This window comes from Branchiibius sp. NY16-3462-2 (assembly GCF_001594145.1).
Taxonomy (GTDB): domain Bacteria; phylum Actinomycetota; class Actinomycetes; order Actinomycetales; family Dermatophilaceae; genus Branchiibius.
The window spans coordinates 1-55,935 of the sequence record NZ_LVCF01000037.1 but is presented as its reverse complement, the minus strand read 5'-3'; the positions used below and the strand labels follow the sequence as shown (position 1 = coordinate 55,935).

Here is a 55,935-nt window from a genome sequence, read left to right as displayed (position 1 = left end):
AGACCGGGTCAACCGCAGCAGCCGGCCCCGATCACCATCACGCAGCACCAACCCCGGAGCAGGACGATTCGCCATACCCCATGATCCCAAACCCAATCGTTAAATGATTAACGACGCGCCGCACTAGAACGCCTTTGCCATGTTGGTGAACCGCGCGAAATGCCCTTGAAAGGCAACGGTGATCGTGTCGGTCGGACCGTTACGGTGCTTGGCCACGATCAGGTCGGCCTCGCCGGCGCGCTCACTCTCCCGGTTCACCGCATCGTCCCGGTGCAGCAGGATCACAACGTCGGCATCCTGCTCGATCGACCCACTTTCACGAAGGTCGCTCATCATCGGCCGCTTGTCGGTGCGCTGCTCGGGACCACGGTTCAACTGCGAGATCGCGATCACCGGCACCTCGAGCTCCTTGGCCAACAACTTCAGCGCCCGGGAGAACTCCGACACCTCCTGCTGCCGGGACTCCACGCGCTTGCCCGACGACATCAGCTGCAGATAGTCGATGACCACCAGCTTCAGGTTGTGCCGCTCCCGCAACCGCCGGCACTTGGAGCGAATCTCCATCAGCGACATGTTCGGCGAATCGTCAATGAACAGAGGCGCATCCGACAACCGCCCCGAGGTGTGCGCCAACTTCGCCCAGTCGTCATCGCGCAACTGGCCCTTGCGCAACTGCTGCAACTGGATCTGCGCCTCCGCCGACAACAGACGCATCGTGATCTCCGTGCGACTCATCTCCAGCGAGAAGATCACCGTCGACATGTGATGCTCGATCGCCGCCGAGCGGGCAATGTCCAAACCCAGCGTCGACTTGCCGACCGCCGGACGCGCCGCGATCACGATCATCTGGCCCGCCGACAAGCCGTTCGTCAGATGGTCCAGATCGGTGAAACCCGTTGGCACACCGGTCATGTCGTCCGAGGAACCCGACGCTGCCTCGATGATGTCCAGCGTCGGCTCGACCACCGAACCGATCGGCACGTAGTCCTCGGAGTCCTTGCCGCCACTGACCGCGAACACCTCGGCCTGCGCCGCGTTGATGATGTCGACGACATCACCGTTGCCGGTCGCCTGCCCCATCTGCACGATCCGGGTGCCCGCCTCGACCAACCGGCGCAGCACCGCCCGCTCGGCCACGATGTGCGCGTAGTAACCCGCGTTCGAGGCCACCGGCACCGAGTTGATCAACTCGTGCAGGTACGCCTGGCCACCCACCCGCTGCAGGTCACCGCGCTTGGTCAACTCATCGGCGACCGTGATCGCGTCCGCCGGCTCACCGCGACCGTACAGATCAATGATCGCCGCATAGATCGTTTCGTGCGCCGGGCGGTAGAAGTCCCGGGAGTCCAGCTCCTCGGCCGCCTCGCCGATCGCGTCCTTGGACAGCAACATCGACCCCAGCACCGACTGCTCGGCGTGCACGTCCTGGGGAGGCAACAGCCCCGGCCCACCCGGCCGATCGCCGTACGCCGAGTCCAACCCTGGGTACCCGGCCTCCGCCTGCGTGCTGGTCACCGACCGCCCCTTCGCCTGATGTCACCGTCCGACCCAATGCAGCCAAACACGCAGCACCGACAACCTCGTCGAATCGGTCGTGAGCAGGGGGTCTGGATCGACGTTAGTGGGGCTCACCGCGCAGGCGAAGTCGCGGGAGAGATCTCACCGGAACGCCTGTGGACAACGTGTGGAACAGGTGCGTAAAACGCCGTACCTGACAGTGCACAGGCTGGGGATACGACTGTGGACAAGTCGGGGGAACTGTGCCAGATAGCTCTCTGACCTGCAGTGATGCGGCTCCCAGTGTGTGCACAGAAAAATCTTGATGCCCCGTCCATCCTTCGGACTATCCACAGATCGTGACGCGAACGAGGTTCAACAAAGCGTCCCGAATATGCAGGGCGGCCCGGTCCACGCACCAACCGTCAGCGCCAGTTCGACGGCATACCGAACTCATGGCTCCGGGGTTGACGGTGGTTGGCACGGAACTGTTCCGGACGCACGTGATTGGCACGGGATTGTCGAGTTTCGCACGGATCCCGACAATCCCGTGCCAGTCGTCATCCAAGCTGACAAAAGCATGCCAGGAGCCGATCAGACGCTGCGGCGGCACCGGGTCGACCGGTGAAAATGCAGCGTCAGCTGTTGCGGCTGGTCGCCCACTCACCGGCGACGTAGGAAGTGCCCTCCTCGTAGGTGTCCACCACCGATGCCGCCTTCCAGGTCGAGCAGTTGACCATCTGGAAGTGCAGGTGCGGGCCCGTCGAGTGACCGGTGCTGCCCGACCGCGCGATCGGACTGCCCTGGGCGACCTTCTGCCCCGCACGCACCGAGGAAGAACTCAAGTGGAAGTACTCCTGGCACAGGCCGGAGGCGTCCTGGATCAGCACATAGTTGCCGCCACCGGAGATCCACCCGGACCCCCTGACCACCCCGTCGCGGGAGGCCAGCACCTGGGTGCCGGACGGCAGCGCGAAGTCCACGGCGTACTTGTCATAGACCCCGTTGTGCGAGAACGCCCCGTGCGCGCCCTGGCTGACCCGGTAGGAGACTCCCGCCTTCCAGGGCAGCCGGTACGGCGAGTCAGCGTCTCCCGGGGTATCCCCCGTTCCGCCGCCGGCCGAGCCCGGGCCCCCGGACGAGCCCGTGCCCCCAGACGAGCCAGTACCCCCTGAACCGCCGGGGGCCTTGCAGCCCAGCGCTTTCCAGGTAGCAGAGTCGACGGTTCCGGTGACGGGCAGCTTCTTGGCGCTCTGGTACTTCTTCACCGCGGCCAGCGTCTTGGCTCCGAACACCCCGTCGACACTCAGCCCGCCCAGCGCCTTCTGCAACGTCTTGACCGAGGGCCCGCTCGCGCCGTACCTCAAGGTGCTCGAGGCGCTGCACGACACGGGGCCGGACGGCGCCGATCCCGAAGACCCCGAAGAACCCGAAGAACCGGAAGACCCTGCGGACCCAGGCGGTGAACCGGCCCCCGTCGGCAGGCCACCCAGGGCGGTCCACGTCTTAGCGCCCACCACCCCGTCGGCGGCCAGTTTGTGCGAGCGCTGGAACGCCTTCACGGCGGCCAGGGTCTTGGCCCCGAACCGCCCGTCGACGGTCAGCTTCCCCAGCCGCTGCTGCAGCACCTTGACCAACGAGCCGCCGGACCCGTAGCGCAACACCTGCGCCGCGCTCGGTGTCGCCAGCGCAGCAACAAGCCGAGGGGCCGCGGGAGCCGCGGCCGGGACAGCGGTGGCGGCTTCGGCGGGGGCAGCCGCTAGGGCGCTGCCTCCGACGACGGCCGGCAGCGTCACTGCGGCTCCAGCAGCGGTCCGGGTCCGACGACTCACGACCAGCGGGCGGACAGCATCGGCCAGCCCAGGTCGCTGCCGCTGATGAGCAGGAGCAACCGCCATCGATCAGTTCCCGGTCACGTGGCCGTAGCTGGACGGGGTCGTGTAGATCGGCTGGATCCGGACAACCTCGCCCGGGTGCGGAGCGGCCAGCATCGTGTTGTTCCCCAGGTAGATGCCGACGTGGTACGCGGGGGTGCCGAAGAACACCAGGTCACCCGGGACCGGGTTGCTCGTGTTGCCCAAGTAGGCCTGCTGCGCGCGAGCGGTCCGCGGCAGCGTCACACCCAACTGGGCATAGACGTACTTGGTCAGCCCGGAGCAGTCGAACCCCTGGGCGGGCGTGTTGCCGCCGAGCACGTACGGGATACCCAGGTACTGCTTGGCGATGGCGATGGCCTTCTGCTGCAGCGAGCCCTGTACCGGGGCGGTGGTGCCGCCGCCGGAGCCCGTCCCGCCGCCACCAGTGCCGGTGCCCCCGCCAGTGCCCGTTCCTCCGGTGGCATCGGTGCCGCACGGGAAGCCGCCGAGTGCAGTCCACGTCGCCGGACCGGCGATCCCGTCGACCACCAGGCCCTTGGCGGCCTGATAGGACTTCACAGCGGCCAGCGTCAACGCACCGAACTCGCCGTCGTCCACCAGGCCGCGGCCCAGCCGCTGCTGGAGTACCTGGACGGCGTCACCGGAGGAGCCGTAGCGCAGCACCTTGACCGTGCACGAGGTCCCGCCGGAGCCGGTGCCCCCACCCGTGGAGCCACCGGTGCCGCCAGAGGCGCCAGGGAAGCCGCCCAGGGCGGTCCAGGTCAGCGGGCCGACAACACCGTCAGCAACCAGACCCTTCGAGGACTGGAAGGCCTTCACCGCGGCCAGCGTCTTCGGTCCGAACCAACCGTCCAGTTCGAGGCCGCCCAACCGCTGTTGCAGGGTCTTCACCAGCGCGCCGGTGTCGTTGTAGCTCACGGTCACCACGGGGCTGGCCGGCGTGGTGGTCACGTGCACGACGCTCGGGGTGCGTACGGCGCTCGCGGGCGTCACGGCCGCCTCGGCGGGGGTGGCGGCCAGGACAGCACCCGCAGAAGCAGGTACGGCCAGCGCGGTGCCCGACAGCACCAGTCCCTTGCGGGAGGTCACGATCGGCGCAACCTTCGCCGACAGACCGGGGCGCTGCCGCTGGTGGCGCGGCCTGGCGGCCTCACTCCAACGCGCGTCGGGAATCGTGGGGGCAGTCGTGGTCATGAGACCCTCTCGTCGTCATCCGGCCGTCTGTGTCGGCGCTCGCTGTCAAAACCGCACCACCGATGGCCTCGGTGGCAGGGGTGGATCTGCGTGCAGGAGACGGCGCGGGACCCCATCCGGTCGCCTACGACTAAGGACTATGCCGGGCGTGTGACGAATGTGAAAGATGGGAAAGACGAGACTGTCGGGGCTGGCGAGACCGGTGGTGTCAAGCATCGACACGCCGGTGCCGCCTCACGAAACGGGTGAAATCCGCGGTATATCGGCGTAGACAGCGATTTGCGGCGGCGAATACTACAAACGTGTCATTTAGTTCTCTTCGTACGACACGCCGAACGAAAAAAGTTCCGCCGGCTGTCTCATTTGGTGAGACAGCCGGCGGAACCGGGAAAAGCGAGGGCTCAGCGCACCTGGCCGTAGCCCGAGGGACGCTGGTAGATCGGCTGCACCTTGACCACCTTGCCCGGACGGGGCGAGGCGATCATGCGACCGGGGCTGACGTAGATGCCCACGTGGGTGGCGGGGTAACCGAAGAAGACCAGGTCGCCAGGGACCGGGCGGGAGGTACGCGGCACAGCCGCCTGCTGGCCACGAGCGGTCCGCGGCAGCGAGATGCCCGCCTGGCGGTACACGTACGAGGTCAGGCCGGAGCAGTCGAAGACCCGCGGACCGGCGCCACCGTGCACGTAGGGCGCTCCCAGGTAGCGATAGGCGATCGAGACGATGTTGCTGCGGCTGCTGCTACGAGACGGCGCAGCGGCCTTGGGGTAGCCACCCAGCGCACGCCAGGTGCTGGCGCCCACGACTCCGGTGGCGCCCACGCGGGCCTTGGCCTGGAAGGCTCGCACGGCAGCGCGGGTCTTCGGCCCGAAGGCCCCATCGACCACCAGCCGGTAGCCCTTGGCGTTCAGTTTGCTCTGCAGGGTGCGAACGGCGGATCCGTAGGAGCCGTACCGCAGGGTCGGACCGGTGCTCGTCGCCACGGCGGCAACAGCGGCCGGTGCCACGGCGGTCTTGGCGCTCACCGGGGCGGCGACCGCCTGGTCAGTGACGGCCAGCGCGGGTACGAGCACCGCTGCCGAGGCCGCCAGGGCGGCGCCACGACCGCGCAGAGGAGACGCTGAGCGCTTGAGGTGGCGGGGGCGGTAAGAAGCCATGATCGGAGAGGGACCCTTCGGTGTATGGACATGGAGAGCGCCGAACCAGCAGTGATTCCCGCAGCGCTCCCGGCCAAAGACTCCCCGTTGCTTCGACCGGCGCCAGAAACTATGACAGCAGCCCGGAGCGGATCCCAACCTTTCGCCAAGCCTGCGCACAGCTGCACCTAGCCCGATGTGCGGATCAGGCGGTCACCGGGCCCGAAACGGTCCGTAATCTTTTCGTGATATTTCCGCGGAACGACGCGGATCTACGCCTTAGTCGCATTTTTGGCTGTAACACTGACAGTGCCGAGAAAATCGTCCGGCATTCGGATGCGCGATGTCTCACATTTCGAACAGATAGCATCGACGCGTGGATCAAGCGCCGGCAACGACGGTGTCGGCGCGTCAAATCGCGGCCCTCGCCGTCCCTGCCTTTCTTGCTCTGATCGTCGAACCACTCTTCCTGCTGGCAGACACCGCGATCGTCGCCCACCTCGGCACCGTCCCGCTCGCCGGTCTCGGCGTCGCCAGTGCCGCACTGCTGACCGGTGTCAACATCTTCGTGTTCCTCGCCTACGGAACGACCGCACTCGTGGCTCGCCGGATGGGTGCCGGACAGCACAGCGAAGCCCTGGCGGGAGGCGTCGACGGTATCTGGCTGTCGATCGCCCTCGGCGCAGTCACTGCCGTCGTCGTCGGGGCGACGGCCGGACCGATCTGCCGGCTGTTCGGAGCATCCGACGCCACGGTCGATCAGGCGGTCATCTATCTGCGCATCTCGGCGATCGGGATCCCCGGCATGCTGGTCATCCTGGCCGCGACCGGGGTCCTGCGTGGCCTGCTGGACACCCGCACGCCACTGATCGCGGCCACGCTCGGCTTCGGCGTCAACATCGCACTGAACTACCTGTTGGTCTTCCCAGCGGGACTGGGTATCGCAGGATCCGCCTGGGGCACGGTCATCGCCCAGACGGGGATGGGCCTGGGCCTTGCCCTCGTCGTCGCGCATCGAGCCCGCTCCATGGGTGCGCGACTACGCCCGCACCCGGCCGGGGTACTCACCTCGGCCACGAGCGGCGTACCGCTGCTGATCCGCACCCTGGCCCTGCGCGGGGCCCTGCTGCTGGACACCTGGCTGTCGGCGGGAGTGAGCACCGTAGTCCTGGCCGCCAACCAGGTCTCGATGACGGTGTTCTCGTCCATGGCCTTCGCGCTGGACGCCCTGGCGATCGCCGCACAGACGATGACCGGGCGGGCCCTGGGCGCCGGGGACCGCCACGCGGCGCGGACGTTGACGCGCATCCTCACCTGGTGGGGCGTCGGCCTCGGGGCGGTCCTGGCCGTACTGCTGGCCGCCACCCACACGGTCCTTCCCCGCCTGTTCACCAACGACCCGCATCTGCAGCAGACCCTCGGTGCGGCGCTGCTCGTCCTGGCGGTGCTGCTGCCTGTGTGCGGCATCGTCTTCGTCCTGGACGGGGTGCTCATCGGAGCCGGCGACGGTCGTGCGCTCGCCTGGGTGCAGGTACTGGTGCTGCTTGGCTATGCCCCCGTGGTGATCTGGTTGCGCACGCGCGCCGCCGACCTGGCCGCTCTCGGCGATGCCACCGCCATGGTCATCGTCTGGTTGGCGTTCGGCTGGTTCCTGGTGCTGCGCTGCGTGGGGCTGGGCCTACGTGCCCGCTCCGACCGGTGGCTGGTCACCGGCACCTGACTGTCCGCCGCCGCGCCCTACCAGCGACCCCTCGCCGGCCGCGGTTGTGGGAGGAATCGAGGTTCTAGGAGCCGTTCGGCGCCGCATTCGCCTCCCACAATCTGAAAAGCTCCTGCAACCTCGGCGCCGGAAACGTCGAAGGCCCCGTCCCGCTGGGGGGACGAGGCCTTCGGACGTACGCCGAGTGGTTACTTGGCGGGGACCACGTTCAGGGTCACTGTGGCCAGGACCTCCGGGTGCAACCGGACGGTCACGGTGTGCTCACCGGTCGTGCGGATCGGGGAGGGAACCTCCACGGTGCGACGGTCGATGCTGCCACCACCGGAGGCCTCGACAGCCTCGGCGATCTCAGCGGTCGTCACGCCACCGAAGAGGCGGCCGTTGTCACCGGCACGAACGGGCAGGGTGACCTTGGCGTTCTCCAAGGTGCCCTTCGCGCTCTGCGCCTGCTCCAGCGACTTCACCGCACGCGTCTGGCGGGCACGGTTGATCGAGTCGACCTGCTTCTGGCCGCCCTTGGTCCACGGCAGCGCCAGGCCCTTGGGCAGCAGGTAGTTACGGCCGTAGCCGTCCTTGACCTCGACCACGTCACCGGCGGCGCCCAGACCGGACACCTCGTGAGTCAGGATGATCTTCATCGTTCAGCTCTCCTTACGCGGGCTCAGCGAGCCGAGCTCGAGTAGGGCAGCAGCGCCATTTCGCGGGCGTTCTTGACCGCGGTCGCGATCAGCCGCTGCTCCTGGACGGACACGCCGGTCACGCGGCGAGCACGGATCTTGCCGCGGTCGCTGATGAACTTGCGCAGCAGCGCGACGTCCTTGTAATCGATCGCTTCGACCTTGGCGGCCTTCAGCGGGTTGGCCTTCTTCTTGGGCTTACGCACAACGGGCTTTGCCATCGTGGTGCTCTCCTTCTTCTTATGAGAGCCCGAGCGGTGCTCGGGATGGGTAATTCGTGTTCAGTGGGTGATCAGAACGGCGGCTCGTCGTAGGACGGGCCGGTGCTCCAACCACCCTGGTTGCCACCCGACGGTGCCGACTGGGCCGGCGCCTGCGGACTGGAGCCACCGGTGGCCCACGGGTCGTTGTTGTCACCGCCGCCGGAGTTGCCTCCGCCGGTGTTCCAACCACCGCCACCGCCGCCGCTACCGCGCTGGGTCTTGTTGACCTTGGCAGTTGCGTACCGCAGGGACGGTCCGACCTCGTCGACCTCGAGCTCCATCACCGTGCGCTTCTCGCCTTCCTTCGTTTCGAAGGAGCGCGACTTCAGCCGGCCGGAGACGATCACGCGGGAACCGCGCACCAGGGATTCGGCGACGTTCTCAGCTGCCTCACGCCACACCGAGCAGCGCATGAACAGCGTTTCGCCGTCCTTCCACTCGTTGCTCTGCCGGTCGAACGTGCGCGGCGTGGACGCCACGGTGAAGTTCGCGACGGCAGCCCCGGACGGAGTGAACCGCAGCTCCGGGTCCTGGGTCAGGTTGCCGATGATGGTGATGACGGTGTCGCCTGCAGCCATGGAGGTCGTCCCCTCGGGAATGGTGGGTGTGGGTCAGTGGGTGGTGAAGGGATGACGCCCGATCAGGCGTCGGCGCGCAGCAGCTTGGTCCGCAGAACCGACTCGGACAGGCCGAGCTGGCGGTCAAGCTCCTGGGCAGTGGCGGACTCCGCGGTCATGTTGACCACCGCGTAGATGCCTTCGGACTGCTTCTTGATGTCGTACGCCAAGCGCCGACGGCCCCACAGATCGATGTTGTCCACGGTGCCACCGTCCTTGGTGACCACGGTGAGGAACTTCTCCAGCGTGGGGGTTGCGGCCCGGTCGTCCAGCGACGGGTCGAGGATGATCATCAGTTCGTACTGACGCATGCGTGAACCCACCTCCTTTGGTCTCGGCGGTCACGGTCTTTCCGTGACAGGAGGGTTGCAGCGTGCCTGCCTGTCCGTCGATGACCCCACTGTCTCGCAGAGCACCGACAACCCGCAGAATTTATCCACAGGCCGACAGATAAGCCACCCGAGTCTATCGGCAGCGTGGGCCGGGTCCCTAATCGCCGACCGCGAGCGCGACCACTGCGGCCGGGCGCACCGGGACCGGACGATGCACCGGATCCCCGCCGATCGCCGTACGTGCCGCGGCACTGGAGTCCCACGCCGCCCAGGCGATGCCCACGTAGGCCAGCGACCGCGCCAGGCTGAACACGGCGTACGCCGCAGCCGGCAGACCCTTGGCCGCGTTGCTCGGCGCGGCGATGTACATCCAGACCATGATGAAGTAGACGATCTCCACCCCCGCCCAGATCAGGTGGTCGCGCCAGCGCACGGCGGACAGGGCCAACAACGGCAGGATCCACAGGCAGGTCTGCACGGACATGGCCTTGCCGGAAGGCAGGACGATGACCAGCAGCATCAGGGCCAGCGGGGCGAAGGCTGCGTCCGGGCGCACTCGCAGCGCGACCACGCCGATCAGCAGCGCGATGACCCAACCGGCCACCGCGATCACCGTCAACGGGTGCGCCGGGATCGCGATACCGGCGGTCTGCAGCAACAACCAGACCGAGCCGTAACCGGGTCCGGCGTTGTTCCACGCGGCGTACGGCGCGAACGGTTCACCACCGACGGCCACTGCCAGACCGATACAGATCGCGATGACGCCCAGCGCTCCGGCGAGCAATCGCGCCAGGTCGTGCCGGCGCCCGTCGCGCAGACACAGCATGACCAACACGGCGATGAAGACCAAGGGATAGGTGCGCGCCATCACGGCCGCACCGAGCAACGTGCCGGCCAGCAGCGGGTGGTGGCGCGACCACGCCCACAGACCGAGTGCGGCCAGGGCCACCCCGAACACGTCGAAGGACACCATCGACGCGGTGATCAACACCGGGCTGAGGGCGACGTGCGCGGCGAGCCAGGGCGTGTCCCGCAACGTCGCTGCCGTCGCGGTGACGGTCAGCGCGATACAGAGCACGACGATGACCGCGCCGACGGCGAAGAGCATCTGTTGCTCTTCGAGGCTGCCGCCGCCCGGCACCACCTTCTGCGCGAACCAGGTGAGAACGGCGGTCAGGACCGGCTGGGACTGGCCCGGTCCGCCCGCGGCCCACGGGCCCCCGGAGCCGCCGACGCCGATCGGGATATCGGAGTAGCAGGCCCGCCACAGTGAGCCCGGCGACCCCCACCCCACCTTCACGCAGTGGCTCTTCTGCAGGACCGACAGCGCGACCATGACGCTGGCGGCAGCCGACAACAGAGCGGCCACGAACGGCCATCCACGGCGGCCGATTGTCGCGAACCGGCCGACGGGTCCGCCGAATACCTGGGAGCCGACCCGTGCCGGTTCCTCGACCAGGCTGGGGGTGCGCACCCGGGCGCGTTCGTGCCGGTCCCGGGCCGCCTTGGCGCGCGCGGCTTTCTCCCGTACGGCGCGTTCCTGGTCCGCCTCGTCGCTCACCTGGTCACCCGGACCGGTGTGGTCCTGCGCCCCATCCTCGATCACGCTCATCGCCGATCAGACTAAACCGGGCCGGCCCTCGCCTACGGCGCCGAGGACGATGCGGGAGCCTTCGGCTCTTGGCTCTGACTGGCCGTCGGGCGCTCGCTACTGGGCGCCGGCTGCTGCGTCTCGGTGGAGGTCGGCTCCTGCGTGCGCGTCGGCGACGGCGACCGGGTGGTGGTCGGTGTCGGTGCCTGCGTCGTGGTGCTGGTGGGCGCCTGCGTCGTGGTGCTCGTGGTGCTGGTGGGAGTCGGGGGCGCGGACGACGTGACCGTGCTCGACGGGGTGGACGTCGTCGTCGTCGGTTGGGTCTGCCGACTGGTGTAGGTCGGCTGCCGCGTGATCGTCGGTCCGGTGTCGCCCGATGGGTTCGGCAACTGCGCCACCGGCTGACCCGCGAGGGCGCTCTTCATGAAATAGCCCCACACCTGTGCCGCGAGCGCACCACCGGTGGCCGGTTTGCCGTTGTAGATGATCTGCCCGTCGGTCCCGCCTTCGTTGTTGGGTTTGAACATGGAAACCGAGGTCGTGAGCTGGCCCGGGGTGAAGCCGGTGAACCAGATCGCACCGCTCTCGCTCGCCGTACCCGAGGTGCCGGTCTTACCCGCCGCCGGGCGGTCCAGGATGTCGTTGGCCGTCGCACCGGTGGCACCGCGGTCGCTGAGCACGTGCGACATCGCCTGGGTCAACGTCGCTGCCTGGTCCTTGGTCAACACGTCCTGACCGGACTGGCTGTGCGTGTAGTCCGCGTCGCCGTCCGGGCTGGTGATCTTGCTGATGAAGTACTGGTCGACCCTGGTTCCGTTGTTGTTGATGGTGTTGTAGGCGGTCGCCATATCGGCCACCTTGACCGCGGGCGTACCCAGGATGTTGTTGATGAAGGTGGCGGGTTCCTTGGTGCCGAGCATGCCCGGATCCGTCGCCGGAATACCCAGGTCCTGGGCCGCCTGCAACGTCGGCTTGTAGTCATCGCCAAGGTCCTTGTTCAGTTGCACGAAGACCGTGTTGACCGAGTGGGCCAGGGCAGTCACGAGGTTGATGCGCCCGAATGACTCGTTACCGAAGTTGTGCACGACCGAACCGTTGCCGGTGCCGCCGACGTACAACTCAGCCGGCCCGTTGTAGTAGGTCGTCGAGGGGTTCATTCCCTGCTTCAGCGCCGCCGCCAGACCGAAGACCTTGAAGCTCGAACCACCCTGCATCGTTTGGTACTGCGTCGTGGAGGCTTCCTTCTGCGGATCGGTCCCCGCATACATCGCCACGACCGCACCGTCGGGTTTTTGGGCCATCAGCCCGGTGTGGATGTTGCCGAGGTTGCGGATGTCCTCGGGGACGACCTTGTTCACGGCGGCGATCGCCGCGTCCTGGTCCTTCTTGTTGATCGTGGTGACGATCCGCAGGCCGCCGCGGTCGATGTCGTTGTCGGTCATGTCCAGCTTGTTGATCATCTCCTTGCGCAACGCCTGGATGATGTAACCGTTGGGGCCGGACACGCTCGACTTCTGTTTGATCACCGGGAAGCTGGGCAGCGTCAAATTCGCCCGTTCCGCCTCGGTCAGCCAGCCCTTGTCGACCATGCCGTCCGCGACGTACGCCGCCCGGGACTGCGCGCGCGCCAGGTTGCCATCGGCGTACGCCGGGTCGAACAAGCTGGGCGCGTTGATTACGCTGGCCAGGAAGATGCCCTGATTGAGGGTCAACTTGTCGGAGTCGACGCCGAAGTAGGCCTGCGCTCCTGCCTGGATGCCGTAGGCGCCCCGGCCGAAGTACACGTTGTTCAGGTAGTCCTCCAGGATCTGGTCCTTGGAGTACCTCTGGTCGATCTTGATCGCGATCATCGCCTCGCGCAGTTTGCGCGACAACGACTGGTCCTGGGTCAGGAAGTAGTTCTTGACGTACTGCTGGGTGATCGTCGAGCCACCGCCCTTGATCCCGCCGCCTCGCACGTTGGACCACAACGCGCGCAGGATGCCGGTCGGAGAGACGCCCTTGTTCTCGTAGAAGTTGCGGTCCTCCGCGGCCAGGAACGCGTGCTGGGTCTGGACCGGCACCTTGTCCAGCGTCACCGGCACCCGGTTGATCGAGCCGAGCCGCCCTATCTCAGTCTTGCCGTCGTCGTAGTAGGCGATGGAGATCTGCTTGGTGGCATCCGCATTCGCCTTGGGGATATCGGTGGTGAAGTAGATGACCACCAGGGCCGCGATGACCGCCAGCAGCAGACCGAACAGACCCAGGATCGTGCCCACGACGACCTTGAAGAAGAGACTGTGCTTCTTCTTCTGCTTCTGCTTCGGACGCCCCGCGGGCCGCTTGGCCGGCCGCCCGTGGGTCGTGGTCGCCGAGTCGGCGGGTACGTCGGACTGATCACTCACGATCAAGAAGAGTAACCGCGGAATATGGCACTTCCTGCGAGCTGACAGATCGGCGTACTGCTCGACGAGGTCGGCAGGGGCAGCCTGGCCGCACATTTCGGCGGTACCGCGGCCACCTGGGGTGTTAGCGGATTCACAGGGTTCGATGTATCATTTCGATACATCGAGCGCTAACGTTGTCTCGTTATATCGCACACCATCATCTCCGCCAGGAAAGAATCCGCTATGAGCCCGACCCGCGCGAACCGCCGCGGCGCGATGCTCGAACTCGCCGTCCTGGGCCTGCTGCACGACTCACCGCTGCACGGCTACGAGATCCGCAAGCGGCTGTCGGGAATCCTCGGCGCGTTCCACATGGTGTCCTTCGGTTCCCTCTACCCCTGCCTGAAGACGCTGCAGCAGCGTGGCTGGGTCACTGCGCGGGCTGACGATGCGGCCGGACATGCCATCAACTCCCGCTCCCGGATCACCTACGCGCTCACGCCGGAGGGTAAGGACCAGCTCGAGGCGATGCTTTCCGACGCCGGTCCGGGCTCCTGGGAGGACGGCTCCTTCGACGTGCACTTCGCGTTCTTCGGCCAGACCGGCCAGGACGTGCGGTTGCGCATCCTCGAGGGCCGCCGGTCGCGCTTGGAGGAGCGCCTCGACGACGCCCGTGAAGCGTCCCGGCAGCGTCGCGAGCGCGCCGACGCCTACACCACTGAACTGCACCGCCACGGTTTGGAATCCACCGAACGAGAAGTCCGGTGGTTGTCCGAACTCATTGAGACCGAGCGGGCCGGCCGTCCCGCAACCCAGCAGTCCACCGCTGAAAACAAGTAAGAAACCCGCACAAGGAGCTATGTCCATGGGATCCATCCGCGTCGCCGTCGTCGGCGTCGGCAACTGCGCCAGCTCGCTGGTCCAAGGTGTCGAGTACTACAAGAACGCCCCGGCGGACACCACGGTCCCCGGCCTGATGCACGTGAAGTTCGGTGAGTACCACGTCGGTGACGTGGAATTCGTTGCCGCCTTCGACGTCGACGCCAAGAAGGTCGGCTTCGACCTGTCCGAGGCGATCAACGCGTCCGAGAACAACACCATCAAGATCGCCGACGTGCCGCCGACCGGTGTCACCGTGCAGCGCGGTCACACCCTCGATGGCATCGGCAAGTACTACGCCCTGACCATCGATGAGTCCGACGCCGAGCCCGTGGACGTCGTCCAGGCGCTCAAGGACGCCAAGGCCGACGTGCTCGTCTCCTACCTGCCGGTGGGCTCCGAAGAGGCCGACAAGTTCTACGCGCAGTGCGCGATCGACGCGGGCGTGGCCTTCGTCAACGCGCTGCCGGTCTTCATCGCTTCCGACCCCGAGTGGGCTGCGAAGTTCGAGGCCGCGGGCGTGCCGATCATCGGTGACGACATCAAGTCCCAGGTCGGCGCCACCATCACCCACCGCGTGATGGCCAAGCTGTTCGAGGACCGCGGCGTCACGCTGGACCGCACCTACCAGCTGAACGTCGGCGGCAACATGGACTTCAAGAACATGCTCGAGCGTGAGCGTCTGGAGTCCAAGAAGGTCTCCAAGACCCAGGCCGTCACCAGCAACCTGAACGGTCCGCTGTCGGGCAAGGTCAACGACAAGAACGTGCACATCGGCCCGTCGGACTACGTCGCGTGGCTCGATGACCGCAAGTGGGCCTACGTGCGCCTCGAGGGTCGCGCGTTCGGTGACGTGCCGCTGAACCTGGAGTACAAGCTCGAGGTCTGGGACTCCCCCAACTCGGCCGGCATCATCATCGACGCGATCCGTGCGGCGAAGATCGCCAAGGACCGTGGCATCGGCGGCGCCCTGCTGTCCGCCTCGTCCTACCTGATGAAGTCCCCGCCGGAGCAGCGCGAGGACACCGAGGGCCGCGCGCGGCTCGAGGGCTTCATTGCTGGCACCGAGGCTCGCTGAGTCTGCCTACTGATTGACGTACGGCGGCCCATCCCTTCGCGGGGTGGGCCGCCTTCGCGTGCGTCCGGGTCGGAATCAGTGGGTCGGGGTCACCGTGACGGTGTATCGGTAGTCGACCAGGACATCGCAGCCGTTATCCGCTGTGCTGGTCGACGGACTCGCCGTGGGCGTGGCGGTCACCGGCGCGGCAATCTGGGTGCCGCCCGCCGACACGTTCGCGGTGACCGTTGATGCACGCTTCCACATCGCCATGTCGAGCGGCACGTCGACGCGATCGGTGCTGGTCGCGGTTGCGGAGGAGCAGACAGTCTTGTCGCAGACCTGTGCGGTGGCCGACGTCGGGATCCCGGAGCCGACTACGACCGCCTGATGGCCCTCGGCAAGGCCGGCGGTGCACGCTTGATTTCCCCCGGACGAACACCCCGTCAGCAACCCGACGCCGGTCAGCGTGGCTACCGCAATAGCTGCGCTCCACAGACTCCCCATGGGCTGACAGTAGCCATCCCGAGCTACCACCGACGGGAGATCAGTCCAGTTCGAGGTCTCCGGGGCGGGCGCCGAACTTCTCCCGTAGGAAACGCTCGCTGGCCCGCATCTCATCGCCACTGGCCATCGCTGCCGACACCAGCTGCTGGTCGACACCCTTGATGAGCAGATCGAGTTGCTCGTTCAGGAGCACCTCACCGGTCTTTCCGTCGACGATCACGGTCGTGCGCGCAGTCGACGGCGGCAGCGCGAGGTAGGTCTTGATCGCGTTCGGCGCGAAGTCGTCGCGGATCTGCTCCAGGTTGAACCCGTGCAGACCGGAGTCGAGGTTGCGCTCCTTGACGTACTTCACGGCTTCGGCCAACCGGTCGTGCAACGCGCCGATGCGCTCGCGGCTGGACTCGGGCAGCCGGGTATCGGCAGCGAACTGCAGTAGACCCTGGTCGCCACCGGCCACGCGGGTCTGCGTCTGCGGCGGGTCGTAGGGCCGACGACGGCGGGGCGTGTCAGCCGTGGGTACTTCGTACGGCCGGTGCCGGTGCGGCATCGGGTTGTCACAGCATGGTTGACCAGAACCTGTGTCAGCCATCTGCTGCCACCTTCCCTCGATGTGCGTGCGCCGCGCCGCTCTCAGTGAGCGCTTGTGCTCTCGGCGGGTCGGCCCCAGTAGGACCCAGCCTACGAACACTAACGGTAGAACTGGCAATACCCACGCGGCACCCAGAAGTCCGCAGACGACGAGACCAAGGAACGCGCCCCCTGTCGACAGCTGGGGGACGCGTCCGGCCATTCGGCCGACCAGCAACGCCAGGCAGGCGAATGCGAAGACGCTCACGATGGGCATGACATTCCTTCGGGACAGACACACAAGCGGGTTAATTCACGATACATCGCGAGTTGGCCGGCCAGCCATGACCGATGTCATGAACGAGCGCTCGCAACCCCCCCTGTGTAGAACGCACAAAGAACCTGGGCGGTTTCCGGCGGATCACACCGCGCGGCGCCGACCCGGGCGGTGCTTGACTGGCCAGGTGCCCCATCAGGAGATTGCCTCGGACTTGGTCGCCGAGGTTGCTGCCGTCCACGTGTCCGTCGGCGACCACGTCGAAGCCGGCCAGGAGCTGGTACTTCTGGAGTCGATGAAGATGGAGATCCCGGTGGCTCCGGAGTTTCCCGGCACAGTGACCGCCGTGCGGGTCCGCCGCGGTGACGTGGTGCAGGAGGGCGAAGTCCTCGTCATCGTGACCGACTGATCACGACAACCAGCAAATACGCCGAGTGGTGCAGTTTGTGCCGTGGTTCAGTTGGTCGGGCTCAGTTGGTGCCCGGGTCGCTGCTCGGGCAGCCGTACCGCAGTCCGTCGAAGATCAGATCCACCAGCGGTAGAGCGGTGTCGTCCGCGTTGTTGGCCGCGGCCAAGCAGATACCACCGAGCGCGCGGGTAATCTCGCTGGCGCTGACGTCGGGCCGGACTGCTCCCGACTCGATCGCCGGCTGCAGGACGCGATCCGCGGACGCGAGCAACTTCTCCCGAGTGCCCTCGAACGGCGTCTGATTGGTGCTCTGCATCGAACGCAGCAGATTCACCATGCCGCGTTTGACCGCGTAGAAGTCCACGAAACCGCGCATCCATTCGTGCAGGGCCTCCGCCGGAGGAAACTGCGTCGGCAACTCCTGCGAGCGCTGCTCCAACGCACTGACCTGGTCGGCGTAGACCGCCAACACCAGATCCTCGCGCGTGGGGAAGTTGCGATAGAGGGTGCCGATCCCGACCCCGGCGGCAGCGGCGATGTCCTCCAGGGACACCTCCACCCCCTGGTGGGTGAAGGCCTCCGCCGCAGCAGCCAGTAGCTTGGCCCGGTTGCGGGCAGCATCGGCACGCAGCGGCTTCTTTGCTTCTGCAGCAACGGTATTCGCGGCTGTGGCCGCCGTCGCAGTCCCCTGATCACGCGACACCGTCGTCGACGTTTCCCCCATGGACTCCACACCACCTTCGAGGCACCACTTGCATAACCGGAGGATGCCTCCGTATAGTCGTTCTATCGCAACCGGAGAAATCCTCCGCTTCAGTCGATTCTACGCCCCATACTCCTTGAAGGGCCAACTGACATGACACACACCGAGACCACACGTAGTGCGGCCCCCAAAACCCAGTCCCCTCCCACGGAAGGGATGTCACGCCGTACCGGCGTGATCATCGCCGTGGTCCTGATCACCCAGCTGATGATCGTGCTGGACGCGGCCATCGTGAACATCGCCCTGCCGGACATCCAGCGGGATCTGTCGATGAGCTCGGCCAGCCTGTCCTGGGTGGTCAACGCCTACACGCTCGCCTTCGGCGGCCTCCTGCTGCTCGGCTCCCGGCTGGGCGACATCGTCGGCCGGCGCAGCACCTTCCTGGCGGGGCTGGTGCTGTTCACCGCTTCCTCGATCCTCGGCGGGTTCGCCACGAACGCCGTCGTACTGCTCAGCGCCCGCGCGTTGCAGGGGGTGGGGGCCGCGATGCTCGCCCCGGCCGCCCTCACCATCCTGATGTCCAGCGTGGCGCCCGGCCGTGAGCAGACTCGTGCGATCGGTTGGTACACCGTTGTCTCCGCCTCGGGTGCAGCCATCGGCCTGATCGCCGGCGGTCTGCTCACTGACCTCGCCTCCTGGCGCTGGGTCTTCTTCGTGAACGCCCCCATCGGCATCGCCGTCTTCGTCGCTGCGCTCCTCGTCCTGCCGCGGACCGCCCGGACCCGGACGCCTGCCGACGCCCTGGGCGCGATCCTGGTGACGCTCGGCATGAGCACGGTTGTTTACGGATTCATCCGGGCCGCCGAGGACGGCTGGGGCGATGCCGGCACGCTGATCGCCTTCGTCACCGGCACCGTGCTCCTGGGCGCGTTCATCTTCAACGAGTCGATCGTCTCCCACCCGATCACGCCGCTGCGGCTCTTCGCGCACCGCGAGCGCTCCACGGCGTACGTCGCGCGGCTGCTTCTGGTGGCCGGCTCGATGGGTGCGTTCTTCTTCATGAGCCAGTACCTGCAGTTGGTCCTGGGCTGGACGCCGCTGCAGACCGGTCTGGCCTTCCTGCCGATCCCGCTGTCGGTATTCACCTCCTCGCAGATCGTGTCGCGGTGGCTGGCCGACCGCTACAGCGTGCGGGTGATCGCCGGCGTCGGGATGGCGCTCTCGGCGATCGGGCTGGGGTCGATGGCCCTGGTGCTGGGTGCCCACACGACGTACGCCGCGATGGTCCTGCCGATGATCCTGCTGGGGCTGGGCAACGGCACCGCGTTCGTCCCGCTGACCGCCGCAGGGTTGACCGGTGTCGAGCCGGCCGACCGCGGGGTGGCCTCGGGTCTGGTCAACGTCACCCAGCAACTGGGCGGCGCCCTCGGCCTGGCCGTGCTGGTGACGGTGTTCGCGACGGCTCACCCGGTGTCGGCGACGCCGGCAGCGGTGACCGACGCCTTCGTGACCGGCGCGGACCGCGGGTTCGCGGTAGCAGGCGCGTTGCTGGCGGTGGGTTTCGCGGTGCTCATGGTGGCGCTGCGTCCGCGCCGGGGTAGCCGTGGCACCGAGGAACTGGCGCTCGACGACGAGTTGATCCTCGCGGAGAGCTGACCGCCCGCCCCTCCTGCCCCCGGGTTTGGTCACGGATGGCCCCTTTGAAGCTTTCAAAGGGCCATTCGTGACCAAACCGACTGCGGGAGCGCGGCACCGGGAATGCGATCCGGCGTCCGGGGGTTGCCGCGAACAGACCCTCCCTGCGAAAGGACCCTCATGACCATCCTCGTCACCGGCGCCTCCGGACACCTCGGCCGACTGGCCGTCGAAGCATTGCTGCAACGCGGCGTACCGGCGAACCAGATCATCGCCGGCGCTCGCACCCCGGAAAAGATTTCCGACCTGGTCGATCGCGGGGTGGGCGCCGCCGAACTCGACTACGACCGGCCCGAAACCATCCTGGCGGCGCTGGTCGGGGCGGAGCCGGTGGACAAGGTCCTCCTGGTCTCCGGCAGCGAGGTCGGGCAGCGCGTCGCCCAGCACACCGCGGTCATCGACGCAGCCGCGTCGCGGGGGACCATCACCGAATTCGTTTACACCTCAGCGCCGTTCGCGACCACCAGCCGGCTGATCCTGGCCCCGGAGCACAAGGCGACCGAGGAGGCGCTCGCGGCGAGCGGTCTGCCGAGCGTGATTCTGCGCAACAACTGGTACAACGAGAACTATCTGCCGAAGCTGGACGAGGTCCGGGGCAGCGGTGTGTTGCTGGGCAGTGCCCACGACGGCAAGGTGGCCTCCGCGTCCCGCGCCGACTATGCGGAAGCGGCGGCCGTCGTCCTCACCACCGAGGGCCACATCGGCCAGGTCTACGAGCTCGCCGGTGACACCGCGTGGACGTACGACGATCTGGCGGCCGCGCTGGGCGAGGTCCTGGGTCGCGCCGTGGTCAGCAAGGACGTTTCGACGCAGGAGCACGTGGCGGCACTGCAGCAGGCCGGGTTGCCCGAGGGGGCGATCGGCTTCGTCACCGGACTGGACGCCAACATCGCCGAGGGTGATCTGGCCTTCACCGACGGCACCCTGAAGAAGCTGATCGGCCGTCCGACGACCCCGCTGATCGAGACGCTGCGGTCGGCTCAGGCCTGAGCCTCGGGCTGCTGCGCCCACCAGCGCAGCAGCTCCTCCCGCGCCGCGTCCGCACCGACAGGGCCGGCATCCAGGCGGAACTCCAGCAGGTGCTTATAGGCCCGGCCGAGCACCGGACCCGGTTTGATACCAAGGGTTTCCGCGATCTGGTTCCCGTCGAGTTCCGGGCGGACCGCGGCCAGCTCCTCGGCCGCCTGCACCACCGCGATCCGACGTTCGAGGCTGTCGTAGGAGGCGGCGAGCGCCGCAGCCCGGCGCTTGTTACGCGTCGTGGAGTCCGAGCGGGTCAACAGGTGCAGCCGGGACAGCAGAGGCCCGGCGTCGGTGACGTAGCGTCGCACGGCCGAGTCGGTCCACTCCCCACCGCCGTAACCGTGGAAGCGCAGGTGCAACTCAACCAGTCGCGATACGTCCTTGACGATGTCGCCGGGGTAGCGCAGTGCCTTGAGCCGCTTCTTGGTCAGCTTGGCGCCCACCATCTCGTGGTGATGGAACGACACCCCACCGCCGGCTTCGAAACGGCGGGTGGCCGGTTTGCCGATGTCGTGCAGGAGCGCAGCGAGCCGCAGCACCAGGTCGGGAGCGGGCACGGGTTCGACCGGTCCGAGGCCGGGAACCTCGCGCGGACCCTCCAGAGCGATGGCCTGCTCCAGCACGGTCAGTGAGTGTTCGTAGACGTCCTTGTGCCGGTGGTGCTCATCGACCTCCAACTGCAACGCCGGTAGTTCCGGCAGCATCACCGCGGCCAGACCGGTGTCGACCAGCAACCGCAAACCCGGGGTCGGATGGTCGGCCAACAGCAGTTTGGACAGTTCGTCGCGCACCCGCTCCGCCGAGATCATCTCCAGCGACGAGGCCATCGCGGTCATCGCGCCGACGACCTCCGCGGAGGCGGTGAAGCCCAACTGAGCCACGAACCGGGCCGCCCGCATCATCCGCAACGGGTCGTCCGCGAATGACTCGACGGCCGGGGCCGGGGTACGCAGGATGCGCGACGCCAGGTCGGCGAGTCCACCGAACGGGTCCACGAACTGCGGGTCCGGCAGGCGCAACGCCATCGCGTTCACGGTGAAGTCGCGCCGACGCAGGTCATCGACCAGCGAGTCGCCGAACATCACCTCCGGTTTGCGACTCGTGCGATCGTAGACGTCCGCACGGTAGGTCGTGATCTCGACCGTGTCAGCACCGCGCTGCCCGCCGATCGTGCCGAACGCCCGGCCCATGTCCCAGGTCGCATCGGCCCACTCATCGAGGATCGCCTGGGTCTGCTCCGGTCTGGCGGAGGTGGCGAAGTCCAGATCGCTGGGCGTGCGGCCGAGCAGCGCGTCCCGCACGGGGCCACCGACCAGCGCCAGTTCGTGTCCCTGCGCCGCGAACCGTGCCCCGAGATCGGTCAGCACCCCCAGGACGGGCGCAAGGTGACGTACGGCGCGAGCTTGCAACTCGGCGTACGGCAACTCATCGACGGGGTCGGGCTGGGGCACCCGCCAAGGTTAGGCGAAGACACCCTCAGTGCCGCGCCCGTGGTTAAAGTATTGAAATGAGTCTGTCCCCGCCCCGAGCCAGCCGCAGTGTGCGGCGGCTGCCCGCGGTGGAGGAGATCTCCGCAGGCGGGGTGGTCATCGACGTCAACGACGGATTGGCCTGGATCGCGCTGATCGCCCGGCACAACCGAGCCGGCAAGCTCGAATGGTGCCTGCCCAAAGGTCACGTCGAACCGGGCGAAACGCTGGTGGAGACCGCGGTCCGCGAAGTTGCCGAGGAAACCGGGATCGTCGGGCAGGCGCTGCTGACGCTGGGCACCATCGACTACTGGTTCACGACACCCAAGTTCCGGATTCACAAGCGCGTGCACCACTATCTACTCGAGGCCGTCGGCGGATCGATCAGTGTCGAGGGCGACCCCGATCATGAGGCAGTGGACGCGCGATGGTTCAGGCTGGACACAGTGCACCGCTACCTGACCTTCCCCAACGAACGCCGCATCGTGCAGTTGGCGTGGGAGCGCTTGGCTGGAACCGCCTGAGACTCGTGTCTTCTGGACCCGACCGCCGGCGCTGGCCGCATGTCCTGTTGCTCGTCATCGTGGCCATGCTGTCGGTGGGGATCGCGCTCGGTAGTACCGCACCGGTTTCATCGGCCAGTCCTACGAGTCTCGCCACCGACTGGAACACCCCCGGTTCACTCACCATCGGGACGGTGACGCCGCAGATCTCCGGCGGTGACGCCGATGTGACGATCACGGGTACCGTCACCAACCAGTCGACCGACCCGATCAGCCCGATCATCACCATCGGGCTCGGCAACCGATCACTGGACACCACGACCAGGCTCGCGGACTGGCAGAGCGGCAACACGACGTACCTCACCAATTCGGTGGCGACTGCGACGTTGCCCCAACTGGACCCGTCAGACCAAACGAACTGGTCAGTCAGAATCCCCAAAAGCGCGCTCCCCCAGGATAATTCGTACGCAAGTCTTCCGATGGTCGTGAGCGTCAGCAGCGCGGGCGGCCCGGTGTTGCGCAGTGTGCGCAGCTCGTTGCAAGTCGTGACCGCGGACTCGGTGACACCCAGCCTGGCGATCGACTGGGTGGTCCTGCTCACCCTTCCGGCCGATCCCGCACTGTTCGGGCCCAGTGGCGGCCAACGCACGCAGGCCTGGCAGAAAGCGATCGGCAGTGGGTCCACCATCGACCAGTTGCTCACTGCACTGGCCGGACAACCGGTGATCTGGCTGGTCGATCCACGCCTCGTCACCGAACCGGTCGCCCAGGACGACAACCTGCCGGCGGTAGCGGTGTCACCCACCAACCCCGCGACCCCGACCAGCCCAGCGGGTGCGACAACGTCAGCGAGCCCGACCAGTACCCCGGCAACCGGCACCGAACCCACCGCCTCCACTCCGACTGCGACGACGGCTCCACCGTCCACCGGGGACGCTGTCGAGACGGAGATGACGGCCCTACGGGCCCGGTTGCAGTCAACGACCGACGGCGGCCAGCAGAAGATTTGGTGGACCCCCCTGGACGACCCTGACCTGTCCGGGTTGCTCGCCAGCGGTGACCAGGGCGCGCTCAAGCGGGCGATCAGCCCGGCACTGCCGCAGGACCTGCGTGCCATCAGCGACACGGTCGTCGCCGCTCCGGTCGAAGCCCAGCCGGCACAGAAGTTGACGCAGTTGAGCACGACGTGGACCGCCGCGCAGGGCACGGCACCGGTGCTCCTCCAACCCGACCGGGTCGTCACCAACTCCGGCTTGGTGACCACCGCCACCCGCCGAGCCACCGGCACCAACGGCATCGTGCTCTACGACGAAACCCTCAGCTCCCTGCTGTCCTCGCCGGATCCCTCCGGAGAGGGTGCCGCATCGGCGCATCTGCTTGCGTACACCCTGGCCATCTATCTGCAGGGACCGGGCAACCAGCGCTCGATGGCCGCGCTGGTACCCCGGCACCTGACCCTGAAGCCGGCCGCTCTTGCCGGCCGCCTCACCGCCGTCCGGGACGCCGCGTGGACCGCGGATCAGACGGGTGACCAGGCCACGGCGGCGATCGCCACCAGCCCCACAGCACAGCTGCGGGCCACGCCGTCGCAGGGCACGCCGTACCCCACCCCTGGTCGCACCACCATCACCGCCATCCTGCTGGAAGGCGTTGAGCAGCAACGCCGCCGGCTGACCGGGTTCGGCACGGTCCTGGTCGACGGCGATGCCGATATCGCCGCTCGCAGCGCTGCCTTGGATACCACCTTGTCGACCCGTTGGCGGGCCAGTTCCCCGAGTGCCGCTGAGGCGCTGCGCCTTGCCAGTACGGCGACCTCCGGCTTACTCGCGCGGGTGGCGGTCAGTCCGGGCAACGTCAATTTCTTCGCCGATTCCGGACAACTGAGCGTGACCGTCACCAGCACCCTGACCCGCGCCGTCCAAGGGGTGCAGCTGACCCTGATACCGCGCCGCGCCATCCTGCAGGTGGAGAATCCGACCCAGGCCCTGGATCTGGGGGTGACCGGCCGCACCACAACCCGGTTCCGGGTCCAAGCGCTGGCTCAGGGCCAGGTCCCCGTGGATGCGACCTTGAGTACCCCGGGGGGTCTGGTCCTTGGCAGTCCTGATGGTCAGAGCACCCAGGTGCAGGTCGACGTGCGACCTACCGCGAGTTGGATCTACTGGGTGCTGGGCTCGTTGGGTGGCATTGTGTTCATCATCGGGTTGATCCGGGCGGTCCGGCGGGGTCCGCGCACCGCTGAGCATCTCGATCCCAGCGCACGGACTCCCCGGGATGCGGTTGTCACCGTCACACCTGCACCCCTTATCGACGACGACGAAGAAGAATGAGCCCCAGAGAACCCGCCAAGGACGCACCGTCGGGTGTCGAGCCGCCACCGATCGCGGCGAGTCTGGGTGGCTTGTACAACGCGTGGGTCCGCAGCGATCTGCCCGAGACACCGGCTGAGACCGAGTTCGTGGCCGCGGTCGACCTGTTGCAGAACGGCGCGGTCGAGCATCTACCGGACATCACGGTCGACACGCGGCGGGACCGCACACCCAGCACGCAGGAGGCACACCCCGGTCAGTCGGTACCCGCCGCCGTAGAGACACCCCCTGCGCAGCCGCCGACCCCCACCTCGCAACCACCCACGACGTCCGGCGGGGGGATCCTGCGGTCCAGCGCGGTCATGGCCTCCGGCACCATCGTCTCCCGGCTGATGGGCGTCCTGCGGGTGGTCCTGCTGGCGCACATCATCGGCGTCAACAGTGCACCGGCCAGCGTGTGGGACACCGCCAACAACCTGCCCAACCTGATCTATCTGCTCCTGGCCGGCGGGGTGATCAACGCCGTACTCGTCCCACAGATCACCCGGGCGATGAAGGAGGCCGACGGCGGCAAGAGCTTCACTGACGCCCTGCTCACCCGCGCCATGATCCTGCTGGGCGCGATCACCGTCATCCTGATGCTGGGCTCGCCGTATCTGTACCGCATCTTCGACAGCACCAGCGACCCGGATCGGCTGCGACTGGGTATTGCCTTCACCTTGGTCTGTCTGCCCCAACTGTTCTTCTACGGTGCGTACACCCTGCTCGGTGAGGTCCTGAACGCCCGTAGCCGCTTCGGTGCCCTGATGTGGGCACCGGTGCTGGCGAACATCGTCTCGATCCTGGGCCTGCTGGTGCTGTGGGGGATGGCCGACCCGGGGCGGATCCAGCAGACCGACGGGTGGTCGTGGGCGGAGATCCTGGTGCTGGCCGGCAGCGCGACCCTCGGCATCGCGGCGCAGGCGCTGATCCTGGTCATCCCGCTACGCCGCAGCGGTTACAACTTCTCCATCAACTGGCGGTTCCGCGGCCTGGAGGCACGCACCACGACCAAGATCGCCGGCTGGGCACTGGGCGCTGTCGCCGTGCAACAGGTCGGTCAGATCATCACCTCCCGCGTGCTGAACTCCGTGCCCCCCGGCTTCGGCGGAAAGGCGGCCCAATCCAACGCCTTCCTGCTGTTTATGATGCCGCACTCGGTCATCACGCTCTCCCTGGTGACGGCGCTGTACACCCGGCTGTCGCACGCCGCCCATCGAGGTGATCGCCCGGCCGTGGCGGACGATCTGACGCTGGGACTACGCCTATCGGGTGTGTCCACGGTGGCGGTCACCATCGGGTCGTTCATCCTGATCGGACCGATCGCGATCGCGATGTTCGGCACCCGGGACAACGCCGGAGCCGCGGTGGCGGACGCGACGATCGCGATGTGCCTGGGCATGATCCCGTTCACGATGTGCGTGCTGATCCAGCGGGTCTGTTATGCGTTCAGCGATGCCACCCGGCCGTTCTACCTCCAAGTCGTGTGTACGGCGATCGCGATCCCGTTCACGCTGTTGGCGGCGCACCTACCCGTGCAGGCCATCGGAGCCGGTGTCGCCGGGGCACAATCCCTCAGCTACGTCATCGAAGCGACCGTCGCCTGGTTCCTGGTCCGTCGACACCTGGGCCGGGTGCCGGGCAACGGGGTGCTGCGGACGTACGGCAAGCTGGCCGTCGCCGCGCTCGTGGCCACCGCGACCGTCGGCGTCGTCTACGCGTTGACGGTCGGTGTCTTCACCCCGTCCAGCCCGCTGGAGTCGCGAGGGGTGGCGCTGCTGGCGACCGTGATCGGGGTGCCGTTGTTCTGCCTGGTCTACGTCTGGATGGCCAAACGCCTGCGCGTTCCCGAGATCGAATCGTTGCTCGCGCGTGCGCGAGCCATCAGCGGGAGACTGCGCCGCACCGCATAAGATGCCTGCGTTACGTGCAGGGCAACGAGTCCTGGACACCGGAGATTCGAAGGGACGGCTGGGTGCGCGAGGTGCAGGGCGGCAGCGTATTCGCTGACCGTTATGCCACAACGACACTCCTGCGACGGGCCGACGACCACGAACTGTGGCTGGCCCACGACGCAACCCTCGACCGGGAAGTCACGATCACCCTGTTCGAGGAAGATCTCCCAGGGGCCGCCGCTGCCGTCGACAGTGCACGGCGTGCCTCGGCCGTCGAGGACCCCCACCTGGTGCGGGTGCTGGATGTGGGTTCACAGGACGGCCTGGCGTTCATCGTCAGCGAGGCGTTGCATCGCACCGATTCCCTGGCCGCCCTGGCGCAACTCGGCGCACTGCCCGCCGAGGAGGCCCGGCGGATCGTGGGTGAGGCCGCTGTCGGACTGGGCACCGCGGCCAGCCGCGGACTGCACCACCTCGCGCTGACTCCGCATTCGATCGAGCGATCCCGCTCCGGAGCCGTCTCCGTGCGGGGGCTGGCGATCGAGTCCGCCCTGGCCGGCACCGACGACCTGGATGCCGACGCGGCCTCGCGTGCCGACACCGTCGCGTTGGTCCATTGCCTGTACGCCGCGTTGACCGGTCAGTGGTCCGGTCCCACCTCCGTGGCCGGGCTACCGGATGCACCCACCGGACCGAACGGCACCCTTCAGCTGCCCAGCTCGTTGAGCCCCGGCGTACCTTCTGACCTCGACGGCCTGGTCGAGCAGATCCTGATCGACGATGCCGGCCCGGCCACACCCACCGCCCTGGCACACCGTCTGTCCCCCTGGTCCTCCGAGATCGTGCACTCGGTGTCGGGTGATCAGGCTGCCCGCGCCCGCAAGGCCGCCATCTCCGGTGGCGGTGCCGCCGCTGCGGCGGCTCCGGTGGATCCCACCGATCCGGACGCGACGATGGTCGGGCGACATCCCGAACTCGAGCAGGACGACACTCATACGTTTGATCCCTCGACGCTGCGGGGTGCCTCAATTCCGCGAGGCGCCTCGACCCTCAGGGTCGCCCAGGCGACCGAGCCGCCGAAGCACCAGGAGGAGTACACCGATCTGGAGCCGCCCGCACCGTTGATCCCCGACGTGTACGGCGACCCGGATCCCACCACCAGTCGTCTCGCCCTGGTCATCGTGGGCGGCCTGGTCGTGATCGCCATGATCCTGGGCCTGTTGGGACTGCGCTCGTTCTTCGACCGGGGCAGCTCGACGGCCGCGCCGTCGGCGAAGCCGTCGACCTCGGTGTCCGCGTCCAAATCCACCTCACCCACAAGCTCTGCTCCGGTCACCGGCCGGAAACTGACCATCGAGAACGCCACCAGCTACGACCCCGACGGCGACGGCAACGAGAACAACCAGCTGACCTATCGGGCGATCGATGGCAACGCGTACACCTCGTGGTCGACCCATCCGTACAAGCTGGAGACGTTCACCGAGACCGGCAAGCACGGCGTGGGTCTGCTGCTGACGTTGGATGGCAGCCAGTCCGTGAATCGGGTCGAGGTCAACGTCCTGGGTAACCCGACAACGATCGAGGTCTACGTCGGCGACCAGCAGGCGCGCAGCCCGCAGAATCTCCTGGGCACGTTGAACAACGGTTCGGGCCAGCAGAACGTCACCGGCGGTCCGCTCACCGGCAAATATGTCCTGCTGTGGATCACCAAGCTGAGTGCCTACAACGACGTTTTCCGCACGCGGATCGGCAACGTCGAGGTCTTCTCCTGACCGTCCGGCGCGGCGGGAACACCCGGGGCCTACGATCGGTTATCCAGTAGGCCGATTCCGAAGGCGGACGGCTACGCGCAGCAGTGGAGAGACAAGTGACGCAGCAGGTGCACGATCTGATCATCGTGGGCTCCGGGCCCGCCGGCTACACGGCCGCGATCTATGCGGCGCGGGCCAACCTCGCCCCGGTCGTCTTCGAAGGTTCCGTCACCGCCGGTGGCGCACTGATGAACACCACCGAGGTCGAGAACTTCCCGGGGTTCATCGAGGGTGTCATGGGCCCGGACCTGATGGAGAACATGCGAGCGCAGGCCGAGCGGTTCGGTGCGACGCTGATCCGCGACGACGTCGAGGCCCTCGACCTGTCCGGTCCCATCAAGGAAGTCACCGACTCGGAGGGCTCGATCCACCGGGCCCGAGCGGTCATCCTGGCGATGGGTTCGGCCTACCGGGAGCTGGGCCTGATCGAGGAGAAGCGGTTGTCCGGTCACGGTGTGTCGTGGTGCGCCACCTGCGACGGCGCATTCTTCCGGGATCAGGACATTGCAGTGGTCGGCGGCGGGGATTCGGCCGTCGAAGAAGCCACGTTCCTGTCCCGTTTCGCACGCAGCGTCACGATGGTGCACCGCCGCGACCAGCTGCGGGCCTCCAAGATCATGGCCGAGCGGGCCCACAGCAATCCCAAGATCTCCTTCGCCTGGAACAGCGAGGTCGTCGCGCTCCACGGCGAGCCCAAGCTCACCGGCGTCACCCTGCGCGACGTGCAGACGGGTGACACCCGCGAACTGGGCGTCACCGGACTCTTCGTGGCGATCGGACACGTCCCGCGCAGCGAACTGGTCGTCGGGCAGGTCGACACCGACGAGGCCGGGTACGTGCTGGTGCAGGGTCGTACCACTGCGACGAACCTTCCCGGCGTCTTCGCCTGCGGTGACCTGGTCGACCACACCTACCGCCAGGCGATCACCGCGGCGGGTAGCGGCTGCGCGGCCAGTCTCGATGCCGAGCGTTTCCTGGCCGGGATCGCAGCAGATGAAGACTTACCAGACGCAGTAGTCATTTCGTGAGTTTCGTTCTGGCATAGGTAAGTTCGGTGACAAACTCATGACAATGACGTCAGTCGGATCGCCCAATATCGAGCGTGGCGGGGAATCCCTGAGCACGACCGGTTGTTGTTGCGACCGTCAGCACCATTCCACCCCTATCGACCTCAACCCGCTGTCCCTGAAAGGAACTCCCATGGCTGCCACCAAGGAGACCACCGACGCCACCTTTGATTCCGATGTCCTGAAGTCCGAGAAGCCGGTGCTTGTCGACTTCTGGGCACCGTGGTGCGGCCCGTGCAAGGCCGTCGCCCCGATCCTGGAAGAGATCGCCGAGGCCAACGCGGACAAGATCGACGTCGTCAAGCTGAACACCGACCTGAACCCGCAGGTGTCGGCCAAGTACGGCATCACCGGGATCCCCACGCTGAACGTCTATGTCGGCGGCGAAGTGGTCAAGTCGATTGTTGGCGCACTGCCCAAGCCGAAGCTGCTGAAGGAATTGCAGCCGTTCCTGGGCTGATCCAGACAACACACCAGGAGGGCCGCACCGAACGTTCGGTGCGGCCCTCTTGGTTGTTGTTCGCCGTCTCGTCAGTCGGCGGCCGTACTCACGCCCAACTCCGACAGGATCCTGCGCAAGTCGTCGGGGCCGGCGAACTCGACGGTCAACCGGCCACGTTTGCGGCCCAGGTTGACCGTCACCCGGGTGTCGAGGCGATCACCGAGTTGGTTCGCCAATTCGGTCAGTTCAGGGTCGGCTGATGCCGGTTGGGACACTCGGGGGACGGGCGCCGGGTCGCCGCCCATCGCCACGACCTCTTCGGTCCCACGTACGGACAGACCTTCGGCGACCACTCGCTGGGCCACCCGCTCCATCGCCGCGGCGTCGGGCAGACCCAGAAGGGCGCGGGCATGTCCCGCGCTCAGAACACCTGCGGCAACCCGTCGCTGCACCAGGGGCGGCAGCTTCATCAATCGGATGGTGTTGGACACCTGGGGCCGTGATCGCCCGATACGTGCAGCGAGTTCTTCCTGGGTGCAACCGAAGTCCTGGAGTAACTGCTGATAGGCGGCGGCCTCTTCCAGCGGATTCAACTGGGCCCGGTGGAGGTTTTCCAGGAGGGCGTCGCGCAGCATGAACTCATCAGCAGTGTCCCGGACGATCGCCGGGATGGTGGATCGTTCCGCCTCCCGACTGGCTCGCCACCGGCGTTCTCCCATGACGAGTTCGTAGACCGGGCCACCGGAGTCGGTGGTGTGGTCGGGCAGAGAGCGCACCACAATCGGCTGCAGGATGCCGACTTCCCGGATGCTGTGGACGAGCTCGGCCAGGTCGTCCTCGTCGAAGACACTACGCGGCTGGTCGCGGTTGGGCCGGATGCTGTCCAGCGGCAGTTCGGCGAAACTGGCCCCCGGCACGGGCTGCAGGTCAGTGGCGCTATCGCCATCCCCTGCGACAGGTGTCGACCCAGCCTGCTCATCACGCTCCTGGACGGCAATGTTTCCCGTGAAACGTTCAGCGGGTGCAGCCGAGTCAACGCTTTCGCCGTAGAAGACGTCCGTCGGACGCGCTCCCGCAGGTCCAGTGGGGATGAGGGCACCGAGTCCGCGGCCGAGACCACGTCGCTTATCGTTCACGCGCCAAATCTATCGGTGCTGTCGCTCTGGCGGCGCCGCCGACCCCCCGGAGCGGCTCAGGCTGTGGACACAGCCGGCGCGGAGCGCAACGCGAGTTCTTTGGCGGCCTCGAGATAGGACAAGGCACCGCTCGAGGAGGGGTCATAGGTGAGCACCGTCTGGCCGTAGCTCGGAGCCTCAGAAATACGCACGGATCGCGGGATCTGCGTCCGCAGCACGTTATCGGGGAAATGCGCCCGGACCTCGTCAGCGACGTTGGAGGACAGGTTCGTGCGTGCGTCAAACATGGTCAGCAGAATCGTCGACACGTCCAGCCGTGGGTTGAGGTGGCGGCGGATCATCCCGATGTTGTTGAGTAGTTGGCTCAGGCCCTCGAGCGCGTAGTACTCGCACTGGATAGGGATGAACACCTCGGCGGCGGCGACGAAGGCGTTCACCGTGAGTAGACCGAGGCTGGGTGGGCAGTCGATCAGCACGTAGTCGAATCGCTCGTCATCGCCCATCGCCGCCAACTGTTCGTCCACGGCTCGTTTGAGCCGCGACTCCCGGGCGACCAACGAGACCAGTTCAATCTCTGCGCCGGCCAGGTCGATAGTCGCTGGCGCACACCACAATCCCGGAATGTCCGGGCACTCCTGCAACACCTCAGCGAGCGGCCGGTCGTCGGTGATGACGTCATAGATGCTGGGTACTTCCGCATGATGCGGGATTCCCAGCGCCGTGCTGGCGTTCCCCTGCGGATCGATATCGATCACCAGCACGTTCAGACCGGACTGCGCCAGCGCCGCGGCGACGTTGACGGTGGTGGTCGTCTTGCCCACCCCGCCCTTCTGGTTGGCGATCGTCATCACCCGTGGTTCCGGCGGCCGGGGCACGGCGGTGCGCTGCACGACAGCCCGGCGGCGCTGCTCATCGGCGATGCGGGCCGCCAGAGGTGTCTCCGGTGCTTTCGGCTCAGGCTGGGCCGGTGGTTCGGCAGAGCTCGCAGCCGTCGTGGTCATCATCGGCGGCGACGGTGATTCGCCCTGCGCATCGTCATCGGCCGGGCTTGTTTCACGTGAAACGAGGGCGTGATCCTCCCCGTCCTCGTCCTCGCCGGAGGCCTCATCACCCAGGGCGTCGTCACCCGCGCCTTCTTCATTCGCGACTTCTTCGTTCGCGCTTCCATCGCCTGCCGCTAGGTCACCCTGGGCCGGGTCGCTGTTCTGCGCGTTCTCGCCGGCGGTCGGGCCGGTCGAACCCACCGGTACGTCAGGGCGGCTGGGCGCCGAAGCAGGCGATCCCGTGGTCGCGTCGGCCATGTCGGTCGACCCGAGAGTCGGCACGGTCTCGTCGATCCGTACGCGCGGTTGTGGACTCGGCGCTTGCCATCCCACCGCTACCGGTCGACCTACCCCCAGTCGATCTACCGCCGCTCGACCTGGCGCCGTGGACCCTACCGAGGACCTCTGCGTATCGCGGACGGTTCCCACTCGTGCAACACCGCCCAGCGAAGGGGCGATCCAGCCAATCGCGTCGTCGTGTCCATCAACGGTGTGTGGCGATCGTCCCGGCATTCCTCGATCTTCCCATCCTTGACGTCTGCTGCCCCGGTACGACTCCGGGCAACTACGGGTGAGCCACCCATCCCTGGGTGTGTTGGTCTCAGCCGGCGCGGCGGCGGTTCTTGGCTTTCGACTTCGTCTTGCGACCCGCGCCTTTGGTGCGCGCACGGTCGGCAACCGATCGATCCCCGAAGACCAACTCGACCGCCGTCGTCGGCGGATCGACGACCCCCTCGCCACATTGCGTGATCCGTGCATCGATCACACCGAGCGTGGCGAGCGCGTCCCGCGTGAGGTCCAGTTCCTCCTGCGCGGTTGCACCCTTGATCGCGATGACCCGCCCGTGCGCTGCGACCAATGGCGCACACCAACCAGTCAACCGATCCAGCCGGGCCACTGCCCGGGATGTGACGACGTCGGCCTGCAGGTCGTGCACTGCCTCGGCTCGATCCCGACGCACCACGACATTGGTCAAGTCCAGATCCTCGACCACCATCGACAACCAGGTGCTGCGACGCAGCAACGGTTCGACGAGCGTCACCTCGAGGTCTGGCCGACTGATCCCGAGTACCAGGCCGGGCAGGCCAGCACCCGATCCCACGTCGATCACCGAACTACCGGGGTCGATGATGTCGCCGAGCACCGCGCAGTTCAGCACGTGGCGGGTCCACAACGTCTCCCGTTCACGGGGTCCGATCAGACCATGGCTGATGGCGCTGGTCGCCAGGTGCCCGACGTACCGGCTCATCAGCTCGAACTGATCACCGAGGTACTCCCGCGCTGCGTCCGGCGCTGCCGGCACCTCATCGACGTCGTCAGTCTCGCTGCCGGCGTCGGGGGACGGTTTCACGTGAAACCCGCCTCGTGCAGTCAGGCGGGCAGGACGACGACCCGGCGGTTGGGCTCGGCGCCCTCGGACTCCGAGCCGAGGCCCTCCTTGAGCACCGCGTCGTGCACGACCTTGCGCTCGAAGGCGCTCATCGGCTCCAGCGACTGGGGCTGACCGGAGCTGCGCACCTTCTCGCAGGCTTCGTGCGCGACCGACTCCAACTGGGTACGGCGCGTCGAGCGGTGCCCCGCGATGTCCAGCATCAGACGGGACCGGTCACCGGTCTCCGCCTGCACCGCCAGGCGGGTCAGTTCCTGCAGGGCTTCGAGCACCTTGCCGCGCGGACCGACCAGGCTACGGGGCGCGCGACCGTCGTCGCTGTCGACGATGGAGATCGCGGCGCGGTCGCCGTCCACGTCGACCTCGATGTCGCCATCGAGGTCCGCGATGTCCAGCAGGGTCTCAAGGTAGTCGGCCGCGATCTCGCCGTCCCGCTCGAGACGGGCCGCTTTGCCGCCGCCCACAGCGGGCTGCTCGGAATCCTCGGACTGCGTTGCTGTCGCCGACTCGGGCGTGCTCTCGTCGGCGACGTCCTGCTCCAGAACGGGAGCTTCCTCGGTGGCAGTGGCGTTGATATCGGTGTTGATGTCGGTCATGGGACTCCGATCACAGGATGAATTGACAGCTGGAGGGGGCGGTGAAGCCCTAACGTTTCCGCTTCTTGTTGTTCTTCTTCGGTTGGACGCGTTGACCGCCGGTCTTGCCCGCTGCGTTTCCGTCAGCGGTTGCCAGGCCGGGGCTACCCGGGGCAGGGGCGGCTGACTCACCTTCGGCGATCGTCGCAGCCGACACACCCGGGATCGTGACCTTGGCGATTGACTGGCCCTTGGCGGCCCGGCGGGCCTCCAGGGCCTTCTCTGCGGCCGAACCGGGAGCCGGCATCCGCCGGATGACATAGAACTGCTGGCCCATCGTCCACAGGTTGGTGGTGACCCAGTACAGCAGCACACCGATCGGGAAGTTCACGCCGGAGATGGCGAAGAACACCGGCATGATGTACATGATCATCTTCTGCTGCTTGGCCATCGGGTTGTCCAAGGCAGCGGACGGCATGTTCTTGCGCATCAACTGCTGCTGGGTGGTGAACACCGTGGCGGACATGATGATGATCAGGACGACGGCGACGATCTTGGTCGCCGAGTCGGTCGATCCCAGGAACGTCGAGGACAACTTCGCGCCGAAGATGGTCGACGATTCGGCCTGCCGGGCCAGTTCCTGGGTGAGGGGGCCGATGGGCTTCCTCGCCCCGGATCCGATCTGACCCAGGTGGTTCAGCACCCGGAAGAGCGCGAAGAAGAACGGTGCCTGCAGCAGGATCGGTAGGCAGGAGCTGAACGGGTTGGTGCCTTCCCGTTTGTACAGCTCCATCATTTCCTGGGTCTGCTTCTGGCGGGACTCAGGATCCTTCTTGCCCTTGTACTTGGCCTGGATCTTCTGCATCTCCGGCTGGATCAACTGCAGCCGGCGGGAGGACTTGATCTGCTTGACGAACAGCGGAATCAGCAGAATCCGCAGGACCACGACCAGCCCGACGATGGAAAGCGCCCACGTCCAGCCCGACGCCGGGTTCAGCCCGATCGTCGAGAAAATCTTGTGGAACCCCACCATCACGAAGGCGACGAACCATTCGAGTGGGTAGAGGATCGTGTCCATGCTGTCCTTACCTGCTGCAGGGCGGGCGGTCGCGTGACCGGCCGTGGTGAGTTTCGGTGGAGCTACCTGGTTGACGGTACGGCGGTGGGCTCCGGATGGTGGACGCGCTCGGCGTGGCCGGTGGCGGGCTCCGAGTCGCGATCGTGCTCACTGTGCGGAACGTGGTCGACGCCCCCTGGGTTCCAGGGATTGCACCGCAGCAGCCGGCGGATGGTCAGCCAGCTACCGCGGATCAGGCCGAACCGGCGCAAGGAGGTCGCGGCGTACGCCGAGCAACTGGGATAGAAGCGGCAGGTGGGCGGCGTCATCGGACTGATCAGGTGCTGGTAGCACCAGATCAGAGCCAGCAACGGTGCCGTCGTCACCCGACGCAGAACGACACGGCCACGATCGAGGAAGCTCATCGCGACACCAGCGGCGACGGACGCGAGGGGGACGATTCGCAGACGCGGTCCAGCAGAGTGTCGACCTCGGCGCGTAACCGGCGCGATCCAGTGGTCGAGACACCGTGGCTCGCCGAGGGAAGGGCGCGGATGACGATGTCCTGCCCTTCGCCGATCTGGCTCAGCCGGGCGGCAACCGCATGTCGCAGGATGCGCTTGACCCGGTTGCGGGTCACGGCATCGCCGACGGCCTTGGACACGACAAAACCGACCCGGGTCGGGCCCGGGTCGGTCATGCTGTGAGTGCGCATCTGCACCACCACCATTGATCCGCTGGCTCGGCGCGTACCACCCCGTCGAGTCGCCGCCCGGAACTGGTCCGGGGTGCGTAAACGGTGGCGGCGCGCCAACATGAGCGCAGCAGCTCAGGCAGAGATGCTCGCGCGGCCCTTGCTACGGCGGGCAGACAGAATCGCCCGGCCGGCGCGGGTCTGCATGCGGTGCCGGAAACCGTGCTTGCGGGCACGGCGGCGGTTGTTCGGCTGGAAAGTACGCTTGCTCACGTCAATAACTCCGTCGGTGGCGGGCCGGGTGGCCCATGGGTGTCACTGCAAACCGCGGACTACCGCGGAAGTTCTCGGCCGGTCGCATCAGGTTGGGCACCACCGGCAAAACCGGACGCACGCATGGACGCAACAGGCCTCATCAACTTTACGTGGGTGCATAGGACGGGTCAAACCAGCACGAGCCGGGACCGCGCCGTCGCAGACGAGAACGCCGCATTCTGTGCAGAACCGGCCAATACAGCGCAACTTTGTGCCAGGGGTCGGTAGCGACACGCCGACGAAGCAAAATTTGTCGCTCTCTCGGTTGCCCCAAGCGTGACCCGGTTGTTACGGTCGGGTCTTCTAGTCGCCGCTCCTCCCCCACCGAAGACCGCTGTCCACACCTGTGCACACTGTTGTGGATAACTTTTGGTGTGCCGTGGTCTGTGGTGGCACGCTGAAGCACACGAGACGTGTTGGACGGTCTGCGCAGAGGGGGCACCGGTGGTTTTGGAGGATTCCGAACCGGATCTGGCGCACATCTGGCACACCGTGATGCTCGACCTGGCTGACTCCGGGATCCCCGCCAAAGAACGCGGTTTTCTGCAGATCGCGCGCCTGGTCGGCGTATTGGGCGACACCGCCCTGATCGCCGTGCCCTTCGATAACACCAAGACAGCCGTGGAGTCCACGCTGGCCGAACCCGTGCGCAGTTCGCTGAGCCGCGCCGTCGGGCGGGACCTGACCATCGCGGTCACCGTGGACCAGTCGTTGCGCGGCGCCGAAACCGGCGGCGATACCGGCCTCGAGGCCGGCGACAACTCCATCGAAGCCCTGGCGAGCACGGATGAGGCTCCGACGCTGACCTTGGTGGACACCTACCCCGAGGACCCGGTCGCCGTCTCCGCACCCGCTGCCTTCGATCCCGCTCCTCCCCGGGGCGCGGCCCAGCCGATCAGCCAACGACCCAGCACCCCGGGGCACGGACCGGCCACGGTCAGCGACCGGGATGACACCCGGCTGAACCCCAAGTACACGTTCGACACGTTCGTGATCGGTGCGGGCAACCGGTTCGCCTGCGCCGCTGCCCAGGCCGTCGCGGAGACCCCTGCTCGCTCGTACAACCCGTTGTTCATCTACGGCGATTCGGGACTGGGCAAGACCCACCTGTTGCATGCCATCGGCCACTACGTGCGCTCGTACTACCCGCAGTCCCGCGTGCGGTACGTGAACTCCGAGGAGTTCACCAACGACTTCATCAACTCGATCCGCGACGACAAGGCCAGCAGCTTCCAGAAGCGCTATCGCGACAACGTCGATGTCCTGCTGATCGACGACGTGCAATTCCTGCAGGGCAAGGAGAGCACGCAGGAAGAGTTCTTCCACACGTTCAACGCGCTGCACAACAGCGAGAAGCAGATCGTGCTCACCAGCGACCAGCCGCCCAAACAGCTCAACGGTCTGGAAGAACGGATGCGCTCGCGGTTCGAATGGGGTCTGACGACCGACGTCAAACCACCCGATCTGGAAACCCGCATCGCGATTCTGCGTAAGAAGGCCATCACCGACCACATCGAGATCTCCGATGACGTCCTGAGCCTGATCGCCGACAAGGTGCCCAGCAACATCCGGGAACTCGAGGGTGCGCTGATCCGGGTCGCGGCCTACGGTTCGGTCACCCAGAGCCAGGTGGATCCGGCGCTCGCGGCGCACGTGTTGAAGGATCTGGTCCCCAGCGCCAGTGCCGGCCAGGTCACCGCGCCGCTGATCATGCGCGAGACGGCCCGCTACTTCGGCGTCACCATTGACGAACTGTGCGACGCCTCGCGCTCACGAACCCTGGTCAACGCCCGGCAGGTCGCGATGTACCTGTGCCGCGAACTCACCGACCTGTCCCTTCCCAAGATCGGGCAGTACTTCGGCGGCCGCGATCACACCACCGTGATGCACGCCGACCGCAAGATCCGCCAGTTGCTTCCCGAACGCCATTCGCTCTACGACCAGATCAGTGAACTGACCCAGATCGTGCGCCGCGCGGCCACGTCGGGCAACTCCTGACCCCTTCCAGCGACGCAGCGTTTACCGGTACTTCACGTACCGCTATCCCCCGATTGTGGATAAGTGTGTGGAAAAGATCTGTCCCGAGTTATCCACAGATCTGTGCACAACTACCGATAAAACGGTGGATAACTGTCGTCAGTACGTCCTCCGGGCCGGGGATCCGACGTGGACGACGCCACGAGGACCCCGCAGGCCGGGGACAGCCACCACAACTGTCCCGACGTTATCCACAGGCCACCACCCGCTCTGACCAGCGGCGTTGCGAGTTATCCCGCTGATCCACAACCGCTATTACGACGACGAGAACTATTCAGCAAGGTGTTCCCGGAACCCCAACGACCCTGAGGACTGTGGATGGACTGACTTCGAGTGCTGGGTGGGTGTCGGGTCTGGATCCGGATGGCTGGTGTGACGCGATCTGAGGGGCCATCCATATCCGAACCCGGTTGGACTAGGGTCGGGGGCGGAACGCCCGTGACCACCCGTACTCCAGGGTGCAAGCGGGCTATGACACCCAGCAAGGCACTTTCGAAGAAGCAAGGACGGTCTGGTCGGTGAAGCTGCAAGTCGAACGTGACGTTTTGGCGGATGCGGTCACCTGGGCCGTGCGCGGCCTGGCCGCCCGGCCGCCGGTCCCCGTCCTCGCCGGAGTCCTGCTCGAAGCCAATGACGACGGGCTGACCCTCAGTGCCTTCGACTACGAGGTCTCGGCCAAGGTCACCGTCGCCGCCCACGTCGACGAGCCGGGCACCGCCCTGGTGCACGGCCGCTTGTTGTCGGACATCGCCCGATCCCTTCCGGACAAGCCGGTCCTGCTGACCTCCGATGGCACCAAGGTCCAGTTGGTCTGTGGCTCAAGCCGGTTCGCGCTGCACGAGATGCCGACCGCCGACTACCCGACCCTGCCGACCGCGCCCGATGGCAGTGGGTCGATCGACGGTACGGCGTTCACCCAGGCTGTTGCCCAGGTCTCCATCGCGGCGGACCGCGGCGACACCCTGCCGATCCTGACCGGGGTCCGGGTCGAGGTCGACGGCGACAAGGTCACCCTGCTGGCCACCGACCGGTATCGCCTGGCCCAACGCGAACTCAGCTGGAACCCCACCAGCCCGGACGCGGCGTACGTTGCGCTGATCCCGGCGCGGACCCTGTCCGACACCGCCAAGGCGCTGGGCGCCGGCGGCAGCGTCGACGTGGCCTTCGGTTCGGCCGCCGGCGGGGACGGACTGGTCGGGTTCGAAGCCGGTCAGCGGCGCACGACCAGCCGGGTGCTGGATGGCGAATACCCCAAGGTCGCCTCGATCTTCCCGACCACCGTCGACACGGTGGCCGTCGTGCAGACCAGTTCGCTGATCGAGTCGGTCAAGCGCGTCGCCCTGGTCGCCGAGCGCAACACCCCGGTCCGGTTGCGCTTCAGCGAGGGCGTGCTGGCGATCGAAGCCGGCCAGGGCGAGGAGGCCCAGGCCAGCGAAGCCCTCGAGGCGAGCCTGACGGGCCCGGAGATCGAGACGGCGTTCAACCCGCAGTTCCTGCTCGATGGGTTGCAGGTGCTGGGCACGGCGTACGCCAGATTGTCCTTCACCCAACCCGGGCGCCCGGCGGTGTTGTCAGGGCAGAATGAAGCCGACGGCGAGTCCGACGACAGCTACCGCTACGTGTTGATGCCCGTCCGGTTCGCCAGCTGATCCCTTCAGTACATCCTGAACGACCAACGCTGAATCCAAGGAGCGTCATGCAGATCGGACTTATCGGCCTGGGCAAAATGGGCGGTTTCATGCGCGACCGGATCGTCGCGGCTGGTCACGAGGTCGTCGGGTACGACACGAACCCCCAGGTGAGCGACGTGGCCACGGTCGAGGACTTGGTGAAGGCGCTCACCCCGCCGCGCGTGGTGTGGCTGATGGTGCCGGCCGGCCGGATCACCCAGAGTCTGATCGACGAGCTCGGCGGCCTGCTGGACAAGGGCGACCTGGTCGTCGACGGCGGCAACAGCAAGTTCACCGACGACGCCATCCACGCCGAGGCACTCGGCAAGAAGGGCATCGAATTCGTCGACTGCGGTGTCTCCGGCGGTGTCTGGGGCAAGACCGAGGGCTACGGCCTGATGGCCGGTGGGTCCGATGAGAACATCGCCCGTGTGCTGCCGATCTTCGACGCACTGCGTCCTGAGGGTCCGCGCGACGAGGGCTTCGTACACGCCGGGGATGTGGGCGCCGGTCACTACGTGAAGATGGTTCACAACGGCATCGAGTACGGCATGATGCAGGCCTACGCCGAGGGCTACGAGTTGCTCGAGGCCAAGGAGATCGTCAAGGACGTCCCGGCGGCGTTCAAAGCGTGGACCCGCGGCACCGTGGTGCGTTCCTGGTTGCAGGAACTGATGGCCGACGCGCTGGCCAAGGACGCCACGTTGGAGGGCATCGAGGGCTTCGTCAATGACTCCGGCGAGGGCCGGTGGACCGTGCAGGAAGCCGTAGAGTACGGCGTGCCGATGCCGGTCATCTCCTGCGCGCTCTACCAGCGGTTCTTCTCCCGCCAGGGCACCGCCTCCCCGGCGATGAAGGCTGTCGCCGCGCTGCGCAACGAATTCGGTGGCCACGAAGTGACGAAGAAGGGCGAGAAGCCCATCGTCACCGACCACTGAACCGGTGCGCGGGGTGCGCTGAGTCCTGATGTACGTCGCCCATCTGGTGCTGACGGACTTCCGCTCCTACGACCGCGTGGACCTGCCGCTGCGGCCCGGGCCGAGCCTGTTCGTGGGACTGAACGGGCAGGGCAAGACCAACCTGGTCGAGGCCATCGGGTACGTCGCGTCGCTGGGTTCACATCGGGTGGCCACTGACGGGCCCCTGATCCGGGCGGGCTGCGAACAAGCCATCATCTCCACTGCAGTGGTCCGCGACGGCCGCACCCAACAGGTCGAACTCGAGATCAACCCGGGCCGGGCTAACCGCGCCCGGCTGGGCGGGCACCCCACCCGGCCGCGGGAAACGCTCGGCACGTTGCGAACCGTGCTGTTCGCTCCCGAGGACCTTGCGCTGGTCAAGGGTGACCCGGAGCAGCGCCGCCGGTTCCTGGACGACCTGCTGGTGGCGCGGCAACCGCGCTGGTCGGCGGCGCGCAGCGACTACGACAAGATCCTCAAACAGCGCAACGCGTTGCTGAAAACGGCGCGGAACTCTGCGGACCGGGCCGGTGTGCTGGCATCGCTGCCGGCGTGGAACGACCATCTGGCCACCGCCGGTGCCCATCTGCTCTATGCGCGACTGCGGTTGCTGCGTGATCTGGCGCCGCACGTGGCCCAGGCGTACGAGCAGGTGAGCGCGGGCGCGGGAGGTGCGCACGCGACGTACCGCAGCAGTCTGGATCCCGAGGTGGCGCAACGGATCGCGGCAGGGCAGGTGCCCGAGGTGCAGGAGTTGACCGAGGCCACCCACGAGCGGTTCGCACAGGTCGCCCAGGCGGAGGTCGAGCGCGGACTGACGCTGGTCGGACCGCACCGCGACGACGTCGAACTCGAACTGGGCGACCTGCCGGCCAAGGGCTACGCCAGCCACGGCGAGTCCTGGTCGTTCGCCCTGGCGCTGCGCCTGGCGGCTTACCAGTTGCTGCGCCACGACCTGGGCACCGACCCGGTCCTGGTGCTGGACGACGTGTTCGCCGAGTTGGACACCGGCCGCCGCGAGCGCCTGGCCGCGTTGATCGAGGATTGCGAGCAGGTGCTGGTGACCGCGGCCGTGCCGGCCGACATCCCGGCGAGCCTGGTCGGTCCCCGGTTCGAGGTGACCCGGGCGGCGGTCAGCGCGATCACCGTGCCGCAGGAGACGCCCCGGTGAGCGACGAAAACGACTCTGCCCGTGAGGAACCCGACCCTCTGGAGGCGGCCCGGGAGGCGCTGAACCAGGTACGCCGAGCCGCCCGTGAGCGGGGTCTGCGGCCCGGTGTACGTCCCCGACCCTCGAGCACCCAGCCCGGAGTCGCGCCGCGGCGCGACTCGCTGGAGCCACAACCGCTCGGGGCAGGCATCGAGAAGTTGATCGAGGAGCGGGCCTGGCAGGTCGACGTACAGGCCGGGGCAGTTTTCAGTCGCTGGGCCGACATCGTCGGGGCGGAAGTGGCCACGCACTGCATCCCGACCACGTTCGAGGACTCGGTGCTGACCGTGCGCGCGGAGTCGACGGCCTGGGCGACGCAGTTGCGGCTCCTGAGCTCCACCCTGCTCGGTGCGATCGAGCAGAAGGTGGGCCCGGACGTGGTGCGCGAACTGCGGATCGTCGGCCCGGGGGCACCATCGTGGAAGCACGGATACCGCGGGATCACCGGCGGTCGCGGACCTCGGGACACCTACGGCTGAGCGCCCCGGCAACCGCCACGACCCAGGCGGGGTCGCTACCCTGGGGCGTTCGTCGTACCAAGGAGTGTTCCTGCGTGACCCCGAACGAACCGAACGACCCGGAGCAGACCCGGCCCATCCCGAACGAGTCCGACCCGACGCGGCCGGTCCGGTTGCCCGGCCAGGCCGGCCCTGCAGCCAGCGGTCCCGACCGCTCGGAGGACCCCACGGTCGGGGTACCCCCGGGGGTCGCTCCGCACGACCTGCCGGTGCAGAAGCCGAAGATCTACATCGACCCGGCCTACGGTCAGGGCCAGGAAGCTGATGCCCAACCGACCAGGGCGCTGCCGGCGCAGCCGTACCCGACGCAGCAGTACGCCCCCCAGCACTACGCCCCGCAGCAGTACGGCGGGGACCAGCAGTACCGCGGCGGGCAGCAGTACGCCGAGCGGGACCCCTACGAGCAGGCGGCCTATGAACAGGGTCGGTACGAAGCAGGTCCGGAGGATCCGGTGCGCTCGATCTGGTGGCCGGTCGCGGTGATCATGGCCTCGCTGGCGATCGTTGGTGCGGTGGGTGGCTATCTGTGGGCCAGTCGGGACAACCGCAGTACCCCCGCGGTCACCAATTCGGTGCTGCCGACGGCGACCCCGACGAGCCCGACGCCCACCCAGACTTCGGCGCAGCCGTCGCCGACCTCCACCTCGACGTCGAGCGAAAGTTCCAGCACGTCCTCGGAGTCCTCCTCGACGACCTCATCCACGTCGACGTCGGAGACCAGCACTGCCGCCGGCACGTTCCCCGCGGGCGCGAAGGTCTGCGCGCCGACCGTCGGTGGCAATGCCCGCGCTTCCTGCGGTTTCGCCACCAATGTGGCGGCCGCCGCGGCCGGTCCGATCAGCCAGGGGCAGACCCAGTTCCAGGTCACGGCGCACTCGCCGGCGACCGGGCAGGACTACACGTTGAACTGTGCGCGGACCGACCTGGTCACCTGCACGACCGACTCCGGCGCCGAGGTGTATGTGCTCGTCCCGTGATCGCGCCGCAGAGCCCGTGAGGCCCCTATCGACGTACGGGGAGTCACTCGGCAACTGATTTGGCGGTCTGGCTGGGGATTAAGCGGGTCTGAGGGCCGGTTCTGCCGCGGCGCACGGTAGACTGATAGGCGAACAGCGCGCTCATTTCGGTGGGGGCGCTGCCCGTCCGTCAGACAGCGGTGAAGCAGCCCGCGGCGTACCTCCGATCATCGGTACCCGCCACGAGTGTGCGCCTGCGCTGGGCCCGTCGGCCGGGCGATCCGTGGAACAGGAGCAACCAGCTAGTGGCCGACGCGACCAACCCCCAGCCCGACGACGAGCAGGCACCCCAGCGGGAAAACCAGGAGTCCCTGCGCAGCCCGGACACCTCGACCGATGCGGTGTACGACGCCAGCGCGATCCAGGTCCTGGAAGGTCTGGAAGCGGTCCGCAAACGACCGGGTATGTACATCGGCTCCACCGGTCCGCGCGGTCTGCACCACCTGATCTGGGAGATCGTGGACAACGCGGTCGACGAGCGACTGGCCGGCTTCGCGACCACGATCGACGTGACCCTGTTGGCCGACGGCGGCGTCCGCGTCATCGACGACGGCCGCGGTATCCCCACCGGCATCCACCCGACCGAGGGCGTCTCGACCGTCGAGGTCGTGTTGACCCAGTTGCACGCCGGCGGCAAGTTCGGTGGCGGCGGTTACAAGGTCTCCGGTGGTCTGCACGGGGTGGGCTCGTCCGTGGTGAACGCGCTATCCACCCGGATGACCGCCGAGGTGCGCCAACTGGGCAAGCGCTTCTTCATCGAGTTCGAGCACGGGGTGCCCAAGGCGCCGTTGTCGGTTGTTGGTGACCTGGGACCGCAGGACCAGACGGGTACGACGATCACCTGGTGGGCCGACCCGAACATCTTCGAGTCGGTCGAGTACGACTTCGACACGATCCGGGCCCGCTTCCAGCAGACGGCGTTCCTGAACAAGGGTCTGACGATCACCCTCACCGATGAGCGGGAGCAGGAGGTCGACGAGGCCGCGGTCGAGGAAGCGGCCGCCGAGGGCACCACGGTCGAGGAGGCATCCCCCAAGACGGTGACCTACCGGTACGACGAGGGTCTGTTGGACTACGTGAAGTACCTCAACTCCTCCAAGCGCAACGACCCCGTGCACGACAGTGTCATCGCCTTCGAGGCTGAGGACACGCAGCGGCTGCTGTCGGTCGAGATCGCGATGCAGTGGACGACCGCCTACTCCGAGTCGGTGCACACCTACGCCAACACGGTGAACACGCACGAGGGCGGCACCCACGAAGAAGGCTTCCGGGCCGCGATGACCTCGCTGATCAACAAGTTCGCGCGGGACAACAAGTTGCTCAAGGAGAAGGACGACAACCTCACCGGTGACGACATCCGGGAGGGTCTGACCGCCGTCATCTCCGTGAAGCTGGGCGAACCGCAGTTCGAAGGTCAGACCAAGACCAAACTCGGAAACTCAGAGGTCAAGGGTTTCGTGCAGGGCGCCGTACGGGACAACCTCGAACACTGGCTGGCCAGCAACCCCCGGGACGGACGGGCGATCGTCTCCAAGGCGGTCTCGGCCGCCTCAGCCCGGATGGCGGCCCGTAAGGCGCGCGAGACGGCGCGACGCAAGGGACTGCTGGAGGGCGGCGGGCTGCCCGGCAAACTGCGCGACTGCCAGTCCAAGGACCCGACCATCAGTGAGGTCTTCATCGTCGAGGGTGACTCGGCGGGCGGGTCGGCGACGCAGGGTCGCAACCCGTTCAACCAGGCCATCCTGCCGATCCGCGGCAAGATCCTGAACGTCGAGAAGGCCCGGATGGACAAGGTCCTGGCCAATAACGAGGTCCAGGCGCTGATCTCCGGCTTCGGCACCGGTATCGGTGAGGACTTCGACATCGAGAAGGCGCGCTATCACAAGATCGTGCTGATGGCCGATGCCGACGTCGACGGTATGCACATCCGCACGTTGCTGCTGACGCTGCTCTTCCGCTTCATGCGGCCGCTGATCGAGCACGGCTACGTCTACCTGGCGCAGCCGCCGCTGTACCGGATCAAGTGGTCCAACCACGAGCACGAGTTCGCCTTCTCCGACAAGGAGCGCGACGGCCTGGTCGAGCTGGGCCAGAGCAAGGGTTGGCGGCTGCCGAAGGACTCGCCGATCCAGCGGTACAAGGGTCTGGGCGAGATGAACTACGAGGAGTTGTGGGAGACCACGATGGACCCTGACACCCGCACGTTGCTGCAGGTGACGATGGACGACGCGGCCGCTGCCGACGAGATCTTCGCGGTGCTGATGGGTGAGGACGTCGAGTCCCGAAGGGGATTCATCCAGAGGAACGCGAAAGACGTGCGCTTTCTGGATATTTAGTTCCGTCGCCACCGAAATTGCTTGATACACAGAGGGATTCATGACTGACGACACGACCGGCGGACCGGACGAGCCCACGCCGCCGGAGAACACCGGGATCGACGAGATCGATCTCAACACCGAGATGCAGCGCAGCTACATCGACTACGCGATGGCGGTCATCGTCTCGCGGGCGCTGCCGGATGTGCGTGACGGGTTGAAGCCGGTGCACCGCCGGATCGTCTACGCGATGTACGACGGTGGGTACCGTCCCGACCGCGGGTACAACAAGTGCTCCCGCGTGGTCGGCGAGGTCATGGGTCAGTACCACCCGCACGGTGACACCGCGATCTACGACGCGATGGTCCGTCTGGTGCAGCCGTGGTCGATGCGCTACCCGCTGATCGACGGTCAGGGCAACTTCGGCTCCCCCGGCAACGACGGCGCTGCTGCACCGCGGTACACCGAGTGCCGGATGGCGCCGCTGGCGATGGAACTCGTGCGCGACATCCACGAGAACACCGTGGACTTCGAGCCGAACTACGACGGCAAGACCCTGCAGCCGACCGTGTTGCCGGCCCGCTTCCCGAACCTGCTGGTCAACGGCTCTTCGGGTATCGCCGTCGGTATGGCCACCCAGATCCCGCCGCACAACCTGCGCGAGGTCGCCGACGCGGCGCAGTGGCTCCTGGCCCACCCGGGTGCCTCACGCGAGGAGCTGCTGGACGCCGTACTCGAACGCATCCCCGGCCCGGACTTCCCCACGGGCGCTCTGATCATGGGCCGCAAGGGGATCGAGGAGGCGTACCGCACCGGGCGCGGCTCGATCGTGATGCGCGCGGTGGTCAACGTCGAGGAGATCCAGGGCCGGCAGTGCCTGGTGGTCACCGAGCTGCCCTACCAGGTCAACCCGGACACGCTCGCGGAGAAGATCGCCGGGTTGGTGCGCGACGGCAAGGTTGCCGGCATCGCCGATCTGCGCGATGAGACCTCCGGTCGCACCGGTCAGCGCCTGGTCATCGTGCTCAAGCGCGACGCCGTGGCCAAGGTCGTGCTGAACAACCTCTACAAGCACACCGGGTTGCAGCAGAACTTCGGCGCCAACATGCTGGCGCTGGTCGACGGCGTGCCGCGCACCCTGCCGGTGTCGGCGTTCATCCGCTACTGGGTCGAGCACCAGATCGACGTGATCGTGCGGCGCACCCAGTTCCGCCTGGACAAGGCCGAGCAGGACATCCACATCCTGCGCGGTTACCTCAAGGCGCTGGAGATGCTGGACGAGGTCATCGCCCTGATCCGGCGCTCGCCGAGTGCGGACGAGGCCCGGGTCGGGTTGATGGAGTTGCTGGACGTCGATGACATCCAGGCCCGCGCGATCCTGGACCTGCAGCTGCGGCGGCTCGCGGCGTTGGAGCGTCAGCGGATCCTGGAGCAGCACGATGAGTTGCAGCGGCTGATCGATGACTACAAGGACATCCTGGCCAAGCCGGAGCGACAGCGGACCATCGTCAGTGAGGAACTGGCGGAGATCGTCGAGCGGTACGGCGATGACCGTCGCAGCCAGATCGTGCCCTACGACGGTGACATGTCGATGGAGGACCTGATCCCCGAGGAGGACGTGGTCGTCACGATCACCCGCGGGGGGTACGCCAAGCGCACGAAGGTGTCGGAGTATCGCGCACAACGCCGTGGTGGCAAGGGAGTTCGCGGCGCGTCCCTGCGCGGCGACGACGTGGTGTCGCACTTCTTCATCACCTCTACGCACCAGTGGCTGCTGTTCTTCACCAACAGCGGCCGGGTCTACCGGGCCAAGGCGTACGAGCTGCCGGAGGCGGCCCGTGATGCCAAGGGCCAGCACGTCGCGAACCTGCTGGCGTTCCAGCCGGGCGAGGAGATCGCCCAGGTCATGACGCTGCAGGACTACGACGCGGCGCCGTACCTGCTGCTGGCCACCCGCAACGGCCTGGTGAAGAAGACCCGGCTGGCCGAGTACGACTCGCCGCGCTCCGGCGGACTCATCGCGGTGAATCTGCGCGACGGGGACGAACTGGTCGGTGCGGCGCTCGCGGGGCCCGCGGACGACGTACTCCTCGTCTCCCGCAAGGGGCAGTCGGTGCGCTTCCACGCCACGGATGAGTCGTTGCGGCCGATGGGCCGGGCGACCTCGGGCGTGACGGGCATGAAGTTCCGCGACGGGGATCATCTGTTGGCGATGAGTGTGATTACCGCTGGGACGGACCCGGACGTCTTCGTGGTCTTCGAGAACGGCTTGGCCAAACGTACGGCGGCCTCGGACTACCCGACCAAGGGCCGGGCAACGCTCGGGGTCAAGGTCGCGAACTTCTCCGAGCGCGGTGGCGACCTGGTGGGCGCGCTGACCGTCGACGAGGGCGATGAGGTCCTCGTGGTGATGGAGAAGGGCAAGATCGTGCGCTCCCGCGTCGATGAGGTACGCCGCACCGGGCGCTCCACGCAGGGCGTACAGTTCGCGACGCCGGACCGGGGTGACGCGATCGTGGCGGTGGCTCGCAACGTGGAGGCGGAGCCGGAGGACGCTTCCCCCGCTGAGGCTCCAGAGGATTCGGAGGTGGATGCCGTACCGTCGGAGCAGACGCCGGATGTTGCCGGCGACGCCGAGACCGAGACCGACGAATCCGGAGACGACGAGTGAGCCAGTCCGACGGCCCCAACGCTGGAGCGACCGCAGCCCGGTTGCCCGGTAGCGCGCAGCGATCGGCCGCACCGCAGAACGGTTCACGTCCCGCGGCCGCGCCCACGCGTAAGGGTTCAGCGGGATCTGCTGCGTCAGCGCGCGGGCGGCAGCCGGCGGCCCGGTCCGGTCGACCGCCAGCGGTGAAGGGTGGCGCGCCGGCTCGTCCCGCACGGGCGACGCCGCGCCGGGTACGGCTGTCGGTCTCGCGGGTCGACCCGTGGTCGGTGATGAAGATTTCGTTCCTGCTGTCGGTGGCGTTCGCCATCGCCAGCGTGGTCGCGGTCGCCCTGCTGTGGATCGTGCTGGCCGGGATGGGGGTCTTCTCCGACCTGAACGATCTGCTGCGCTCGCTGGACAAGCAGGGTTCGACGTTCGACCTGATGGATTACATCGGCTTCGGCAAGGTCGTGTCTTTGGCGGTGGTGATCGGGTTCATCGACATCATCCTGATCACGGCGTTCGCGACGCTGGCGGCGTTCCTCTACAACATCTGTGCGTCACTGGTCGGCGGCTTGCGGCTGACGCTGTCGGACGACTGAGGTCGCTGCCTGGGCTTCTCCACCCTCGAGTTTGGATACGGATGGCTGGTTTCGTGTTGCGAAACCAGCCATCCGTATCCAGACCTGGCTAGCTGTGGCCGTCGCTACGGTGTCGAGAACGTCTGCTCGTCGTAGGGACTGGCCTCGACGACGTCCTCGAGGCTCAGCGCGGCGTAGATGTGCGGGAAGTCGTCCTCCCACTTCACGTGGTCGCCGAACTCGTCGGTGTCCAGGGTGACGATGACCAGGTTGGTCTCGCCTGCGAAGAACCGATCGATGGTGCCAGGCACCTGCTCGCGCGTCGAACAGTGGACATAACCGTCCTGCTGGTCCAGCGGCGTACCTTCGAAGAGGCTCTCGGTCTGCCACTGGTCCCACTCGGCGGGCCGCAGGATCTTGTAGATGAGCACGGGTTGATCTTGGCATCCCGGGCGCGCTTGGATCTGCGCGGCTTACCGACAGTTGCGCGGGTTGTTAGCCGCGCGTCTGTCGACAACCCGCGCATCTGTCCCACCGGGGGACGTCAATTTGGGCGGCGTCCCGCGGGTGGGGTAATCTCGACCGGGCTTCCGGCACTGCTGGGAGTCGTGCGTGAGGGCCTATAGCTCAGTCGGTTAGAGCGCTTCCCTGATAAGGAAGAGGTCAGAGGTTCAAGTCCTCTTAGGCCCACGTCTGACTCGGTCATCTGTGGGATGCACCGTCCGCTGCCCGCCGGAGGTCCGCATGAAGAAGCTCGTCGTCCTCGCCGGAGTCGCAGCAGCCGCCGCGGCAGCCGTGGTGAAGCGGCAGCAGGCGGCAGCGGCCAAGCCGGGCGTCTGGATCCAGGCATCGGATCAGCCGCCGGCCCGCTGAGTCACTCCCTCGTCGGTCTTGAGGTCGACGTCAGGGGCCATGGCGCAATTGGTAGCGCACCTGCTTTGCAAGCAGGGGGTTACGGGTTCGAGTCCCGTTGGCTCCACCACACATAACCGCAGGTCAGAAGCGGTTGAGCGGCGTAATCCCCAGATTATCCACAGCCCGCAGAGCGCCGCTGGTGCCAGATCTGTGCCAGATTGACCACCGATTTGGCACGAATCCTGACCCCCGAAATGCCCGTGACCTGCGGTTTCCACAAGGCACAACGGTCCCCTCCCCGGACTTGGTCGATGAGATTGCAGCCCAGCTGGGACTATTCATGTATCCCTTTGGATACACTAGCTCTATGGATGGCGCATCCCTCCTGGAAGAGGCCCGCGCGGCGGCGGGCCTGTCGCAGGCTGCTCTGGCGGCCGCTGCTGGCACCTCGCGGCCGACGTTGTCTGCGTATGAGAACGGTCGTAAGTCGCCCTCTATTCAGACTGCGAGTCGGCTCTTGGAGGCGGCCGGCTTCGAGTTGACTGTCGCCCCGCGGGTGGAGTTTCAAGAGATGGCTATTGACCGGGGACGTCCCATCCTCGTGCCGACCGAACTCCCGCGACTCCCGTTGGATCGCGCGTTCGCCGTGGTGGAATTGCCGTTGCACCTGAACTGGTCGGATCGGGGCCGAGTCTTCGACTTACGTGATCGCCGACAGCGGGCCCGAGTCTACGAGATTGTCCTGCGTGAGGGGCGCCCGGAGGATGTTCTGTCGTACGTCGACGGTGCCCTGCTGGTGGATCTCTGGGACGAACTCGTACTGCCTAGACCCGTTCGCTTGGGTTGGGACAGTCTGGTGAAGCGTGCAACTGAGCCCAGGATCGCCTGATGGAACGCCCGGGTGAACTCTCCGAACTACAGGTGACGGTGGCGCACTTGTTCTTCGGTCTGCCAGAAGCGGACGGCTTCCTCGTCGCCGGTGGCGCAGCGCTCGTTGCTTCAGAAATGATCATGCGTCCCACCGAGGACATTGATTTGTTCACGTCAGCACCGACGGCCTCAGTGTCACAAGCGTCGCGGGCGTTCATCAGCGCGCTGCGCGAAGTCGGCTTCGAGGTGGTCGTCGTCCAGGACGCGCCCACGTTCTGCCGGTTGGTTGTGTCGCGCGCGGCGCACGAGACCATGGTTGACCTGGCTGTGGACTCGCCGCCGCAGCAGCAACCCACGGTGACCGTGCTCGGACCTACATTGGCTCCGCTTGAGCTGGCGGGACGGAAACTGCTCGCACTCTTCGGTCGTGCCGAGGCCCGAGACTTCGCCGATGTGTTCGTACTCGCCGACCAGTTCGGCAAAGCCGCGCTCATCGAGGAGGCTCAACGCCAGGATCCTGGTTTCGACCTTGTGGTGCTGGCTCAGATGGTCGGCACGCTCGGCAGGTTCGATGATGATGAAGTCCCGTTGCACCCACAACGGGCGGCGGCGGCGATCAGATTTTTCAAAGACTGGGCTGAGGAGCTACACGAAGCGTAGTCGGATACGTTGAGACTACTTGAGCGCAGCCATTTCGAGACCCGTGCCTTGGCACTAGCTAGACCGAAAACCGCACACACGGAACGCCCACACGCAGCGGTATCAACCCGTCTGGGCCGGCCGCAATGGACCACCGAATCGCTGAGTGGATATGACCGAACTCTTCGGTGCATATCAAGATTAGGTGGGTCTGCTGTTGATGGGTGTCCGGTCGGGTAACTCCCTCAATCGCGGCCAGCGCCTTATCCACCGCACTTTGGACCTGTCCCTCGGCGCCGTTCCAGTCGACCCACGACGGGAACACGGCGATCATGTTTTGGGTCGGCATGTTGGTTAGATAGAACAACGCAGGAAGCGACTCCTCAAAACTGCCTCCAGGCACGACGTGCAGCCAACTTGTGATCCAAGGCCCATCTTCGTGCTCAGTTCCGGTGACAGTGCCGAAAGCCCTGTACATCGGAAACGCGACGCCGAACTCCACAGCGGCCTGAAGTGTCGTACACGCGAGCGCAACCCGCTCCATGACGCGGTCTTCGAACGTGCCTGCCAGCAAGCGTTGCTGCAGCATCCGCATGTCGTCGGGACTGGCCTGCTCAGCCTTCTCGACGCCTGCCACGAAGACGGTGCCCTCCTTGAAGGATTCGAAGGACTTACGCAGTGTGTAGATGGGGTCGCCATCCTGTGGCGGAGCGATTTCGATCGCGAGAACGACCTCGCCACCCACCCCGACGTTGACGGGCCTCCATGCCGGGGCATCCGTGCCTTGTCCCAAGTACTGACCGAGCTTCTGTTCAAGGGTCGCAGTTGGCCACTCGCGGGTTCCCTGGATGCCTTTCTCGCTCACGCCGACCAGTACGTAAGACCAGCCTAGGCAGTTAGCTAGTGAACGGATGACCGGACGGTTTGCCTTCGCGAGGACCTCCTTGGCCAGCTCGAATCTGCCCGCGGCAGTGGACAAGTCCAACTCGCTCTTCCATTCCAGCCAATCCTCTTCCGCATTGGCATCTTGAGCAGCGGCGACCGCATAAACGAGGTGGGACAAATCAGTTGGTCGTTGAGTTCTATCGACAGCCACGGGCATAGATCACATCCTCCCCGACCACCCTCGTACGGATGATGCGGCCCGCAGCTTGCCGCCAGGCGTCTTCACGGCGGCGCACGTCCAAAGGTCAACCGGACGCTAGTCCACTTGTGTGTCGGCCGGTGCGGTCAGCCGAACTAGCAGTCGCACGTGCAGACCCGCCGCAGGAGGGTTCACGCGCGCAACAACCAACTGATGGTCGCTCCGAACCACGTGATGGACGTCTTTGACAAGAGGATCAGGTACATATCCCGACCGCCAGCCATCTCGCGTGACCAGGAGCGCTCGATAGTTGACCCTGTTCGTCTCATCACTTCGGACAGAGAGTGAATCTCCTGGCGTGAGAGGGTTTATCCGGTCCCTCTCCGCTGCAGTCAGGTGGCGAATGCCGCGAACGACGAAGGGAATGTCGGCAGGGCCCGGTTGGGGTAGGGGAGTGAGTTCGTACGTGTCGCCGGTGCGACGACCGCCTGACACTGAGAGCACCTCAAACGGACCAGCGTCCGCCGATAGCCCCAGTTGAGCTAACGTCTGCGTCCGCTCGGGCCGATGATCATCGATCACGCGCTCCGCGAAGATTGGGAACAACCGCTCGCTTCCATGACCGGTGCCCAGGGGCAGCCCAGGGAGAGGACGATCCACACCGGGCTCGTAGGTGAAGGTGTAGCGGTGGCCGTCAAACGCCAGAATCCCAACCCGCTGGTGCCGCCAGTTGCCAGGGCCCTGACGGCTAACTAGCAACCGCTGGGTCTTGGAGTTCGTTGTCATCGCACTGTTCAGTCCTGCCAAGTCCAGTGCCGCCGGTGGGCGTGGACCATCCACTCACTGGCGACGTCAGTGTCCGGCTCATCGGGTACGGCGAGGGGTCCGTTCAGCAACTCAGCCAGACGAGAGCGGGCCGCGTCGATCCGACGCAGCGCCTCGGCGTACCCGACCTGTTCGCGCTTGATCTCCATGCACGGCCCCAGGTCTGCGGCACGCATGGGCAGGCTGAGCTGACCGGTCGTGATCAGCTCAATTCCCTGCAGGCCCAGACGAAGAGCCTGACTGGCGTACTTGGTGTCGTACCCGTGGGCGGCCACCAGCTCGGGCCGGTTGGGCACGTGGGACTGACGCCCGTGACCGGTCAGGCGGTCGCATTGACCAACGAGGTAGCCTAAAAACCGGAAGCCGGCGTGCCGGGTCGCGAACTGCGAGCGGCCCAGGGACCGTAGTTCGTCGCCGAGCGACGTGGTCACCAACAGGTCAGACTGCGGTGACCAGAACGGGATGAGGATCGTCGGGTTGCCTGCCGCAGCGAGTCGGATGAACTTCCGTAGCGCGTAAATCACCAGATCGGTGTCGCCGGGCCCGGATCTCGCACCTTCAGGCTGGGTGCGAGAGACGTAGTGCTCCTTGGTCGGGGCGAGTCCGAGCAGCTGTGATGGGTGCTGGATGTAGACGCCCATCTCGTCGTTGTCGTCGTGGCCCTCGATGGCCATGCCGTGCGCGCCGGATCCGACGGTCACGCGCAGGATCTCGTTGGCCAGCGCGACGTCTCGCTCGCCGTGGTCGACGTTGGGCCTCGGGTCGGCGCTCACCGGGCAACTCCTTTCAGCCGAAGAGCGTCGCAACAATCTATGCGCGTGATTGGTGCGACGCCTCTGGGTTTTGTGTCTGCCCGGCTCTCGTCGGGCTTGGTCAGCATCTCGGAGACCAGAACCGGATGCCCCGGAGGTATCTTGCAGATGCCTAAGAGATATGCCATACTTATCTCAAGAGAGGCACAAGGCCTCGAAATGAAGGGATGGCTAAGATGCCTGACGTTACAGTTCCCGTTCCGGACGAGCGGGTTGCAGAGTTTTACAAGTTCTTCGGGACGTGGCTCGCGGGGGAAGCATCGAGCTTCAGCAAGCTCTCTGAGGTACCCAGTGAGAGTCACGAGGTATCTTCATGGTCGTTGAACGATGGCGATGAAGCCAACATCTTGTGGCCCAAGTTGTCGCCGCAGGCCCGTGCTGTGTTCGGGTACCTGATGGACCGTCCCGGTGAGCGTCACACGGGCCGCGAGATCGCGGATGCTGTTCAGATTTCGAACGGTGCCAGTGGTGTGGCCGGTGTTCTCGCTTGGCCCGCGCGGCACTGCGCCAAACTGAACCGCGCGCTCCCCACTGAATGGCGCGAAGGTGAGGACGGCAGCGACTCGGTCTACTGGATGACCCAGGAAGTCGCTGAGCTGTTTCGCGAGACACGCAAGGCCGCGGAGCACTGATCGGACGGATCGAGCCCACTAGCGAAGGCGTCGCGACAACCCCAGTCGGTTGCCGCGACGCTTGTACCGCGCTCACCTACTGCAACGGCTGCATCAAGTTGTCGAGATCTTCGCGCCGGACTCGAAGGCCCCGTCGGCCGCATAGGTAGGCACACAGTTCGCCAGCCGCGATCCGTCGGCGAACGGTCTTCACCGAAGTGGAGATGTAGACCGCCGCTTCCTGCAGGGTCATCCACTGATTCATTTCATGCAACGTCGTTGGAGTTCTGGGTGGGGTCGGCATAGCTGGCACCTCCCCGCAGGAAGCGTCGGAGGTCGGCGACGGTGACGTAAAGGGCGCCATTTCCGTTGAACCGGTTCCACCGAGGACCGCGCCCGGAACGTCGCCATTCCCGCACGGTGCGTTCGGGAGTCCGGATGAGCTGGCAGAACTCGGCGAACAGGATGATGCCGTTGTCGTCCCACTCTTTGGGTACGACGATCGGGGTGATGTTCATAAACTGCCTCCCTTGGAACGGTCACGCGGCGGTTGTACCGCGTCGAGGAAGGCGGCCTCGGGTTCCGACTCGGCTGGTCGGCCGGGGCAACGTTCCTTACCTCCTCAAGGGGATGAGGTGCCCTCCGGCGGTCAGAAGCAGCCAAATCTTTACGAATGTTGTTGACGCCGCCCTTTGTCAGGCAAGGGGTGTGGCCAGGGTCCCGTCCACAGGTGCGACCGCAGCTGGTGGCAGGTGTGAGTGCCGTCTGCGAGAGTCGCGTGCGTCAGGGCTGGTGTTGGCAGGAGAACGCGACCAAAGGTAGGCAGCGTGACTGAAGGTGCTGGCGTCGTTCCGATCTATCGCATTGCCCAGGACAGCGGCGACGTCGTGATGGATCTGACGGTGGACGTCGGCTTCCAGGACTTCGGGTTCAGGGTTGAGAACGCAGACCGTGCTTCCGCTGTGACGGTCCGCGTCTATCACACCGACGAGATCCGGCTGTTCTGCCAACTCCTTGCCGTAGCGGTCGCTGACCGGTCAGCGACCAGCGCCGTCGCGAACATCGAGCGGGAACTCCGAAGGATCTGCGTTGGGATGAAGCCGAGTGAGCAGGGTGAACACCGCCTTCACGAAGCCGAGCACACCTGGAAG

Annotated in this window: 53 protein-coding genes and 2 tRNA genes; 28 read left to right on the top strand and 27 right to left on the bottom strand. The window is 66.5% G+C overall.

Translation table 11 applies throughout. The features are described from left to right. Window positions 1–123 precede the first annotated feature (123 nt). From dnaB to AZH51_RS11840, 4 genes are all read right to left on the bottom strand, one after another. On the bottom strand, window positions 124–1,479 hold the full coding sequence (gene dnaB, locus AZH51_RS11855; protein WP_291524540.1) for a replicative DNA helicase: 1,356 nt from the start codon (window positions 1,477–1,479) through the stop codon (window positions 124–126). A gap of 656 nt (window positions 1,480–2,135) precedes the next feature. Then, entirely contained in the window at window positions 2,136–3,329 is a 1,194-nt protein-coding gene (locus AZH51_RS11850) for a peptidoglycan-binding protein (protein ID WP_291524534.1), read from the bottom strand. A 69-nt stretch (window positions 3,330–3,398) separates the two neighbouring features. Then, window positions 3,399–4,568 carry a peptidoglycan-binding protein gene (locus AZH51_RS11845; protein ID WP_291524532.1) on the bottom strand — a complete coding sequence of 390 codons (1,170 nt, stop codon included), beginning with the start codon at window positions 4,566–4,568 and terminating at the stop codon, window positions 3,399–3,401. A gap of 401 nt (window positions 4,569–4,969) precedes the next feature. Continuing rightward, complete coding sequence (locus tag AZH51_RS11840) at window positions 4,970–5,725, bottom strand: NlpC/P60 family protein (RefSeq protein ID WP_291524530.1); 756 nt, start codon at window positions 5,723–5,725, stop codon at window positions 4,970–4,972. A gap of 355 nt (window positions 5,726–6,080) precedes the next feature. On the opposite strand from AZH51_RS11840, the gene AZH51_RS11835 reads away from it, so the two are divergent. Further along, window positions 6,081–7,424 carry an MATE family efflux transporter gene (locus AZH51_RS11835; protein ID WP_291524528.1) on the top strand — a complete coding sequence of 448 codons (1,344 nt, stop codon included), beginning with the start codon at window positions 6,081–6,083 and terminating at the stop codon, window positions 7,422–7,424. A gap of 188 nt (window positions 7,425–7,612) precedes the next feature. Here the strand turns inward: AZH51_RS11835 and rplI are convergent, their stop codons facing one another. The 6 genes from rplI to AZH51_RS11805 all read right to left on the bottom strand — a co-directional run bounded on the left by rplI (window position 7,613) and on the right by AZH51_RS11805 (window position 13,288). Beyond that, on the bottom strand, window positions 7,613–8,062 hold the full coding sequence (rplI, locus tag AZH51_RS11830; RefSeq protein ID WP_291524525.1) for a 50S ribosomal protein L9: 450 nt from the start codon (window positions 8,060–8,062) through the stop codon (window positions 7,613–7,615). A 23-nt stretch (window positions 8,063–8,085) separates the two neighbouring features. Continuing rightward, window positions 8,086–8,322, bottom strand: coding sequence for a 30S ribosomal protein S18 (gene rpsR / locus AZH51_RS11825; RefSeq protein WP_109687271.1), 237 nt, complete (start codon window positions 8,320–8,322; stop codon window positions 8,086–8,088). 71 nt (window positions 8,323–8,393) lie between these two features. Beyond that, a complete protein-coding gene (locus AZH51_RS11820; protein WP_291524523.1) occupies window positions 8,394–8,942 on the bottom strand; it encodes a single-stranded DNA-binding protein in 549 nt (182 codons plus the stop codon). Window positions 8,943–9,004: 62 nt separating this feature from the next. Then, window positions 9,005–9,292 carry a 30S ribosomal protein S6 gene (gene rpsF / locus AZH51_RS11815; RefSeq protein WP_291524521.1) on the bottom strand — a complete coding sequence of 96 codons (288 nt, stop codon included), beginning with the start codon at window positions 9,290–9,292 and terminating at the stop codon, window positions 9,005–9,007. A 178-nt stretch (window positions 9,293–9,470) separates the two neighbouring features. After that, window positions 9,471–10,925 carry a glycosyltransferase family 87 protein gene (locus AZH51_RS11810; protein ID WP_291524519.1) on the bottom strand — a complete coding sequence of 485 codons (1,455 nt, stop codon included), beginning with the start codon at window positions 10,923–10,925 and terminating at the stop codon, window positions 9,471–9,473. Window positions 10,926–10,957: 32 nt separating this feature from the next. Next, the gene (locus AZH51_RS11805; protein WP_291524517.1) at window positions 10,958–13,288 is read right to left on the bottom strand and encodes a transglycosylase domain-containing protein; all 2,331 of its coding nucleotides are present in this window, start codon (window positions 13,286–13,288) and stop codon (window positions 10,958–10,960) included. 225 nt (window positions 13,289–13,513) lie between these two features. On the opposite strand from AZH51_RS11805, the gene AZH51_RS11800 reads away from it, so the two are divergent. Both AZH51_RS11800 and AZH51_RS11795 read left to right on the top strand, forming a co-directional pair. After that, a complete protein-coding gene (locus AZH51_RS11800) occupies window positions 13,514–14,110 on the top strand; it encodes a PadR family transcriptional regulator (protein ID WP_291524515.1) in 597 nt (198 codons plus the stop codon). Between the two features lie 25 nt (window positions 14,111–14,135). Next, window positions 14,136–15,227: an inositol-3-phosphate synthase gene (locus AZH51_RS11795; RefSeq protein WP_291524513.1), complete on the top strand. Its 1,092-nt coding sequence runs from the start codon at window positions 14,136–14,138 to the stop codon at window positions 15,225–15,227. Between the two features lie 75 nt (window positions 15,228–15,302). Here the strand turns inward: AZH51_RS11795 and AZH51_RS11790 are convergent, their stop codons facing one another. Next, complete coding sequence (locus tag AZH51_RS11790; RefSeq protein ID WP_291524510.1) at window positions 15,303–15,713, bottom strand: hypothetical protein; 411 nt, start codon at window positions 15,711–15,713, stop codon at window positions 15,303–15,305. A 40-nt stretch (window positions 15,714–15,753) separates the two neighbouring features. Further along, window positions 15,754–16,302, bottom strand: coding sequence for a hypothetical protein (locus AZH51_RS11785; RefSeq protein ID WP_291524509.1), 549 nt, complete (start codon window positions 16,300–16,302; stop codon window positions 15,754–15,756). A 442-nt stretch (window positions 16,303–16,744) separates the two neighbouring features. Here AZH51_RS11785 and AZH51_RS11780 point away from each other — a divergent pair, with 442 nt between their 5' ends. Beyond that, a complete protein-coding gene (locus AZH51_RS11780) occupies window positions 16,745–16,966 on the top strand; it encodes a biotin/lipoyl-binding carrier protein (protein ID WP_291524507.1) in 222 nt (73 codons plus the stop codon). A gap of 61 nt (window positions 16,967–17,027) precedes the next feature. On the opposite strand, the gene AZH51_RS11775 is transcribed toward AZH51_RS11780, so the two are convergent. Further along, on the bottom strand, window positions 17,028–17,690 hold the full coding sequence (locus AZH51_RS11775; protein WP_291524505.1) for a TetR/AcrR family transcriptional regulator: 663 nt from the start codon (window positions 17,688–17,690) through the stop codon (window positions 17,028–17,030). 195 nt (window positions 17,691–17,885) lie between these two features. Between AZH51_RS11775 and AZH51_RS11770 the strand changes: the two genes are divergently transcribed. Further along, complete coding sequence (locus AZH51_RS11770) at window positions 17,886–19,325, top strand: DHA2 family efflux MFS transporter permease subunit (RefSeq protein ID WP_291524503.1); 1,440 nt, start codon at window positions 17,886–17,888, stop codon at window positions 19,323–19,325. Between the two features lie 159 nt (window positions 19,326–19,484). Next, entirely contained in the window at window positions 19,485–20,354 is an 870-nt protein-coding gene (locus AZH51_RS11765) for an SDR family oxidoreductase (protein ID WP_291524501.1), read from the top strand. On the opposite strand, the gene AZH51_RS11760 is transcribed toward AZH51_RS11765, so the two are convergent. Beyond that, window positions 20,345–21,838, bottom strand: coding sequence for a CCA tRNA nucleotidyltransferase (locus AZH51_RS11760; protein WP_291524499.1), 1,494 nt, complete (start codon window positions 21,836–21,838; stop codon window positions 20,345–20,347). The genes AZH51_RS11765 and AZH51_RS11760 overlap by 10 nt on opposite strands. Window positions 21,839–21,894: 56 nt before the next feature. Here AZH51_RS11760 and AZH51_RS11755 point away from each other — a divergent pair, with 56 nt between their 5' ends. From AZH51_RS11755 to trxA, 6 genes are all read left to right on the top strand, one after another. After that, on the top strand, window positions 21,895–22,380 hold the full coding sequence (locus AZH51_RS11755; RefSeq protein WP_291524497.1) for an NUDIX hydrolase: 486 nt from the start codon (window positions 21,895–21,897) through the stop codon (window positions 22,378–22,380). 5 nt (window positions 22,381–22,385) lie between these two features. Further along, window positions 22,386–24,689 carry a hypothetical protein gene (locus AZH51_RS11750; RefSeq protein WP_291524495.1) on the top strand — a complete coding sequence of 768 codons (2,304 nt, stop codon included), beginning with the start codon at window positions 22,386–22,388 and terminating at the stop codon, window positions 24,687–24,689. After that, window positions 24,686–26,620, top strand: a complete 1,935-nt coding sequence (gene murJ / locus AZH51_RS11745; protein WP_291524493.1) for a murein biosynthesis integral membrane protein MurJ — start codon at window positions 24,686–24,688, stop codon at window positions 26,618–26,620. Before AZH51_RS11750 ends, murJ begins: the two co-directional genes overlap by 4 nt. A 14-nt stretch (window positions 26,621–26,634) precedes the next feature. Next, on the top strand, window positions 26,635–28,374 hold the full coding sequence (locus AZH51_RS11740) for a hypothetical protein (protein WP_291524491.1): 1,740 nt from the start codon (window positions 26,635–26,637) through the stop codon (window positions 28,372–28,374). An 83-nt stretch (window positions 28,375–28,457) separates the two neighbouring features. Next, window positions 28,458–29,441, top strand: coding sequence for a thioredoxin-disulfide reductase (gene trxB / locus AZH51_RS11735; protein WP_291524489.1), 984 nt, complete (start codon window positions 28,458–28,460; stop codon window positions 29,439–29,441). Window positions 29,442–29,613: 172 nt separating this feature from the next. Beyond that, window positions 29,614–29,940, top strand: coding sequence for a thioredoxin (gene trxA, locus AZH51_RS11730; RefSeq protein ID WP_109687305.1), 327 nt, complete (start codon window positions 29,614–29,616; stop codon window positions 29,938–29,940). A gap of 71 nt (window positions 29,941–30,011) precedes the next feature. Here the strand turns inward: trxA and AZH51_RS11725 are convergent, their stop codons facing one another. From AZH51_RS11725 to rpmH, 8 genes are all read right to left on the bottom strand, one after another. Beyond that, window positions 30,012–31,058, bottom strand: coding sequence for a ParB/RepB/Spo0J family partition protein (locus AZH51_RS11725; RefSeq protein ID WP_291524486.1), 1,047 nt, complete (start codon window positions 31,056–31,058; stop codon window positions 30,012–30,014). 56 nt (window positions 31,059–31,114) lie between these two features. After that, on the bottom strand, window positions 31,115–32,383 hold the full coding sequence (locus tag AZH51_RS11720) for a ParA family protein (protein WP_291524484.1): 1,269 nt from the start codon (window positions 32,381–32,383) through the stop codon (window positions 31,115–31,117). Window positions 32,384–32,702: 319 nt separating this feature from the next. Next, window positions 32,703–33,452 carry a 16S rRNA (guanine(527)-N(7))-methyltransferase RsmG gene (rsmG, locus tag AZH51_RS11715; protein ID WP_291524482.1) on the bottom strand — a complete coding sequence of 250 codons (750 nt, stop codon included), beginning with the start codon at window positions 33,450–33,452 and terminating at the stop codon, window positions 32,703–32,705. A gap of 20 nt (window positions 33,453–33,472) precedes the next feature. Next, complete coding sequence (locus AZH51_RS11710) at window positions 33,473–34,087, bottom strand: R3H domain-containing nucleic acid-binding protein (protein ID WP_291524480.1); 615 nt, start codon at window positions 34,085–34,087, stop codon at window positions 33,473–33,475. Between the two features lie 49 nt (window positions 34,088–34,136). Further along, the gene (gene yidC, locus AZH51_RS11705; RefSeq protein ID WP_291524477.1) at window positions 34,137–35,144 is read right to left on the bottom strand and encodes a membrane protein insertase YidC; all 1,008 of its coding nucleotides are present in this window, start codon (window positions 35,142–35,144) and stop codon (window positions 34,137–34,139) included. A gap of 62 nt (window positions 35,145–35,206) precedes the next feature. Further along, window positions 35,207–35,548: a membrane protein insertion efficiency factor YidD gene (gene yidD, locus AZH51_RS11700; RefSeq protein WP_291524475.1), complete on the bottom strand. Its 342-nt coding sequence runs from the start codon at window positions 35,546–35,548 to the stop codon at window positions 35,207–35,209. Next, complete coding sequence (gene rnpA, locus AZH51_RS11695; protein ID WP_291524473.1) at window positions 35,545–35,940, bottom strand: ribonuclease P protein component; 396 nt, start codon at window positions 35,938–35,940, stop codon at window positions 35,545–35,547. Before rnpA ends, yidD begins: the two co-directional genes overlap by 4 nt. A 12-nt stretch (window positions 35,941–35,952) precedes the next feature. Further along, entirely contained in the window at window positions 35,953–36,090 is a 138-nt protein-coding gene (gene rpmH, locus AZH51_RS11690; protein ID WP_109687320.1) for a 50S ribosomal protein L34, read from the bottom strand. Between the two features lie 537 nt (window positions 36,091–36,627). Between rpmH and dnaA the strand changes: the two genes are divergently transcribed. The 9 genes from dnaA to AZH51_RS11645 all read left to right on the top strand — a co-directional run bounded on the left by dnaA (window position 36,628) and on the right by AZH51_RS11645 (window position 49,109). Then, window positions 36,628–38,130, top strand: coding sequence for a chromosomal replication initiator protein DnaA (gene dnaA / locus AZH51_RS11685; protein WP_291524538.1), 1,503 nt, complete (start codon window positions 36,628–36,630; stop codon window positions 38,128–38,130). A gap of 557 nt (window positions 38,131–38,687) precedes the next feature. After that, the gene (gene dnaN, locus AZH51_RS11680) at window positions 38,688–39,818 is read left to right on the top strand and encodes a DNA polymerase III subunit beta (RefSeq protein ID WP_291524469.1); all 1,131 of its coding nucleotides are present in this window, start codon (window positions 38,688–38,690) and stop codon (window positions 39,816–39,818) included. A gap of 47 nt (window positions 39,819–39,865) precedes the next feature. Then, window positions 39,866–40,777, top strand: a complete 912-nt coding sequence (gnd, locus tag AZH51_RS11675; RefSeq protein WP_291524467.1) for a phosphogluconate dehydrogenase (NAD(+)-dependent, decarboxylating) — start codon at window positions 39,866–39,868, stop codon at window positions 40,775–40,777. 28 nt (window positions 40,778–40,805) lie between these two features. After that, the gene (gene recF, locus AZH51_RS11670; RefSeq protein WP_291524465.1) at window positions 40,806–41,969 is read left to right on the top strand and encodes a DNA replication/repair protein RecF; all 1,164 of its coding nucleotides are present in this window, start codon (window positions 40,806–40,808) and stop codon (window positions 41,967–41,969) included. Continuing rightward, entirely contained in the window at window positions 41,966–42,487 is a 522-nt protein-coding gene (locus tag AZH51_RS11665) for a DUF721 domain-containing protein (RefSeq protein WP_291524463.1), read from the top strand. The genes recF and AZH51_RS11665 overlap by 4 nt, the downstream gene beginning before the upstream one ends. Window positions 42,488–42,561: 74 nt before the next feature. Next, window positions 42,562–43,503, top strand: coding sequence for a hypothetical protein (locus AZH51_RS11660; RefSeq protein WP_291524461.1), 942 nt, complete (start codon window positions 42,562–42,564; stop codon window positions 43,501–43,503). Between the two features lie 350 nt (window positions 43,504–43,853). Further along, a complete protein-coding gene (gene gyrB, locus AZH51_RS11655) occupies window positions 43,854–45,878 on the top strand; it encodes a DNA topoisomerase (ATP-hydrolyzing) subunit B (RefSeq protein WP_291524536.1) in 2,025 nt (674 codons plus the stop codon). Between the two features lie 40 nt (window positions 45,879–45,918). Beyond that, window positions 45,919–48,528 (top strand): DNA gyrase subunit A, encoded by a 2,610-nt coding sequence (gene gyrA, locus AZH51_RS11650; protein WP_291524459.1) that lies wholly within the window; start codon window positions 45,919–45,921, stop codon window positions 48,526–48,528. After that, window positions 48,525–49,109, top strand: coding sequence for a DUF3566 domain-containing protein (locus AZH51_RS11645; RefSeq protein ID WP_291524458.1), 585 nt, complete (start codon window positions 48,525–48,527; stop codon window positions 49,107–49,109). The genes gyrA and AZH51_RS11645 overlap by 4 nt, the downstream gene beginning before the upstream one ends. Window positions 49,110–49,213: 104 nt before the next feature. On the opposite strand, the gene AZH51_RS11640 is transcribed toward AZH51_RS11645, so the two are convergent. Continuing rightward, the gene (locus tag AZH51_RS11640; protein WP_291524456.1) at window positions 49,214–49,519 is read right to left on the bottom strand and encodes a DUF952 domain-containing protein; all 306 of its coding nucleotides are present in this window, start codon (window positions 49,517–49,519) and stop codon (window positions 49,214–49,216) included. A 185-nt stretch (window positions 49,520–49,704) separates the two neighbouring features. Here AZH51_RS11640 and AZH51_RS11635 point away from each other — a divergent pair. The 5 genes from AZH51_RS11635 to AZH51_RS11615 all read left to right on the top strand — a co-directional run bounded on the left by AZH51_RS11635 (window position 49,705) and on the right by AZH51_RS11615 (window position 51,473). Next, a tRNA-Ile gene (locus tag AZH51_RS11635) sits at window positions 49,705–49,778 on the top strand. A 54-nt stretch (window positions 49,779–49,832) separates the two neighbouring features. Continuing rightward, window positions 49,833–49,961 (top strand): DLW-39 family protein, encoded by a 129-nt coding sequence (locus AZH51_RS11630; protein WP_291524453.1) that lies wholly within the window; start codon window positions 49,833–49,835, stop codon window positions 49,959–49,961. Window positions 49,962–49,994: 33 nt separating this feature from the next. Beyond that, window positions 49,995–50,070 (top strand) — tRNA-Ala (locus AZH51_RS11625). 240 nt (window positions 50,071–50,310) lie between these two features. Further along, on the top strand, window positions 50,311–50,832 hold the full coding sequence (locus AZH51_RS11620) for a helix-turn-helix transcriptional regulator (RefSeq protein ID WP_291524451.1): 522 nt from the start codon (window positions 50,311–50,313) through the stop codon (window positions 50,830–50,832). Next, window positions 50,832–51,473, top strand: coding sequence for a nucleotidyl transferase AbiEii/AbiGii toxin family protein (locus AZH51_RS11615; RefSeq protein WP_291524449.1), 642 nt, complete (start codon window positions 50,832–50,834; stop codon window positions 51,471–51,473). The genes AZH51_RS11620 and AZH51_RS11615 overlap by 1 nt, the downstream gene beginning before the upstream one ends. Window positions 51,474–51,531: 58 nt before the next feature. Here AZH51_RS11615 and AZH51_RS11610 read toward each other — a convergent pair whose 3' ends face one another. Both AZH51_RS11610 and AZH51_RS11605 read right to left on the bottom strand, forming a co-directional pair. Then, window positions 51,532–52,554: a hypothetical protein gene (locus tag AZH51_RS11610; protein ID WP_291524447.1), complete on the bottom strand. Its 1,023-nt coding sequence runs from the start codon at window positions 52,552–52,554 to the stop codon at window positions 51,532–51,534. 776 nt (window positions 52,555–53,330) lie between these two features. Further along, window positions 53,331–54,134 (bottom strand): nucleotidyltransferase domain-containing protein, encoded by an 804-nt coding sequence (locus AZH51_RS11605; protein WP_291524446.1) that lies wholly within the window; start codon window positions 54,132–54,134, stop codon window positions 53,331–53,333. 206 nt (window positions 54,135–54,340) lie between these two features. On the opposite strand from AZH51_RS11605, the gene AZH51_RS11600 reads away from it, so the two are divergent. Beyond that, complete coding sequence (locus AZH51_RS11600; protein ID WP_291524444.1) at window positions 54,341–54,805, top strand: DUF6416 domain-containing protein; 465 nt, start codon at window positions 54,341–54,343, stop codon at window positions 54,803–54,805. Between the two features lie 76 nt (window positions 54,806–54,881). On the opposite strand, the gene AZH51_RS11595 is transcribed toward AZH51_RS11600, so the two are convergent. Then, on the bottom strand, window positions 54,882–55,037 hold the full coding sequence (locus AZH51_RS11595; RefSeq protein WP_291524442.1) for a helix-turn-helix domain-containing protein: 156 nt from the start codon (window positions 55,035–55,037) through the stop codon (window positions 54,882–54,884). 13 nt (window positions 55,038–55,050) lie between these two features. Beyond that, window positions 55,051–55,302, bottom strand: coding sequence for a helix-turn-helix domain-containing protein (locus AZH51_RS11590; protein WP_291524440.1), 252 nt, complete (start codon window positions 55,300–55,302; stop codon window positions 55,051–55,053). Between the two features lie 309 nt (window positions 55,303–55,611). Here AZH51_RS11590 and AZH51_RS11585 point away from each other — a divergent pair. After that, a partial coding sequence (locus tag AZH51_RS11585; protein ID WP_291524438.1) for a hypothetical protein occupies window positions 55,612–55,935 on the top strand: 324 nt, incomplete at its 3' end.

Excerpts from the sequence above, each read along its gene's own strand:
- gnd (WP_291524467.1), top strand. The coding sequence starts at position 39,866 with ATGCAGATCGGACTTATCGGCCTGGGCAAAATGGGCGGTTTCATGCGC.
- AZH51_RS11620 (WP_291524451.1), top strand. The coding sequence starts at position 50,311 with ATGGATGGCGCATCCCTCCTGGAAGAGGCCCGCGCGGCGGCGGGCCTG.
- yidD (WP_291524475.1), bottom strand. The coding sequence starts at position 35,548 with ATGAGCTTCCTCGATCGTGGCCGTGTCGTTCTGCGTCGGGTGACGACG.
- murJ (WP_291524493.1), top strand. The coding sequence starts at position 24,686 with ATGAGCCCCAGAGAACCCGCCAAGGACGCACCGTCGGGTGTCGAGCCG.
- AZH51_RS11590 (WP_291524440.1), bottom strand. The coding sequence starts at position 55,302 with ATGAACATCACCCCGATCGTCGTACCCAAAGAGTGGGACGACAACGGC.
- AZH51_RS11710 (WP_291524480.1), bottom strand. The coding sequence starts at position 34,087 with ATGACCGACATCAACACCGATATCAACGCCACTGCCACCGAGGAAGCT.
- AZH51_RS11795 (WP_291524513.1), top strand. The coding sequence starts at position 14,136 with ATGGGATCCATCCGCGTCGCCGTCGTCGGCGTCGGCAACTGCGCCAGC.
- trxA (WP_109687305.1), top strand. The coding sequence starts at position 29,614 with ATGGCTGCCACCAAGGAGACCACCGACGCCACCTTTGATTCCGATGTC.
- yidC (WP_291524477.1), bottom strand. The coding sequence starts at position 35,144 with ATGGACACGATCCTCTACCCACTCGAATGGTTCGTCGCCTTCGTGATG.
- rpsF (WP_291524521.1), bottom strand. The coding sequence starts at position 9,292 with ATGCGTCAGTACGAACTGATGATCATCCTCGACCCGTCGCTGGACGAC.
- AZH51_RS11785 (WP_291524509.1), bottom strand. The coding sequence starts at position 16,302 with ATGGCTGACACAGGTTCTGGTCAACCATGCTGTGACAACCCGATGCCG.
- AZH51_RS11610 (WP_291524447.1), bottom strand. The coding sequence starts at position 52,554 with ATGCCCGTGGCTGTCGATAGAACTCAACGACCAACTGATTTGTCCCAC.
- gyrA (WP_291524459.1), top strand. The coding sequence starts at position 45,919 with ATGACTGACGACACGACCGGCGGACCGGACGAGCCCACGCCGCCGGAG.
- AZH51_RS11770 (WP_291524503.1), top strand. The coding sequence starts at position 17,886 with ATGTCACGCCGTACCGGCGTGATCATCGCCGTGGTCCTGATCACCCAG.
- AZH51_RS11755 (WP_291524497.1), top strand. The coding sequence starts at position 21,895 with ATGAGTCTGTCCCCGCCCCGAGCCAGCCGCAGTGTGCGGCGGCTGCCC.
- rplI (WP_291524525.1), bottom strand. The coding sequence starts at position 8,062 with ATGAAGATCATCCTGACTCACGAGGTGTCCGGTCTGGGCGCCGCCGGT.
- AZH51_RS11775 (WP_291524505.1), bottom strand. The coding sequence starts at position 17,690 with ATGGGGGAAACGTCGACGACGGTGTCGCGTGATCAGGGGACTGCGACG.
- AZH51_RS11630 (WP_291524453.1), top strand. The coding sequence starts at position 49,833 with ATGAAGAAGCTCGTCGTCCTCGCCGGAGTCGCAGCAGCCGCCGCGGCA.
- AZH51_RS11600 (WP_291524444.1), top strand. The coding sequence starts at position 54,341 with ATGGCTAAGATGCCTGACGTTACAGTTCCCGTTCCGGACGAGCGGGTT.
- AZH51_RS11595 (WP_291524442.1), bottom strand. The coding sequence starts at position 55,037 with ATGACCCTGCAGGAAGCGGCGGTCTACATCTCCACTTCGGTGAAGACC.
- dnaA (WP_291524538.1), top strand. The coding sequence starts at position 36,628 with ATGCTCGACCTGGCTGACTCCGGGATCCCCGCCAAAGAACGCGGTTTT.
- AZH51_RS11820 (WP_291524523.1), bottom strand. The coding sequence starts at position 8,942 with ATGGCTGCAGGCGACACCGTCATCACCATCATCGGCAACCTGACCCAG.
- AZH51_RS11790 (WP_291524510.1), bottom strand. The coding sequence starts at position 15,713 with ATGGGGAGTCTGTGGAGCGCAGCTATTGCGGTAGCCACGCTGACCGGC.
- AZH51_RS11800 (WP_291524515.1), top strand. The coding sequence starts at position 13,514 with ATGAGCCCGACCCGCGCGAACCGCCGCGGCGCGATGCTCGAACTCGCC.
- recF (WP_291524465.1), top strand. The coding sequence starts at position 40,806 with ATGTACGTCGCCCATCTGGTGCTGACGGACTTCCGCTCCTACGACCGC.
- AZH51_RS11765 (WP_291524501.1), top strand. The coding sequence starts at position 19,485 with ATGACCATCCTCGTCACCGGCGCCTCCGGACACCTCGGCCGACTGGCC.
- AZH51_RS11615 (WP_291524449.1), top strand. The coding sequence starts at position 50,832 with ATGGAACGCCCGGGTGAACTCTCCGAACTACAGGTGACGGTGGCGCAC.
- AZH51_RS11840 (WP_291524530.1), bottom strand. The coding sequence starts at position 5,725 with ATGGCTTCTTACCGCCCCCGCCACCTCAAGCGCTCAGCGTCTCCTCTG.
- rpsR (WP_109687271.1), bottom strand. The coding sequence starts at position 8,322 with ATGGCAAAGCCCGTTGTGCGTAAGCCCAAGAAGAAGGCCAACCCGCTG.
- AZH51_RS11845 (WP_291524532.1), bottom strand. The coding sequence starts at position 4,568 with ATGACCACGACTGCCCCCACGATTCCCGACGCGCGTTGGAGTGAGGCC.
- AZH51_RS11810 (WP_291524519.1), bottom strand. The coding sequence starts at position 10,925 with ATGAGCGTGATCGAGGATGGGGCGCAGGACCACACCGGTCCGGGTGAC.
- rnpA (WP_291524473.1), bottom strand. The coding sequence starts at position 35,940 with ATGTTGGCGCGCCGCCACCGTTTACGCACCCCGGACCAGTTCCGGGCG.